Source organism: Liquorilactobacillus oeni DSM 19972 (assembly GCF_001436275.1).
GTDB lineage: Bacteria > Bacillota > Bacilli > Lactobacillales > Lactobacillaceae > Liquorilactobacillus > Liquorilactobacillus oeni.
This window is the reverse complement of record NZ_AZEH01000037.1, coordinates 1-57,671: the sequence shown is the minus strand read 5'-3', so window position 1 is coordinate 57,671 and position 57,671 is coordinate 1. Positions and strand designations below refer to the sequence as shown.

Here is a 57,671-nt window from a genome sequence, read left to right as displayed (position 1 = left end):
ATTGGATAGCGGTGCGGAATGATTTTTTTTATTTCAGTTATATCTAACTTCATTTTAATCCTCCTCAACACGAAACAAAGGCTGGTCAAATTCTACTAATTCTTCATTATTTACCAGCACTTCTTTAACTACGCCATCAACATCACTCTTAATTTCAGTCATCATCTTCATTGCTTCAATGATACAAACAACATCACCCTTATGCACATGTGTACCTGCTTCAACATATGCAGGCTCCGTTGGCTTAGGCTGCAAATAGACACTTCCAACCATCGGAGACTTGATTGTTCTGCCTTCTTCTTGCAAAGCAGCAGTTTGTTCATTTTTATTTTCATTACTACTGTTTTCAACACTGCTGGAAACCGTCTGTTGCGTTGGTGCACTCAACTGCTGTAAAAGCTGCGCTGTGACCTCATTCTTACTTAATCGCAGGTGAAAACCGTCAGTTTCAATCTCCATTTCTCGAGTTGCAGACTCATTAAACTCAGAGATCAGTTTTTGTATTTCAGTAAGATCCATACTTTTTATTCACTCCATTTTCTAAAAGCCAAAACGGCATTATGTCCGCCAAAACCTAATGAATTGCTGATCGCATATTCTAGGTCAGGAGCTGGTTCAGCATTTTCTGTAACCAAATTTACCCGACATTCAGGGTCTTGGTTCTTAAGGCCCACATTTGCCGGAAGTTCGCCATTTTCAAGTGCTGCAATTGTTATAACTGCTTCAATTGCTCCCGCAGCACCTAACAAATGTCCTGTCATACTTTTTGTACTGCTGACTTTAACTGTACTGTTCTCCCCAAAAACACGATTAATCGCAAGAGATTCTCCCGAGTCATTCGCATGTGTCGCTGTTCCATGAGCATTAATGTAACCAACACGTTGTGGTGTCACACCTGCTTCAGTGATTGCCTGCTGCATTGCACGGGCAGCTCCTTCACCGGTCGGGTCAGGAGAAGTCATATGATAAGCATCACAAGTGCTTCCATATCCAACAATCTCGCCATAGATCTTTGCTCCACGTTTTTGTGCATGTTCTAAGTCTTCAAGCACAAGTGTAGCAGCACCTTCACCCATCACAAAACCGGAACGATCAGCATCAAACGGTAACGAAGCACGTGCAGGATCCGTTTCCTTTGAAAGAGCGGTGAGTGCAGCAAAACCGGCGATTCCGATTTCATTTACAGAAGCTTCCGCACCGCCGGTAAGCATTACTTTTGCACGGTCTTCACGAATTTGACGATAAGCTTCTCCGATTGCATTGGTTCCAGATGAACAAGCAGTGACAATTGCAGTACAAATTCCCTTTGCTTTAAAACGCAGAGCAACATTACCAGCAGCCATATTAACGATCGAAGTCGGGACAAACATTGGAGAAACTCTTTGAGGGCCCTTTTTAGCCATCTTAATAACCTGTTCTTGGATAGTAGTCAAACCACCAATGCCTGAACCATAGATGACGCCCATGTCATAAGAGTCAGTGTTGGTTTCATTAATTCCGGCTTGTTCAACAGCTGCAATCGCACTATCAACAGCATATTGTGAAAAAAGGTCCATTCTTTTTGCAGACTTTTTACCAACACGTAATTTTGGATCGAAATCCTTAACTTCAGCAGCAATTGTGATTCCTGTTTCAGAAGCATCAAATTTACTGATAGTATCAAATCCGATTTTTCCGGAAAAAATGTTTTTTAGGAACGTTGCAACGTCATTGCCTACTGGCGTAACAGCGCCCATCCCCGTAACTACAACTCTGTTCATTGATAATAACCTCCTAGATTGTCATTCCACCATCAACAGTTATTACTTGGCCAGTTATATAGTCATTTTGTGCCAAGAAAACTGCAGTTTGTGCAACTTCGGCGGCCTCTCCAAAACGGCCAAGCGGAATGTCTTGCAAAATCTCATCTTTTACCTTTTGGTCTAAAACAGCAGTCATTTGACTTTTAATCATTCCGGGAGCAATTGCATTACACCTTACACTGCGTAAAGCACCTTCACGCGCAATTGTTTTGGTCAAACCAATCAATCCAGCCTTGCTTGCCGAATAATTTGCTTGTCCAATATTACCGTGAAGTCCTACTACACTTGCCATATTTATAATGACGCCGTTTCTTTTTTTATACATCTTCTTCAAAATTTTTTGCGATAAATTAAACGCACCAATTAAGTTAGTCTCAAGGACCTTGCGGAAAGCATCTTCCTTCATCCCAATCATCAGTTTGTCATCTGTAATTCCGGCATTGTTGACTAAGATATCAAGTTTTTCGTTATCCTCGAATATTTCCTTTTGCATGCGAATAACATCTTCGCTTTTGGAAACATCCCCCAAAACAATACTATACTGTGCCCCTAATTTCTCAAGCTGTGCAATGAGTTCAGCCGGAATTTGCTTACGAGCATTTAAAATAACCTTGCTGCCCTCACGCGCAAAAGCAAGTGCTATCTGAGCACCGATTCCTCGTGAACTTCCAGTTATAAAAACTGTTTTTGATTTTAATTCCATTTGTGTTAACCTCAGTTTGCATCTTTGAATTTTTGATAACTTTCTACACTGTCAATATGATAACAGGTCAACCCGCGGTCAATCTGTCTTGCGAACTTGCACAATGTTTTCCCAGGTCCAAGCTCAACAATTGTATCTACTCCACTGTGTGTAAGCATATATTGAAGACAATCTCCAAAATGAGTAGGAGCTATAACCTGCTGCGCCAATACTTGTTTTAGTGTCTTTTTTTCAAATGGCCTTGTCGTAGTATTGCTGATTACTGGTACACTAGTCTCGCGAATTCCAACTTCTGCGAGCCTTCTTTCCATCAAAAAGCTTGTCTTTTGAAAAAGCGGGGTATGGAACGCCCCGCTGACCTTTAATGGAATGACTCTTTTAATTTTATTTTCTTCAAGAAGTTTTTGAGCCCGCTCAACAGCAGCTATATGACCACCGATCACAAGCTGTTTTGGAGTATTATAATTTGCCACACTGACAACTTCATCGTTTGTGCTGGCCTCATCACAAAGCTTAGCCACTAAAGCCGGGTCAGCTTTAATAACGGCTGCCATGGCCCCTTTTGTTTCATCAGCATCACTTTGCATATAACGCGCACGGTCTTTTAAAACTGCAAGACCATCTTCCGGTAAAAAAGCTTTTGCAGCAATCAATGCTGCATACTCTCCTAAACTAAGTCCCAGCATGCCGGCAACTTCAAGGCTAGGAAAGTCTCTTTGCAGCATTTTATAAATTCCCAGACTCATCGCAACAATTGCAGGCTGCACATATTCGGTCTTTGAGAGTTGCCCCTTTTTATCTTTATAGATTTCTAGCAAATCAAGCTTTAAGGCCTCACTAAAATGATCAATCAAACTACGATATTCTTGATCATCACGGTAAAGATCCAGGCCCATTGAGCTGAACTGAGCTCCTTGACCGCTAAATAAAAAGCCAATCTTCATAATCAAAAGTCCCCATTAACTATTTAGCATCAATTTCTTTTTTAACATAATCTACAACATCTTTGATTGTCTTAACATTTTCGTCAGCTTCTAACTTGATGTCCAAGTCATCCTCTAACTCATTCATGATTTCAAAAACATCAAGGCTGTCTGCTTCAAGATCATTTTTAATATCTGATTCCATCTTTACATCTGCTGCATCAACATCTAATTGTTCAACTACGATACCTTTTACTTTTTCGAAAATTTCTTGTTCTGTCATGTTAAAAAACACTCCTCAATAATTTTTTGTATTTTAATATATTATAACTTGAGTTCCAACTGTCAAGCCACCGCCAAAACCGCTTAAAGCAATCTTAGCACCACGCTTGATTTTACCTTGTGCAATCAATTCATCGAGTAAAAGCGGAACACTTGCAGCAGAAGTATTTCCGTATTCTGCAATATTCATCGGAAACTTTGCAAGCGGCTGAGCCAGCTTCTTTGCAATTTGTTTAACTATTCGCGAATTTGCCTGATGCAACACAAAATAGTCAATTTCTTCCAAGGAAAGACCGGCCGTCTTCACCGCTTGAACAATTGATTCAGGAACCCGATGCGTTGCAAACGTATAAACATCTCTACCAGACATAGAAAAAGCTTTAATGTGATGTTCGGATAAATTCGGAAATGAACTAATTGCTGTTGTTTTTCCAGCCTCCAGCTTGTCGCCAAACTCTCCGAATGTATGCAAACTTGCACCTAGAAAATCTGAATCTCCTGTTACTTGGCTTTCAAGAAGAACACCCGCTGCACCATCTCCAAAAAGGACTGCGCTAGTCCGATCACTCCAATCAATCACCTTTGAAAGAACTTCTCCGCCGATCAGCATAATGCGTTTTGTACTTCCTTGTTGCAAAAACTTCTCCGCAACTTTCAGCCCATAGATAAAGCCTGAACAAGCTGCGCTGATGTCAAACGCAAGTGCATTGCGTGCATTCAGCTTTCCTTGAACAAGTGCTGCTGTTGCAGGTGTATAACTATCAGGCGACATAGTAGCTACTAATATCAGATCGATAGAGTCGGCTTCCCAGCCGCTTTTTTCAAGCAGCTTTTGTGCCACATGCAGACATAGAGCAGAAGTATTTTCACCAATACTAATATGGCGTTGCTTGATACCAGTGCGAGTTTTGATCCACTCATCCGAGGTATCCATTATTTGGCTGAGATCATCGTTCGTCACTATTTTCTGTGGTACGAAACTAGCAGTTTCAACAATTTTTATCTTTTTCAAATCCAGATTACTCCTTGATCCTAAGAATGTTCACGCAAGAAACTTTCCAAATTACGCAGAGCCTTTTCTATTGTTTTGATTTCCTGGGGCTCAACATCTTTTAAAAAGCTCTTAATCATCATTCTGTGAAAAGCATCGTGTGCACGATACATTAATCTGCCTTGCTTGGTAAGACCCAATCGAATTACACGCCGGTCATCATTACTTCTAATTCTACGAACATAATTTTTTCTAACTAAACGATCGATCGTCGACGTTAACGTTCCTGGTGTCAAGTGCAACTCACGTGCAACATGAGAAGCTGTCTTATTTTCATACATTGTAATTGCATTGATAGCATGCATATCTTTAATTGAAAGATCTTTAAATTGGCTTTTGCGCAGTTCATTTTCCTCAATCCACAAGATATCGCTGTAAATTCTTACTAGAGAATCATTGATTGTTTTTACTCGTTCTTTCATTTATATAATATCTTCATCCTTTTTCTATAATACATAACGATGTAAACCTTTGATTATCAAAGTACTTGAGCAAAAAAACAACAATCTTCTTAATCAGATTTTCTCATTTCTCTCAGCAACGACAAACATCAGCTCTGCAAGACAAGCTTTTTCACCGTTAACAACAGCTTTGGTCTCAACGATTCCCATGTTCTCTCTTTTTTTCGTTAATTTAATATGCAGTTTCAGCACATCACCTGGGCGAACCACCCGCCGGAACTTAGCCTTATGAATCGCTCCTAAATAAGCAGTTTTCCCAGCGAATTCAGGTGATTTTAAAATAAGGATCGAAGCGGCCTGGGCAAGCGATTCAATAATCAAAACCCCGGGCATCACTGGATTTCCAGGAAAGTGTCCCTTAAAAAAAGATTCGTTGATTGTAACATTTTTCGTTGCAATGATACTTTCTCCAGCAATAAGTTCATCAACATAATCAATATAAATTATCGGGAAACGATTTGGAATTAAATCCATAATTTCTTGAGCATCCATAATTGCCACATTCGTCACCTCACTTAAAATTTATTTCGAATATCAAAATATTCGATGTTTGAATAATATTACATTCAGATAAAATTGTCAAATTTAACCTTTAAATACAGAAAAATAATATTTTTTCATTTGAGTAAACTAATAGAAACTATTATTAATTTATAATTTTAATCACCACTTATTTATGTCTATGGACACTGTCTTATTTTTGGTTTAAGAATACCCAGGCAAAGAATATTTTTTAAAATTTATAAATTTTATATCTTTATAAACGCTTTTAAACTAAATTTTATAAACTTTTTTACACTAATAACAAAAAATTAATTTATATTATAATTTAATTATTTTTAAATTATAACAAATTTATTTTTTAGAAAGATCCAATCAAAAAGCAGCATAAAACAATACTCATAACAAACTAGGGAGTATGACAAAACTAAACTTTTTGTCGTACTCCCACTTTTCGAGCAGCAACTGCTTAGCTACGAGCCTCTACCAGCCGAATGCTGCTTCCTACTTATTATCTTCATTTTTTGAATCTGAATCTTTATTTTCCGTTTCAGTAGCTTCATCTTCAGGCTTTTTTTCGACCACTGAAGAAGCACTCTTAGCAGTATTTCCACCAGGATTTACTTGCCCAATTGCAGACTGATCAAATGTAAGATAGATACCGTCACAATCGAGTGTAACTGTATGTTCAGCCTGGTTAATACTGTCTATCACTCCATGAAGGCGACCAATTGTAACAACAGCGTCACCCTTCTTTAAATTACTCATCATTTCTTGACGCTTTTGCTGTTGCTTTTTTTGCGGACGAATCATCATAAAATACATCAAGACAATGAAAGCCGCAAACATAAGAATCGTTGAAACTGAACCGTTCATTATATTCACTCCTATTTGGTTTGTTAATCTTAACTTTAGCAAAGTTACTCTTTACTTTCCAGTTGTATAAGTAAAAAAATTAAAAATTTCGTGCATTTTCTTTATTGAAACCGTATTCTTCAAAAAAAGATTCACGGAATTCAAGCAAATTATCCTCTTGAATAGCTTGACGCACATTTTGCATTAAGTGTAACAGAAAATAGAGATTGTGATAACTAGCAAGGCGCAAACCGAAAGTTTCATCGGCTTTGAAAAGATGACGGATATAAGCTCGTGTAAAATTACGACAAGTATAGCAATCGCAATTATCATCTAACGGTGTAAAATCTCGTGCATACGCCGCATTTTTGATAACCACTCTTCCATGTGAGGTCATACAAGTACCATTACGGGCTATTCGAGTTGGCAAAACGCAATCAAACATGTCTACTCCGCGAATCACACCATCAATCAATGCATCCGCGGAACCAACGCCCATCAAATACCGTGGCTTATTTTCTGGCAACATAGGTGTAGTGAATTCTAGTACGTGATTCATTTCAGCTTTACTTTCTCCAACAGACAATCCTCCAATGGAATAGCCTGGGAAATCCATCGCAACTAGCTGACGCGCGCTTAGTTCACGTAAATCTTTATGGCCACCTCCTTGAACAATTCCAAAAAGTCCTTGCATTTTAGGATTCAAGTGAGCGCTCAAACCGCGCTCTGCCCAACGGCTTGTTCTTTCAACCGACTTTTTAATATAATCATAACTTTCAAAAAAAGGAGGACACTCGTCAAAACTCATCATAATATCCGAACCAAGTGCATTTTGAATATGGATCGCCTTTTCAGGTGAGAGAAATAATTTTTCACCGCTTAAGTGACTTCTGAAATGGACCCCTTTTTCAGTAATATCCCTAATCTTAGCAAGTGAAAAAACTTGGAAGCCGCCAGAATCTGTTAGAATTCCCTTGTTCCAATTCATAAACTTGTGCAGGCCACCCGCCTTTTGGACAATTTCTTCACCGGGACGCAGCCACAAATGATAAGTATTTGACAATATGATATCAGCACCCATGCGGTCTAATTCTTCAGGTGCTAGTGATTTCACTGTTGCCTGTGTACCCACTGGCATAAACATCGGTGTTTTAAAAGTACCGTGAGGGGTAACAATTTCTCCCAAGCGTGCTCCTGTATGCTTTTCTTTTTTAATCAGATGATAATTAATGGCTGGCTCAGTCATTTGTACTTTCTCCATTTCTCTTAAATCTTTACTTGATAAACATTGCATCTCCAAAACTAAAGAAACGGTATTTATCTATGACAGCATGTCTATAAGCATTCAAAATTGTTTTCCTGCCTGTAAACGAAGCCACAAGCATCACTAAAGTAGACTTTGGCAGATGGAAGTTAGTAATGAAAGCTTGAACAACCTTCCATTCATACCCAGGCTTAATAAAAATATCAGTCCAGCCACTGTCTTCATGAATCTCTCCGTTAAATTTTGTCCCAATTGTCTCTAGAGTTCTGATTGTGGTAGTTCCAGTAGCAACAATTTTACCACCATTTTTGCGTACTTCATTCAAAGTTTGGGCAGCATCTTTTGACAACCTGTAAAATTCACTGTGCATTTTATGATCTTCAATATTCTTTTCGCTAACAGGTCTAAAAGTTCCCAAACCTACATGAAGAGTCAAATATACAAGATGAACTCCCTTAGCAGCAATTTTTTGCAAAAGTTCCTTTGTGAAATGAAGTCCGGCAGTTGGAGCAGCAGCTGAGCCAATTTCACGAGAATATACTGTTTGGTACATTTCCGGATCGTCAAGTTTTTCTTTAATGTAAGGCGGTAAAGGCATTTCACCAAGTTTATCAAGAATTTCCATAAAAATTCCAGTATATTCAAAACGAATCATCCGCCCGCCGTGTTCAAGTTCTTTTGTAATCACCGCACTAAGCTGTCCATCACCAAACACAACTCGTGTACCAACTTTCGCTCTGCGTGCAGGCTTAACAAGTGTCTCCCAATTATCACCTTCAGTGTTGTTAAGCAATAAAACTTCAAGATGTCCTCCTGTTTCAGGCTTTGTTCCGTAAATTCTTGCTGGCATAACACGCGAATCGTTCATTACAAGGGCATCCCCAGGGTTCAACTGGTCAATTACATTGTAAAAAATATCATCTTTATATTCACCAGTCTGGCTGTCTAAAACCAGCATTCTCGAATGATCTCGTTTCTTTAAAGGCGTTTGTGCAATCAGTTCTTCCGGTAGTTCATAATCAAAATCTTCTGTAGTTAAATGTTCCTCTGACAAGTTTTGTCACCCTTTTTAGTTTTTATTTTCTGTAAATGAAATTCCTAAATGTTCGTATGCTGTTTTTGTGGCAATTCTTCCACGAGGGGTGCGTTTGATGAACCCGCTTTGAAGCAAATATGGTTCAATCATATCAGTAATTGTTTCTACATCTTCTCCAATATTCGCAGCCAACGTATTTACACCTACTGGACCGCCATCGTATAGATTAATCATCGTTAACAGCAATTTACGATCTGTTTCATCTAACCCGCATTCATCAACTCGCAGCATGTCAAGCGACGAAGTTACAATTTTTTCGTCCACAACTTCTTTTTGAGCAACCTCAGCGAAGTCGCGAATCCGACGAAAAAGTCGGTTTGCAACTCGCGGCGTTCCACGAGACCTTAAAGCAACCTTTTCTGCGCCTTCAGAAGTAATTGTAGTTTTAAAAATTTTTGCAGAACGTTCCACAATTCTTTCAAGTTCCTTTTTACTATAATAATTCATATGCGCAATAATCCCAAAACGATCACGCAGAGGTGCTGAAAGCAACCCAGCTCGCGTAGTAGCGCCGATTAAAGTAAAAGGGGGAAGAGTAAAGTGAACGGGATGAGCAGTTGGTCCTTGCCCAATCACAATATCAACGAAAAAGTCCTCCATAGCAGAATACAAAATTTCTTCCACTATTTTAGGTAAGCGATGAATCTCATCAATAAAAAGAACATCGCCAGCTTCTAGTTCGTTCAATAAAGCCACTAGATCACCAGGCCGTTCAATCGCCGGGCCGCTTGTAGTTTTAATCTTAACCTGTAATTCATTTGCAATTACCATCGCTAGAGTCGTCTTTCCTAGACCGGGGGGCCCATACAAAAGAACATGATCAAGTGCTTCTTTTCTTTTCTTTGCAGCTTCAATATACACTGCAAGTTCTTTTTTAAGCATTTTTTGTCCAATATATTGTTTAAACGTGCGCGGACGCAAGGAAAGGTCACGTACATCATCTTCATTCTCAACAAGGCCAGCTGATACAAGCCTCTCATGCTCAGACATTATGTTCCCTCCCTTTAAAAAATCAGTTGTGCATTAATAGCCTCAAAGCTGTTCGTAAATATTCATCTGTAGATGTTTTTTCAGTTTGCTCAAGTATTTTTGAAACTCTTTTTACTTCTGCTTTAGTATAACCCAAGGCATCCAAAGCAGCGAGAGCCTCATCCAGATAACGGTGTTGTTTCACGGTATTATTAAGGCCAAGATCAGTTTGTCCAGACAATTTTTCCGAAATAGCAGCATCTTTCATTTTACCTTTAAGATCCAAAACAATCTGTTGAGCAGTTTTTTTACCAACACCTGGAAACTTAGTAAGGTAATTTACGTTTTCATTGTTGATTGCTTCTACCAGACCGCTATGGTCCGCATTAGCTAAGATGGCTAACGCGCTTTTAGGACCTATTCCAGAGACATTGAGCAATTTGACAAACAGATTTTTTTCGTCTAAATCCCAAAAACCATATAATATAATAGCATTTTCTCTAACTGCTTGATATATATAAACACGTTTTTTTGTTTCTAAATCAACCTGATAGCGAAACGGATTAGCAACATAAACCTGGTAACCGACATTCTTAACTTCAATTACAATATAATATGGAGTAACTGCACTGATAAACCCATCAAAGTATTCATACATTTAATAATATTCCTTTCATAAGTTATTGATTTTCTATTGACCGCGTAAACTCTGATGTGAATCTTGAATTCGCTTGAACATTTTTTCCATATCAGAATTTGAAAAATGAACAAGTACAGGTCGTCCATGCGGACAATTAAATGGATTTTCGCATTGTTGCAGTTGTTTTAACAATGAAACTGCCTGTTGTTCATCTAAATGATGATTTGCTTTAATTGATCTTTTGCAGCTCATCATAATTGCAGTTTTCCTGCGATAACTTGCAATGTCTATGTTTCCATCTTTTAACAGGTAGTCAATCATTTCTCTTAAAATCGACTCTTCTTCCCCTTGTTTAAACCAAGTCGGGTGATGACGGACAATGTAGCTGTTCTTACCGAATTCTTCCAAGTAAATACCTACTTTTTTCAGTTTATCCAGATTTTGGTTTATCATTAACACTTCACTTGTTGAATAGTCAAGAACAATTGGTACGAGCAGATTCTGCTGTGAACTTCCTACCATTCCAATCTGTTTACGATAAAACTCAAACTTGCAGCGCTCTTGGGCAGCGTGCTGATCAATAATATAAAGTCCATCTTGGGCCTCTGCAAAAAGATAGGTTCCATGCATCTGACCAATGTAAGTCAGCGAAGGAAAACGTTCTTTGGTATTTTCGTCTTGTTGATTTTTTAATCTTTCTTTTGGCTCATTAACTTTGCTGATTCCAGAACCATTTTCTTTTGAAAAATATTTTTTATCCCAGTCTTTTAACTTGGTTTCAAGATCTCTTTTTTTCTGAATAATAAAAAGACGCGGCTTTATGCCTATTTTTTTTGAATCAGATCGGCCATCAGTCTCTTCTATTTTTTTCTTTTCTAAGAGCGGTTTGCTTTCATTTCGGGGAACTCGTCCCTTTAATTCTCTTCTTTGATACTGGTAATTTTGAGAAGACTCATTGAGGTCTATCTCAAGCTGATCAAGGTCTAATGCAGGTTTTTCATCTTGCCGTATATTTTTTAAAGCATCCGGAATCAGGTTTTCTTGTGCAATTCGTTGATAAATTGTTTTTACCAATAACTGTACTAACTCTTCTTCCTTGCTGATACGTACTTGCTGCTTAGTAGGATGGACATTGACATCAACCAGTAAAGGGTCAAGTCCAATGTTTATAACCGCAAAAGGATACCGACCGACCATCAGTTTAGAGCCGTAGCCTTTGATAACAGCATTAGTAAGCTGATAATTTCGAATATAGCGGCCATTTAAAAGAAGACTGATATACGTTTTAGAAGCACGTGTCAATTCTGGGAGCGACACAAAACCGCTGACTTTAAAATCAAGATCCTCTCCGTTTATTTCAATCATTTTGCGTGCAGTTTTAACACCATAAATAGCACTAAAAGTCTGCTGAAGTTTCCCATTACCCGCCGTTTCAAGGAGTAACCTGCCATTACTTTTTAAAGAAAATGCAATATTCGTGTGGCTGAGTGCTAAGCGATTAACAATATCACTGATAGCTGCAAGTTCAGTCTGCATACTTTTAAGGTACTTCAAACGCGCCGGTGTATTGAAAAAAAGGTCGAAAACACTAATTTCTGTTCCTTGAGAACGTGCTCCCATTTTTTGAGAAATTATTTTTCCGCCTTTGATATGAATAATATTACTAGGAGGAAGCCGAGTTGCCGTTTCCATAATAACATCAGATACAGAAGCGATACTAGGCAGCGCTTCTCCTCTGAACCCAAGAGTTTTAATTTTAAAGAGATCCTTTTTAGTTGTAATTTTGCTGGTAGAGTGCCTTCTAAAGGCTAATTCAACATCACTTGCAATAATTCCGTCACCGTTATCAACTACGTTTATTTTTTTCAGCCCGCTATCTTCAATCTCAATATCAATTTGCGTACTGTGCGCATCAATTGCATTTTCAACTAGTTCCTTTACCACAGAAGCTGGCCGTTCAACAACTTCTCCAGCTGCTATCTGGTCAGCCAAAACCGCAGCTAATTCATGGATTTTACCCATGGAAACTTCTCTCCTTTCTTAATTTATTTGCCCTTTTTCAATTCTCTTTGCCATTTATAAAGTATATTTAAAGCTTCTAGTGGAGTTAGCGAGATTAAATCTGCTTCAAGCAATTTTGTAATCACTCTTGATTGTTTTGCAGTCAAATCCGGCTTCACTTTTTCTGGACCAAAAAGCGAAAGTTGAGTCTCCTTTTTATTGATTTGTGCTGTTTCCGATAATACTGTATTTTCCTGCTTTTTCGAAGCTGTTGAGATCTTATCGTTGCCAGAATCGCGTTCGAGCTCCTCCAAAATTTCATTTGCCCTTTTCAAAAGTATTTCAGGCATTCCTGCAAGTTTGGCAACATGAATCCCATATGATTTATCAGCTGCTCCTGGCCGCATTTTATGCAAAAAAATCAAATTTCCATTTTTTTCAACTGCTCCGACATGAATGTTTTCAAGTTCTGATAGATTCTGCGACAGGGCAGTTAGTTCATGATAGTGAGTTGAAAAAAGTGTTTTTGCATGAACATTTTGATGAACATATTCAATAATCGCTTGTGCAAGTGCCATGCCGTCGTATGTTGCCGTTCCTCTGCCAATTTCATCAAAAAGAATCAACGAGCGTTTGGTAGCATGACTAATTGCCTGATTTGCTTCTTTCATCTCCACCATGAAAGTTGATTGACCTGCAATCAGGTCATCAGCAGCTCCGATACGTGTAAAAATCTGATCAAAAAGAGGTAATTTTGCTTTAACTGCCGGTACAAAACAACCTACTTGCGACATTACAACTGTCAAAGCTACTTGACGCATGTAAGTGCTCTTTCCTGACATATTAGGTCCGGTTATCAACAAAATATTCAAGTCTTGCGGCATAATAACATCATTAGGAACATAGCTTTGTTTTCCCATGACTTCTTGAACTACAGGATGCCAGCCTGCAGTAATATGCAAATCATGCTTGCCTTCTTCTAATTCAGGCCTGACAAAGTGTCGTTCCTCACTGACCTCGGCAAAGCCTTGAATAACATCTAAACCGGCAATCGCATGAGCAAGACGTTGAATCCGTTTTATCTGTTTCTTTATTTTTTCTCGAATAGCGACAAAAAGTTCGTACTCCAAACTAGTAGCCTTATCCTCAGCACCCAAAATCAAAGCTTCTTTTTCTTTTAACTCAGGAGTAATAAAACGCTCCGCGTTAGTCAGTGTTTGCTTACGCTGATAGCGTTCTTCAGGAATTTTTGCCAAGTTAGCCTTCGAAACTTCAATATAGTATCCGAATACTCTATTAAAGCCGATTTTCAGATTTGAAATATTAGTTGCACGCCGTTCACTCGTTTCCAGCTCTGCAAGCCATTTTTTCCCGTTCTTCATCGCATCCTGATAACTATCCAGTTTTTCGTTATACCCTTCTTTTATCAGACCGCCATCTTTAACTGACAAAGGAGGATCGTCTATTATTGCCTGCTTAATCAACTCAACTATTTCCTCTATAGGATCCAACTGTTTCAGAGTTTTTTTAAAGGTTCCGTCATCAATGCTTTCAAGCACATAACGAATTTTAGGTACCTGTTCTAAAGATTGGCATAATTGAATCAAGTCACGGCCGTTCACATTTCCAAAAGCAACTCTGCCTGCTAAACGCTCTAAATCATAAACGCTTGTCAGTTCATCTTGCAATGCACTGCGTTCAAAATAATGATCCATTAGACTTGCTACTTTATTTTGACGTTCTACAATAGGCTTCTTTTCAAGCAGCGGCCTGCTAAGCCATTGCTTAAGTGTTCGACCTCCCATTGCTGTTTTTGTTTTGTCTAAAACCCACAAAAGTGTGCCTTGTTTTTTCCCCGTTCGGCTATTTTCCAAGATCTCAAGATTTGTCTTTGAATAGTGATCCATCTTTAAAAAATGTGAGGCTTCATATCTCAGTGCCTGCTGTAAATGCCCCAAACTTCTCTTTTGTGTAACGCTCAAATAAGATACCAACTGCTTAACTGCTTTTATCTCAAGCTGGTCATCCAAGTTCTGCACTGTATAACTTGATTCTGCATTTTCAAGCAGCTGGTCTTGATGAGAAACCAAGATCTTTAATGGCATAATTTTTTTAAGAGTCTCCTCAGTCACACTCTTGTCAATGACAATTTCTTTTGTGTGCAGGCTGATTAACTCGTTTATCACCTGATCTGCTGAAAGAAGTGTGGTAACTTTAAGTTCACCAGTTGAAAGGTCTGTATAGGCAAAGCTGAAACATTGATTTTCTTCATGAAGTGCAGTCAGGTAATTATTTTCTTTAGCCTCACTTGCAGAGCTGTCGATCATTGTCCCCGGCGTAACTAGTTGGATTACCTCTCGTTTTACCATTCCCTTTGCCAGTTTAGGATCTTCCATTTGTTCACAAATCGCTACTTTATAGCCCTGATCTACTAAAATATCAATATAGTTTTGCGCAGCATGGTGTGGGACACCACACATTGGGATCTTATCTGCTGCATTTTTATTACGAGTTGTTAAAGTCAATTCAAGCAGCTGCGCTCCTTTGATAGCATCATCATAGAACATTTCATAAAAATCGCCTAAACGATAAAATAAAAAGGCATCCGGATAATTTCTTTTAATAGAAAGATATTGTTCCATCATAGGTGTATTTTTTGTTTTTTGCGGCATCTTTTTTCTCCTTTATCACTATCATTCATCAAAAGGATGATCTGCATTAATCTGAAGCGGTGTAATTTTTTGTGCTACTCCAGTCTCATCGGCAATATCGATCACACAACAAGAAAGTGTCCTGCGTCCTCCTTCAGCAACCTCAAAACGGGTAGGCATCTGGTTTAAAAAACGCGAAATTACATTTTGACGGCGCATACCTAAAATACCGTCATATGGTCCTGTCATTCCTACATCAGATAAAAATGCTGTTCCTTTGGGTAAAATACGTGCATCATTTGTCTGAACATGAGTATGGGTTCCGATTACAGCAGAAACTTTACCATCAAAATACCAAGAAAAAGCTTCTTTCTCACTAGTTGTTTCAGCATGAAAATCTACAAAAATACAATTAGTTTTCTTTCTCAGCTCAGCGATCAATTCATTTGCAACCGCAAAAGGATCATCCGAAGGTCCCATGAAAACTCGTCCTTGCAAGTTGATAACAGCTAATTTTTGTTGATTAATTTGAATAACTGTATGACCGATTCCAGGTACTCTGCCCGCCGAAAAGTTTGCAGGACGCAATATCTTTTTTGCAGAATCAATGAAAAGACTAATTTCTGGGTTGTCCCAAACATGATTCCCCATTGTAATCACATCTGTACCAGCTGCTAGAATTCTCTTATAAACCTGTTCATTTATTCCCCGTCCCCTTGTTGCATTCTCTGCATTTACTATAGTCACTTGCGGATGAAATCTTCTTTTTAGTTTAGGCAAATAATCATCAACCATGTCCTGACCAGTATTTCCCATAATATCACCAATGAACAATATACGCATACTTTTCCCCTCTTCTAAATAGCTGCTCATTTAAGTTTAGCATTTTAATGATAAGTTGCGAAACCTCTACTCATTTTTTTAATAATTTGTGTAAGAAAGCGGGGCTGTGGCAAAATTTATGTTTTGCCACAGCCCCTGCTTACAATATTATGAAATACCCATATTTAGATTAATACTACTGATAAAACCCTTCTACTTAGCATATTCAACAGCTCTCACTTCTCTAATCACCGTCACCTTAATATGCCCTGGGTACTCTAGTTCGTCTTCAATTCTATTTTTAATATCATGAGCAAGAACACTTGATTCCAAATCGTTCACTTCATTTGGTTTAACAATTACTCGCAACTCTCGACCAGCTTGAATTGCGTAACTCTTCTTTACACCGTCAAAGTTATTCGTAATTTTTTCTAGTTTTTCCAAACGATGAATGTAATTCTCAAGTGATTCGCTTCTTGCACCTGGTCTTGCAGCTGAAATAGCATCTGCAGCGGCAACAAGAACTGCAATGGTACATGTTGGTTCAACGTCACCGTGATGAGAAGCAATTGTATTGATTACTACATTACTTTCATGATACTTCTTCGTTAATTCTACACCAATCTGAACATGCGACCCATTTACTTCATGATCAATAGCCTTTCCAATATCGTGCAAAAGTCCCGCACGTTTAGCTAGATCAACATCCTCATCGAGTTCCGCAGCTAACACACCAGTGATTTTAGCAACTTCTATAGAATGATCCAAAACATTTTGTCCATAACTTGTTCTGAATTTCAAGCGGCCAATCGTTTTGATTAAATCTGGATGCATAGAATGTAATCCTAAGTCAAATACGGCTTCTTCTCCGATTTCTCGAATTTTAGCATCCATTTCTTTAGTGGACTTTTCCACCATTTCTTCGATTCTTGCTGGATGAATCCGCCCATCTTGAATGAGCTTTTCCAAGGACATTTTGGCTATTTCACGTCTTACAGGATCAAAACCGCTTAAGACAACAGCTTCTGGGGTATCATCAATAATCAAATCAATTCCAGTCAAAGTTTCAAGCGTTCGAATATTACGGCCTTCGCGGCCAATAATTCGACCCTTCATTTCATCATTTGGCAATGAAACTACTGATACAGTTGTTTCAGATACTGTGTCAGCAGCACTTCTTTGAATCGCTTGTGCAATCAAGTTTTTAGCAGTTCTATCAGCACTGGCTTTAGCTTCTGCTTCGCTGTCTTTTATCATAACTGCTCTTTCATGACTAAGTGATTCTTTGGTCTCAGACATAATCACTTTTTTAGCCTGTTCACGTGTCAAAGATGCAACTCTTTCAAGCTCTGTTTCTTGTTCTTGAATTAGCAAGTCGACTTTATTTCTTTGCTTATCCAATTCTTTCTTTTGACTATCAATCTGATTTCCTTTTTGAATTAACCCCTGTTCGCGCTTTTCAAGAGCAGAATCTTTATGATCAAGATTTTCTTCTCTTTGAAGCAGTCTGTTTTCTTGTCTTTGTACCTCTGTGCGCCGTTCTTTTAACTCCTTTTCAATCTCGCCTCTGTAACGATGACTCTCATCCTTAGCTTCTAAAATAGCTTCTTTTTTTTGTGCTTCTGCTTCTTTCTTAGCATTTTTCAAGATTCCCTGTGCCGTTTTTGTGGCAGCATCTAATGTCTTCTCATAGCCTCTTTTACGAAAAACGATACCTAAAGCAAACCCAATACCCAAAGTTATAATAGCGATGGCGAGGATAATAATTGTTAAATTCAAATTTTCACCTCCACATCGTCAAAAAATGATTAAAAACTGAAAATAACCATTGCTTTAAAGATGTTATTAATTTTTCCACACAAGAACATTTTACTTTCAGACCATGTGTAATGTCAACACAAACCGGTCTGTTAACATTTTTCTCTCAAAAAAAGCGCTTGAACATTATTGTATAACATGTCAGCGCTAATCCAATTATTACATTTTATCGGGTGCATGCACTCCGAGAAGATTTAAGGATTCTTTCAAAACAGTTGCAACGCTCTTTACCAGAGCAAGTCTTGCATACAATTGCTCATCATCCTTTAAAACCTTAGAATGAGCATAGTATTTATTGAAGGCTTTTGCCAAATGCAGGCCATACTTTGCAATCACTGAAGGCTCGTATTCAACGACTGCCCGCTTCACCATTTTAGGAAAAGCAGCAATCTCAGTAATAACTTCCCATGATTCAGGATCATTCAGACTATAGTTTTCTTGTTCATTTAAAACGTGGCCTTCTTCTTTTGCTTTGCGTAAAATACTCATTGCACGAGCATGTGAGTATTGCACATAAGGACCAGTTTCACCTTCAAACCGAACTACTTCTTCAAGGTTAAAGTCAAAATTGTTCATTCTCTCATTTTTCAGGTCATGGAAAATAACGGCGCCTACGCCTACTTCTTTTGCAACCTGCTCTTTATTTTCCAGATTCGGATTTTTTGCTTCGATTTGTTTCCTTGCAAGTTGGACTGCATCATCAAGAACTTCATCCAGTAAAATAACTCTGCCGGCTCTGGTTGAAAGTTTTTTCCCGTCCTGAGTAATCAATCCGAATGGAATATGATGAATATCATCAGACCATGGTTCACCCATCTCTTTTAAAACTGCTTTAAGCTGTTTAAAATGATTTGTCTGTTCATTACCAACCACGTAAAGAGACTGGACAAAGTTATAAGTTCTTTTGCGGTACAAAGCTGCTGCAAGATCACGTGTAATATAAAGAGTGGCCCCGTCTGTCTTACGGATCAATGCAGGATTAAGGTCATACTTATCAAGATCAACAATTTGCGCTCCGCGACTTTCCTTTAACAAATCCCTTTTTTCTAGAATTGAAACAATCTCAGCCATTTTATCATTATAAAAAGCTTCACCATTAAAAGAATCAAATTCAACTCCTAATTTTTCATATATTTTCATAAAAGACTTAAGAGATTCTGAACGGAACCATTTCCACAAACGAATAGCTTCTTCATCACCGTCTTCCAGTTTCTTGAACCATCCACGAGCCTTTTCATCAAGTTCAGGATGTGCAACATCTTCTTTATGAAAACGAACATAATATTCCAGCAGTTTGTTTATTGGGTCAGCTTTTACTTCTTCTTCGCTCCCCCATAATTTATACGCTTCAATCAATTTACCGAATTGGGTCCCCCAATCCCCTAAATGATTAATTTTAATGGGATGATAGTTTACTTTTTTTAACAATTTAGCAAGAGAATTCCCAATTACCGTGGAACGTAAATGTCCCATTGAAATCGGTTTGGCAATATTGGGTGAAGACATATCAATAGGAACATTTCCACCCTTTCCCAGATCTTGATCTCCATAAGAAAACTGCTGCCTCAAAACTGTGCTAATAACTGCAGCACTAGCTTGGCTTTTATCCATAAAAAAGTTAACGTATGGGCCAACAGCCTGTATTTTTTCAAAATGCTCCTGGTTAATTTTCTGTACTATTTCTGCAGCGATTTGCTGCGGAGCCTTATGAAGTGTTTTTGCCAATAAAAATGCAGGAAAAGCATAGTCCCCAAGTGCTAAGTCTTTAGGCTTTTCCAAAACCTGCTTAATTTTTTCTGCAGAAAGTTTATCACCAAGTACTTCTGCTAATACTCTAATAACTTGATCTCTAAATTCCATGTATACTCCTCCTTATATAAAAAAAGCTCCTACATTGTTAAATGTAAGAGACGAGAAAACCCGCGGTACCACTCTAATTAATTGATCAGCAATCCACTCAATATAAAATTTTAAATCCTAAGGAATACGATTCAGAAAATCTCATGATCCGGCTCGCACCACCCCAGACTCGCTCAACAATCAAATGACCCTACTAGTTCCCATTATCGGATACTTTTGAACTAAACTTAGATAGGTTTGTCCCTAATCGGACATTAATTATACTACAAAGCGGGTGACGAGAATCGAACTCGCGACATCAGCTTGGGAAGCTGGAATTTTACCACTAAACTACACCCGCACAACAGATAGTAGTATAGCATAAAAGTTAAAAAGTGTCAGCTTATTTTTAGGATACTTTTTTCATGTCCCTTAACCGTACAATTACTCTGTTATGAAAATCATTAACTGCCACTTCATCAGACGCATCATGATCCAAAATAGCTACCATTGCCGAGTTTTCATATACTTTTTCTATAGAACCTACGAAATCATGAGTTAATGTCCCAAATTTTTTACACTTAACTTTTTCACCAATATTAAACATACTGTCCATTAAATCACCTTCTATCAACAAATTCTCAAGAATAATATCAAATATATAGATTGAGCGCAACTTTTTTAACTCTTCAATTTTAAAAAAATACTTTTTATACTCGGATACCTTCTGGAAACTCTTCTTCTTTTTTGCGTAGCATTTTCATTGCTTTGAAATACGAGAAAATTAAGACACTGCATGAACCCAGCCAAGCTAAGGGACTTGCAAAGCAAGCACCCACATAACCAACAGACGATGCTAAAATCAAGGCTGCCAAGCATCTCATCAACAACTCGACCATTCCAGCAAGGGTTGGGATAACACTTTGCCCCAGCCCTTGGAGGGTATAACGCAAAACAAAAAGGGTAGCGAGCAGCAGGTAAAAAGTGCAGTTTGCATTAAAATATATCTGTGCCAAGTTCAAAACCTCTGTCTCGGCTTTACCTACAAAAAGAACCACTAAATCTTTTCCAAAAAGAATTACCAGCAGACCAGCACCTAAGCTGAAAAGACCAGACACGATCAGGCATTGCTTAACACCCTTTAAAATACGCTCATATTTTCCTGCACCATAATTTTGTGCAGTAAAAGTAGCCATTGCGACCCCAAAAGACATCATTGGCTGGATTGCAACTTGATCAATTTTTCCAGCTGCAGTCGCGGCTGCAACTGCAGTGGTACCCAGCCCATTTAAGGCTGCTTGCACCATAATAGAACCGATTGCAATTATTGAAGTCTGAAAAGCCATAGGAAGCCCTACATAAAGATGCCGCTTAAGCTCTACAAGAGTGACTGCTTTAAAATCACGCTTTCTAACCTGAAGCAAAGGTATTTTCTTAATGATATAGACAATACACAAAAAAACCGAAAAAACTTGTGCAATAACGGTAGCGTAACCTGCACCTTCAACACCCATTTTTAAAACAAGAATGAAAAAGAGCTCAAGTCCAATGTTTACAATTGCTGCAATGATAAGAAAGTATAGCGGTGTCCTGCTATCACCCAACGCTCGAATAACATTCGCCAACAAATTAAAAGCCATTGATGAAAAAATACCTGCAAAGATAATTGATATAAAAAGCTGTGCATCTTGTTCAATTTCTTTAGGTGTCTGCATAAGTACTAAAATATCTTTAATAAAGAAAAGACTAAGGAAAGTCAAGATTACAGTTGTAACCGAACTAATAATAATGCTTGTTGCAAAGCTTTCCCTAACCTTTTTATAATTTCCTGCACCAAAATACTGTGCAGTCATAATCGACAGCCCGGCCGTTAACCCTTGTGCAAAACCAATAATTAAAAATTGAATGCTTCCGGTTGATCCTACAGCTGCTAATTCATTCACACCTAGAGTCTGCCCCACAATTAATGTATCAGAAATACTGTAAAATTGCTGGAACAAATTTCCAATCAAAAGCGGCAGTGTAAACATCAAAATAAGTTTAATTGGACTTCCCTTGGTTAATTCCCTCACTCTTTTACCTCCAGTCTCAGAACTTTCTTGCAAAACGACAATTTCAAATACTATCACATTCATGTGCTAAATTGAACCCTTTTTAAAGAAACTTTTTAAAAAAGATTAGCAAACTGTTTTGCCCACTCATCCCCGTATCTTTTTAACAGATATTTTTGAATTTCTTTTACAAAAGCACGTGTTGATGGAGTTTGTTTAGCTTCTGCGTGTGATATAAGACAGATAGTCCGATAAAAATGCTCCTGAAAAGGATACCTATTTACATTTCCAGATAATTTTTGCAATGCCAGTTCTGGAAGAATTCCTAAGCCTAAACCACTTTCAACCATCGCAATTATTGAGGCATCGTCAATACTGTAGTGAATTGAATTAACAGAAACATTATAAGTATCCAAAGCTTTTTTTGTATCACGATCATAATCAATTTGCTGCAAAATAAAATTTTTATCCTGAATATCACTTCTAGCAATAATTTTATCTGCACGGGGAGTGAAACTTTTAGGTGTTATACAATATATTGGATCCCTATGCAAGGGAATTACTTCAAGTTTTTCCTTGATAGGCAGTGCACTAAATCCTAAATCAAGTGTCCCTACTCTGACCTGCTCGGCAACTGCATTAAAATTCCCCTGAATGACAGATAGTTCTATATTAGGATACGTTTTTTTAAAACTGCGAATAATGTCCGGCAGCCAGTTAATGCAGACACTACTAAAAGCCCCAATCCTTATTCGTCCTTCATTTAAACCATTAATGCGAGCGGCCTCTTCTCTTAACTTTGCCTCAGTATTTAAAATTTCCTGTACAACCGGTAAGACTTTCTTACCATCTGAAGTAAGTTTTACTCCTGTACGATTACGTACAAAAAGTGAGAAGCCCAATTCTTTTTCCAAGCCTGCAATTGAATGGCTAACTGCAGACGGGGTTACTCTAAGCTGAGTAGCAGCTGCAAAAAAAGTTTTTCGCTTTGCAACTTCACTAAAAACTTCATACGAAAAATTAGCCAAAATAGGTATTCCTTTCTTAAGTGAATTAATTTCACTTTAAATTGAAAAACTTGAGTTTTACTTAATTCAAAAATAAAGGTACACTTATTTCAACATAAAAGCAAGGCTAATTTTCAATTTTAAATAATAAGGAGGGCCTGACATGATTCCAACTTTTTCACACCGCATAAACCAAGATTCGTCAAGTCTAGACGAACTTTTCAAGTTGAGCGCACAAGCCAACAAGATTTCATTTGCAGGCGGTTACCCTGATCCAAATTTATTTCCTAAAGATGAACTTAAAAGGGCCTTTGAAAAACGAATTAACGACGAATCCAACGATCTTTTTCAATACCGTACAGTTACGGGATACGAGCCCTTAAGACAAAAAATTGCATCATCAACAAAAAAAATGGGTTTTGATTGTTCTTCAGAAGAAATTATGTTAACACAAGGAGCTCAGCAAGGAATTAAATTGCTGTCAAGTCTCTTTCTTGATGACCATGATGGAATTGCTGTTGAAGCACCAACCTATGTAGGGGCTTTAGAAGCTTTCAATGAGCATCTTCCAAAATACTACGAGATTCCAATGGAAAAAGATGGTATGGATTTGGAGACTCTAGAAAATACACTACAGCATAACAAGATTAAAATCATCTATACTATTCCTAATTTTCAGAATCCAACAGGCTATTGCATGTCGACAATAAAAAGAAAAAGATTGGCAGCACTTGCAGCAAAATATCAAGCTGTCGTCATTGAAGACGATCCTTACCGTGAATTGCGCTATGAAGGGTCAGCTCTTCCTGCCATCAAATCCTTTGACAGAACCGGAAACGTAATTACACTAGGCAGTTTTTCAAAAATTCTTTCCCCTGCTTTACGCTGTGGCTGGTTGATTGCTTCTCCAGAGATTGTTAAACAGCTTTCCTCCTTACGACTTTCATATGACTGTCAATCTTCTAACGTTTTGCTTGAGAGTATTGATCAATACCTTGGCGAAAACAGTATTGAAAAACATATTGACCATTTGCGAAGAGCATACCGTTTGAAAATGCAGACAATGTTAACTTGTCTTGAAGATGAATTACCTACAGATTGCAGCTTTTCGCATCCTCAAGGCGGCTTCTTTATCTGGGTCACACTGCCTCAAGGATGTGATGCAGCTATCTTGTTAAAACAAACAAACATAGTTACTTTTCTTGAGGGGTCATCTCTTTTTGCAAATAGTTCACCCAAAAATTACATTAGGTTGAACTTTACGGGGGTTTCGCTTTCTGAGATTAAAAAAGGATGCGCAGATCTTGGGGAAGCTATTAAATATTCGCTAGTAAATCAATTTGCTATCTAAAATAAGGAGACCTCACTTCAATCTGAAACAATCAGTTACTAAATCTTTAAACTGCAATAAAAAATTTAAGTATCTTACAATGTGTGCAAGGGGCTGAGCCAAAACATAAGTTTTGGCTCAGCCCCTTTAGACTATCTTGCAGTTTATGTACTGACATATTTTCAATAAATGCCCTAACTAAGAATTGCCCTTTGAGAGAGCCTTCGCTCCAATATCTTCACGGTAAAAGCAACCTGAAAGTGAAAGTTTTTCAATATAATGATAGGCTTTTTTTTGTGCCTCAAGTAATGTCGCGGCAGTTGCAGCAACAGTCAATAATCTGCCACCTGCACCTATCATCTTCCCGTTTTGTTCCATAACATTAGCATAATCAATTGTTATATCAGGTTCTTCAATAAAAGAGGACAAGCTTTGCCCCTGTTTAGGTTTTTGCGGATAGCCTTGAGCTGCAATAACAATCCCCAAACAAGCATTTTGTTTAAATTCAAGCTGTTTCATTGTGCGCATACGAAGACAATCATCGATCAGTACTGCAAAATCAGTTTTTAATCTAGGCAAAACAACCTGTGTTTCAGGATCTCCCAAACGCACATTATATTCAATCACCTTAGGTCCGCTCGCAGTCAAAATCAGTCCAATATATAAGACACCAACGTAATCAAAATTTCTTTTTCTCAATCCCTGAATAGAAGGCTCAACAACTTCTGTAATCATTTGCTGATAGTCAGTGTGCAAAAGTTGGGGCACAGGGCTGTATGCTCCCATACCGCCTGTATTCGGTCCTTTATCAAAATTATAAGCACGTTTATGATCTTGGGCCATTGGCAGAATCTGATAATTTTTTTCATTGACAACTACAAAAAGCGAGTATTCTTGACCTTCCAAAAATTCTTCAAAAACAAGCCGTTGCTGGCCATTATCAAAGAGTCGTGTGACTGTTTCTTGGGCAGTTGCCACATCTTGACAAATTGTGACACCTTTACCGCCAGCAAGACCGTCAGCTTTAATTACAAGCGGCAAAGGCCAGTTTGTCAACGCTTTTAACGCTTCTTCTTTTACACCAAAAGATTGGTATTTAGCCGTTGGAACATGCTGTGTCGTCATAAAACGTAACGCAAAATCTTTTGAGCCCTCCAACTGTGCGGCCTCTGCAGATGGTCCAAATATTTTTAATCCATCTTTTTTGAAAGAATCCACAATTCCATTTACCAAAGCATTCTCTGGCCCAACAAAAGTCCAATCAATTGCATTTTCTTTTACAAACTTCTTTAAGTTACTAAAATCAAGTTCAGACAGATCAATTGTCTTTATTCCTGTTTTTTTCATACCGTCATTTCCTGGGGCACAAAAAACATCACTGACACAGTGACTTTTTAAAAAAGATCTGCAAATTGCATGTTCACGTGCACCCGAACCAACTACAAGAAGCCTTAACTTTTTTTCCAAGTTTATTCCTCCATCTTAATGTCTGATTAGTGTCTGAAATGACGTATTCCGGTAGTCAACATGGTAATTCCAAATTTGTCAGCCATTGCAATTGAATCTTTGTCACGAATACTACCACCTGGTTGAACAATTGCCTTGATACCATGTTCTGCAGCATATTCAACACAATCATCCATTGGAAAGAAAGCGTCACTAGCCAAAACAGCTTCATCATCAATTGCACTGCCCGCTTTTTTAATAGCAATCTTAGTTGAATCAATTCGATTAGGCTGCCCTGCTCCAATGCCAAGTGTTCTTTTACTGTTAGCAACAACAATGGCATTGCTCTTTGTATGTTTAACTGCCTTCCACGCAAATAATAAAGTACTAAGCTGCTCTGCTGTTGGCTTAACCTTAGTCACAATTTCCCATTTTTTAGGTTCTTCGTGCAAAACATCTTGTTCCTGCACCAAAAGGCCTCCTAGCACAGAAACTACTTCCTTTTGCGGTCTTTCATTTTTGCTTGCAAAATCAAGTTGTAAAAGCCGCAAATTCTTTTTCTTAGCTAAAATGGCAAAGGCCTCTTCTTCAAAAGCAGGTGCGATAATAATTTCCAAGAAAAGCTGATGCATTTTTTGAGCTGTCGCAACATCTACTTTACGATTCAAAACAATCACACCACCAAAGATTGAAATCGGATCTGCTTGATATGCAAGATCCCAAGCAGTTTCCAAAGAAGACGCACGTCCGATTCCACAAGGATTCATGTGTTTCAGGGCTACTACGGTAGGTTCATCAAACTCACGCGCAATTCTCAAAGCAGCATCTGCGTCTTTGATATTGTTATATGATAATTTCTTGCCGTGAAGCTGTTCTGCACTACTCAATGCGTATTTCGAAGGAAGAGCATCACGGTAAAACCATGCTTTTTGATGACTGTTTTCTCCATAGCGCATTGTATCTTCCAAATTATATGTTAAAGTCAGTTCCTCAGGAGCTTCAACCCCTGTTCTTTTTGAAAGATACTGGGCAATTAGAGCATCATACGCTGCCGTATGTCTGAAAGCTTTGGCAGCTAGCTTTGCACGTGTTTGCAGTGTAGTAGCTCCCTTTTCAGCAATTTCTTGTGCAATAACTGAATAATCTTTCGGGTCAGTGACAACCGTTACATCCTGATAATTTTTAGAAGCACTGCGCAACATACTTGGACCACCAATATCAATATTCTCAATTGCATCTGCCAATTTAACATCTGATTTTTCAATGGTTTGTTTAAAGGGATAAAGGTTAACACACACAAGATCAATTGGTTCAATATGCATTTTTTTCATTGTTTCTACATGGGCAGGAACTTCTCTTCTTCCCAACAAAGCTCCATGAATCAAGGGATTCAAAGTTTTTACACGTCCATCTAAAATTTCAGGAAAGCCAGTAACGTCTTCGACTGCAATTGTTTTGATACCTGCTTCATCAAGAAATTTTTTTGTTCCTCCAGTTGAAATAATCTCAAAATCATTTGCAACTAATTTTTTTATAAATGGGGCAAGCCCTTTTTTATCTGAAACACTGACCAAAGCTCTCTTCATTTCTCGTTTCCTTCTTTCTGTTGTAAATCCTGCAATATTTTTTTTACAACCTGTGGGTAGAGCTGATGTTCTCTTTCATGAATCCGTTTTTCCAATTCTGAAACAGTATCATCTTTCAAAATTGGCACCCTGCATTGTGCAATAATGGGGCCAGAATCAAGCCCTGCATCTACATAATGAACTGTAACACCTGTCTCTTCTTTTTTATCTGTAAAAGCTCTTTCAATAGAATGCAAGCCTGGATACTCAGGCAAATATGCCGGATGAAGATTGACGATTCTGCCTTCAAAATGTTGCAGAATTTTATTACCAATCACACGCAGATATCCTGCTAAAATAATAAAATCGATTTTTTGCGAAAGTAAAATTTTCAGAATTTTTTCTTCGTACTGTACCTTAGTACCACACTCCTTAACCGTGAATGTTTCAACAGGAACCTGATGACGCCGTGCTCGTGCAACAACATTGGCATTGGGATGATCACAAAAAAGCAGTGTTAATTCTCCTGGAAGTTGATGCTTTTCAAACATTTGTGCAAAAATTTCAAAATTTGAACCGTTTCCTGATGCAAAAATCGCAATCTTCATTTTAAAATGCCTCACTTGAATCTGATTTTTGTTTCTTTTTCTGGACGGTGACATAAGGAACCAATCTCGTAAAAACATTCTTCCTTCTGTTCAAAATATTTTCTGACCGCTGCCGCCTTATCTGGAGAAACTGCGAGTACCATCCCTAGTCCCATATTAAAAGTTTCAAAACAATCCTGCAAAGTCAATCTTCCTAATTCAGCTAAATATTTAAAAATTGGCAAAACATTCCAAGAATCTCTTTGGATAACAGCTTGCAAGTCATCAGCAAACATCCGTGGGAGATTTTCTATTAACCCGCCACCCGTAATGTGACTAATTCCGTTAAGCAACCCTCTTTCAATTAACGGCCATAGTATGCGGACATAAATTTTTGTAGGTTTCAGCAATTCTGCTGCAATCGTTTTTCCATCTAAAACAGCCGGTTGGGTATTGAAGTCCAGATGTTGCTCCTTAAAAATTATTTGACGAACTAATGAAAAACCGTTTGAATGTAATCCACTTGATGGTAAAGCAAATAAAAGATCCCCCTCTTGTGGACGGTCTTTTGTCAATAACTTTTCCTTTTCTGCAACTCCGACTGCAAAACCAGCAAGGTCATATTCATCTTTGGAATACATATCAGGCATTTCAGCGGTTTCACCACCGTTTAAAACAGCATGTGCTTGTTTACACCCAGTTGCAACTCCTTGCACTATCTGCGCAATTCTTTCTGGATTGTTATGACCGACGGCAATATAATCCATAAAATACAACGGCTGGGCTCCTTGAGCCAAAATATCATTGACACACATCGCAACACAGTCAATTCCAATTGTTTCATGCTTTTCAGTTTGCTGTGCAATTAAAAGTTTAGTACCAACTCCATCTGTTCCTGAAACAAGAATGGGATGCTCCATTTTACCAAGTACACCAAGATCAAATAAACCACCAAAGGAACCAATTTCTCCCATACAACCAGGCCGCTCTGTGCTCGCAACTGCACTACGAATCCTGCGAACTAATTCATAACCGGCATTGACGTCAACCCCTGCTTGCTGATAACGATTCATTTGCGGCAACCTCTCTTTCTTGCTGCTTTTTCAAGGAATCTAAATAACCCGCACGATAATCATAAAGTGGTGTTGGATACTTTCCATCAAAATATGCAACACATAAGCCACCATTAGGTTCTTCTGTACCTTCAGGAAGGTTTATTGCTTTAATCAAGTTAGGCAAAGACAGAAAAGATAGTGAGTCTGCACCAATCAATTCACGAATTTCTGGAATAGTATGATTAGCAGCAATTAATTCTGAACGTGTTGAAATATCAATCCCATAAAAACACGGAAAACGAAGCGGTGGAGAAGCAATCAGCATATGAACTTCTTTTGCTCCGGCTTCCCGTAAAAGACGCACAATTTGCCGACTTGTTGTTCCACGTACAATTGAATCATCAACAACGGCCACTCTTTTTCCCTCTACAACTCCGCGAACTGCTGAGAGCTTCATTTTAACTCCACGTTCACGTAACTGTTTTGTTGGTTGAATAAAAGTTCGCGCTACGTATTGATTCTTGATCAGCCCCATCTCATAAGGATGTCCACTTTCTTCCGCATACCCGCTTGCTGCAGACAAGGATGAATTTGGAACTCCCACTACCATGTCTACATCGACTGGTGCTTGATGTGCCAGCAATCTCCCCATTTTTTTACGTGCATTATGAACAGTAACACCATGAATAATTGAATCTGGACGTGAAAAATAAATGAATTCCATCGAACAAAGTGTAAGCTGCGTTTCTTGCGTATACGAATCAATATGCAAACCTGTTTCATCAATAGTGATCAACTCGCCAGGCTGCACATCACGTACAAAACGAGCTCCTACCGTATCTAACGCACATGTTTCACTTGCAACTACATAAGCTCCATTATCTAATTGTCCAATCGATAAAGGACGAAAACCATTGGGATCAAGTGCGGCATAAAGCCGGTTTTCACGCAATAACAAGAAGGCAAAGCCACCATGAACTTCATTTAGGCTCTGTTTCAACGCGCTAACAAAATCCATCCCTTTTTTTTGCCGAATAAGATGAATCAAGATCTCTGTATCTGAAGTTGATTGAAAAATTGCTCCTTCTTCTTCTAACTGCTCCTTAAGTGTCTCAGAATTTGTTAAGTTTCCATTGTGAGCAAGTGCAACATCCCCATCTCTGAAATGAAAAAAGAAAGGCTGCACATTTTCTAAAGTGTTATTGCCGCTTGTACCGTAACGGACGTGACCAATCGCGATATCTCCTACAAGAGAATTTAAATTATTCTCGTTGGCAAAGACCTCTGCAAGCAGTCCACGATTACGAAACCGCATCAACTTTTTACCATTACTGGATACAATGCCTGCGCCTTCTTGCCCACGATGCTGCAAACTATGAAGTCCAAAATATGTCAATTGGCTTGCCTTTGTTGCACCAAAAACGCCAAAAACACCACACTCTTCATTTAGTCCCTTGATTTCATAAGGCATGGTATTGCATCCTCCCATAATCTTTTTGCTTCTTCCAAATTCAAAACAGTCTTTCCGTCCTGATATGTCAGTTCACATTCTCTTTTTGAAGTAACTTCTCCAATCAAAACTGCATCTGTCCCCATCAATTTCTTAAACGCGGCCACATTTTGCGGAGCAACACTAACAACAAATCTTCCTGGAGTCTCACTAAAAAGCTGTTCACCTGCAAAATCCACCGAAACCGACAGACCCAATTGATTATGCAAAACTAACTCAACAAGGGCAACCGCTAACCCGCCTTCGCTGAGATCATGTGCACTTTCAAGTAATCCTTCTTGATTTGCCTGGAGCAATTTCTCCATTTTTTTAACCTCATCCGTCAATGAAAAGTCGTTAAGTGGGCCGCTAAATTTTCCTGTTAACATTTTTTGAATTTCAGTTCCCGCAAAATCATTACCAGTCTTTCCAATTAAAAACAGCTGTGCGCCTACACTTTTAACAGTTGGTGTCAAATAGTTACGCACATTTTCCAATAACCCCACCATTCCAACCATTGGCGTTGGAAAAATCGCCGTTCCGTTGCTTTCGTTATAAAGGGAAACATTGCCCGAAATAACAGGAGTATCAAGTTGACGACAGGCAGCAGCCATTCCCTTAACTGCTTGATGTAATTCCCAGCAAACCTCCGGATCATTCGGATCGCCAAAATTGAGACAGTCAGTGATTGCTAAGGGCTTTGCACCACTAGCAACCAGATTTGTTGCAGCTTCAAGCACAGCAATTTTTCCTCCAATGAAAGGATCTAGATATACAAAACGGCCATTACCATCAGTGGTAAGCGCAATTGCTTTATCTGTCTGCCTAATTCGTAAAACTGCAGCATCACTTCCTGGCCCTACAACTGTATTGGTTCTCACCTGTGAATCATAGGTTTCTGTGAAAATTCTTTTAGAAGCAATCGTGGGCTGTTGTAGCATTTTGCATAGAACATCTCCAACTGCTAATTGACCTGGATGCCAAGTTGGTTGTTCATTTCTCTTAATGATTCTTGCAGGTACTTTCTCACGACTGCTTTCTTCTAAGACATCATCAGTTAAACTTGCTACTGGAATATTTGTAACCACTTGTCCATGATGCTTAAGCAAATAATCTTTTTTTTCTGTTACTCTGCCGATTACAACTGCATCAAGCCCAAAATCGTGAAAAAGCTTCTTGACTTCCTCTTCAAAACCGGCCCGCACGCATAAAAGCATTCTTTCCTGAGACTCACTGAGCATTATTTCATAAGCTGACATTCCATCTTCACGTTGTGGAACGTTGTCTAGCTCAAGTATCATTCCACTTCCAGCTTTAGAAGCCATCTCACAACTTGATGAAACTAATCCAGCCGCACCCATATCTTGAATTCCAACAAGCCATTCTTGGTGTTTACTCGTCAGTAATAGGCATGCTTCCAACAAAAGCTTTTCCATGAATGGATCGCCTACTTGAACTGCCGAACGCTGTGTTTCCCTTTCATCACTAAAATCTGTAGAAGCAAATGTTGCTCCATGAATCCCATCTCTACCAGTTTTTGCTCCGACATACATCACAGCATTTCCAACACCCTTAGCCTGTCCCTTTTGCATCTTGCTTTGTGCGATAATTCCAACACACATTGCATTAACAAGTGGATTGTCAGCATAACATTCATCAAATGTAATTTCTCCACCGACAGTTGGAATGCCCATGCAGTTGCCATAGCCACCAATTCCCGCAACAACTTCATTAATAAGGTATCTTGTACGTGAATCTTTAATCTCTCCAAAGTGAAGTGAATCAAGCAGTGCAATCGGGCGTGCCCCCATACTGAAGATATCCCGGATAATTCCCCCAACTCCTGTCGCTGCACCTTCATAAGGTTCGACCGCCGAAGGATGGTTATGACTTTCAGCCTTGAAAACAATTCCTTGACCATCACCAATGTCAATAATTCCTGCACCTTCGCCCGGACCTTGCAGTACCCTTGCATTTTTATTAGGAAATTCGCGCAAAACTGCCTTAGATTTTTTATATGAACAGTGTTCACTCCACATCACTGCAAATAAACCTGTTTCTGTATAATTAGGCAGCCGACCCAGAAGCTTTTTTGCAATATAGTCATATTCTTTCTCACTAAGTCCCCATTCAAGGTATGGTTTCTTCTGCTTGATCTCTTGTGGACTCATTTCCATTTTGATGGTCATTAGCGGCTTGCCTCCTTTGTACGAACTTTTCCTTCTAACAATGACTTGAAAACACGCAGTCCATCAACATTTCCGAGTAAAGATTCAACAGCACGTTCTGGATGCGGCATCATCCCCAAAACATTACCTCTTTCATTGATAATGCCAGCAATGTTATTTAGACTGCCATTGGGGTTTTCATCTGCATAGCGAAAAACAACTTGTTGCTGATCCTCCAACTGAGATAATACATTCTTTTCTGCATAGTAACTTCCGTCTGCGTGCGCAATTGGTAAGTAAATTTTTTCTTTTGAATGGTACTGTTTAGTAAAGAGAGTTGCATTATTTTCAACTGTGAGCGCTGCTGTTTTACAAATGAACTTCAAATTATTATTTTTTTTCAGTGCTCCTGGAAGCAAACCCGCTTCTGTTAAAATTTGAAAACCATTGCAAATTCCCAAAACAGGTTTTCCTGCTCGTGCAAACTTCACAACTTCCGGCATAATGTTGCTAAAACGTGCAATAGCTCCACAACGTAAATAATCTCCATAAGAAAAGCCACCCGGAATCATTACCGCATCAAAATCGGCCAAACTTTTTTCCCGATACGAAACATACTGTGCATCCGTATTGCAAACAGAATGAAGTGCTTCAAAAAGATCAACATCGCAATTAGACCCTGGAAAAACTATAATAGCAATTCTCATTAGCCCTCCTCCAATAGTTCATAACGATATGTTTCCAAGTTAAAGTTGACGAGTAGCTGTTCTGAAATTTCATTAATTGTTTCAGCAACATCTGTAGTAGTAGAATCAAGCAGTACGTCAAAAAATTTTCCAACATTTACCTTTTTAACCTCTGGATGACCTAAACTTTGAACTGCATCTGTGATTGTCTGTCCCTGGGGATCAAAAACTGACTCCTTATACGTGACAAAAATACGCGCCTTTACCGCCATTTATTTGCCCCCTCACCTAATTTTGTTTCCAATCGTGTGAGTACTTCTTTATAAACAGTTGTTAAATCTCCTAAATTTCGTCTAAAAACATCTTTATCCATATGCTTTTTGCTCTTAACATCCCACAACCTGCAATTATCAGGGGAAAACTCATCAGCCAAAATCACTGTACCATCCTTCAAACGTCCAAATTCAAGCTTGTAATCGACTAACTGTAAACCAATTGAAGCGAAAAGTGCAGTCAATAACTGATCGACCTTGCGCGAAACTTGCCACATGTATTCAATTTCTTCTTCAGTAGCAATCTTTAACCCAAAAATTTGCGAGTTATTTATAAAAGGATCATCTAACTCATCACTTTTAAAATATGACTCTTCAATTGGCTTAACAAAAGTTGCGCCTTCCTTAATGTTAAAACGCGTGGAAAAATGCCCAGCAGCAATATTGCGAGTAACCATTTCAAGCGGAATTATCTGTACTTTACGGACAAGTTCTTCATCATTTGAAATTGTTTTAATAAAATGAGTGTGCACGCCTTGAGCATTCAAGTACTTAAAAATCAGAGTCGAAATTAGGTTGTTCAACCTTCCCTTTCCTTCAATCTCTGTTTTCTTTTTTCCATTTAGCGCAGTTGCCTGATTAGTATAGACAACCCTTAAAACATCCTCATCTGTAGTCGTCCACATTTGTTTGGCTTTTCCAGCATAGATCATTTTTTCCATAATAATTCGTCTTTCCTTTCTTCAAAAAGCGAACTTTAAAGTTAATTTTAGGTAAAAACCATCGCTATTTAGTATAAAGGTTAACAAGCTTATTAACACACGTCAAGAGATAAAAGACGAACTTTATAAAAAATACATCTTGTAATATTCTTTTACTGCCAATAAAGAATTAAGTTGGAAAAATATTATCCAAAATCACAGCTAATCACGAACTATGCATAGTTGCTACATGGTAAGTTTATTGTTTGAAAGCTGGGAAAATTAAGTTTTACCGAATATTTCGAATCAAGAGCCTACCTTAAAGACATTAATTTTTACCAACATTTTAAAATAAACTGGCTTTTTTATTTTTATAAGCAAATAAAAAACCGGAACAAGCAAAAGCCTGTTCCGTAAATTGTTCTCATCTTTATTTAGTTACTTAACCCAACACGTGCAAAAATATCATCAACATGACGCAGATGCCAATGATAGTCAAAAGCGTCATCTAAGTCGGCCTTAGACAACCGTGACATTATTTTTTCATCTTTTTCCAACAATGGTCTGAATTGGATCTGCTTATCCCAAGATTCTGCCGTTTTAGGCTGAATAAGGTCATATGCATCTTCACGGCTCATTCCCTTATCGATTAATTTTAATAGTACACGGCCACTGTAAATTAAACCAAAAGTTCTCCCCATATTACGCTTCATATTTTCTGGAAAAACAGTCAATGTATCTAATATTTTACCAAAACGATGCAGTATATAATCGATTAGGATAGTAGTATCAGGTAAGATGATCCGTTCTGCTGAAGAATGCGAGATATCACGTTCATGCCAAAGCACCACATCCTCATAAGCTGTAACCATATGTCCACGCACTACACGTGCTAAACCGCAGATATTTTCTGAACCGATTGGGTTACGTTTATGCGGCATCGCCGAAGAACCTTTTTGTCCCTTGGCAAAATATTCCTCTACTTCGCGCGTTTCTGATTTTTGCAGCCCTCTGATTTCTGTAGCGAACTTTTCCAAGCTGGTTGCAATCAGTGCAAGTGCAGCCAGATATTCGGCATGCAAGTCGCGCGGCAGTATCTGGCTGGAGATTTCTTGTGCACGGATTCCTAGTTTTTGACAAACATACTTTTCAACGAAAGGATCAATATTAGCAAATGTACCTACTGCTCCGCTGATTTTCCCAGCTTCGACTCCTGCTGCCGCATGTTCAAAACGCTCAATGTCTCTTTTAATCTCGGAATACCAACGAGCTAGCTTGAGCCCAAAAGTTGTCGGTTCAGCGTGGACACCATGTGTACGCCCCATCATAACAGTATGCTGATACTGTTTCGCCTTCTTGGCAACAATTTCTTTGAAAGCAGCTAGATCATTACGAAGTATCTCGTTAACCTGTTTCAACTGATAGCCATATGCAGTATCAACAACATCAGTACTGGTCAATCCATAATGAACCCACTTTTTTTCGTCACCTAATGATTCGGAAACACAGCGTGTAAACGCAATGACATCATGATGCGTACTCTGCTCAATTTCTAAGATACGTGCAACATCAAAACGCGCATTTTTACGAATTTTATCGACATCACCAGCTGGAATGTGACCTAATTTTGACCAAGCCTCATCCGCAGCAATTTCAACTTCAAGCCAACATTCATATTTCTTTTTGTCGTTCCAGATTGCCGCCATTTCAGGTCTTGTATATCTTGAAATCATTATTTTTCCCCTTTAGTCCCAAACTTTGGTTTGCTTAATCTCTGTCAGTGTTTCATTGATATTATCAGTTAGAATACTGATATGCCCCATTTTACGATCACGGCGAATCTCGTCTTTGCCGTAATCATGGAAATGCCACTGTTTTTTTTGTGCAACGAGCCTTTTAGCACCAGCAACATGCTGTCCTAGAACATTAACCATAACAACTGGCTGCAATAATTTAATTTGTGGTAACGGCCAGTTGCAAATTGCCCGATTGTGAATGTCAAACTGAGAGAAGTTGCAGGCTTCGATAGAATAATGCCCAGAATTATGAGGGCGCGGTGCGAGTTCATTAACATAAAGTTCTTGATCTTCTCCAACAAATAACTCTATTCCAAGAATACCACAAAGGTCGATTCCTACAGCAATTTTTTCAGCAATTTTACGTGCCTTTTCCTGTAAACTTTCAGAGATTCGTGCAGGAACAATACTTTCATGTAAAATTTGATTGCGATGAATGTTTTCACTTACTGGAAAAAAAGAGAGGGCGCCTGCGCCATTTCGGCCTACCATAATAGAACATTCCTTATTGAAATTAACCCAGCCTTCTAAAATACATTGTCCTTTTGCTAACAGTTCTGGAACTTTTAAAAGGTCATCTTGGCTATGTAATACAACTTGTGACTTTCCATCGTAACCACCTTGACACGTTTTTAAAACCGCAGGGTACCCAATTTCAAAAAGCGCAGTCCTAAGTTGTTCTTCATCTGCAATCGCTTTAAATGGTGCTACTTTCAAGCCAAGCTTTTTAATAAAAGTTTTTTCACGTAAACGGTCTTTTGTCACCGCTAAGAGATGTGTCCCTTGTGGAACAGCTACTTGATCCTGCACATCTTCCAAAGCCTGCAAATCCACGTTTTCAAACTCATAGGTTAAAACGTCCGCACGTTGTGCAAGCTCTTCAATTGCCTTAAGATCATCATAAGGAGCAACTATTTGATCATCAGCTGCCTGTCCCGCTGAACAATCAGAATTCGGATCTAAGATAAGTACCCGAAAACCTGCTTCTTTAGCAGAAAAAGTTAACATTTGGCCCAATTGTCCGCCGCCTATGATTCCAATCGTTTTTCCCTGTTCAATGAAACTAGTCAAGCTGCTCACTACTCCTTACTGAAGTGTCATGTTGTTTCTTACGAAAAGCTTCTAACTTTTTAGCAATTTGAGGATCTGAAAGTGCGATAATCTGTAATGCCAACAAAGCTGCATTTTTAGCTCCAGAAATTCCAATTGCGGTTGTTGCTACAGGAATTCCCGCCGGCATCTGAACAATTGACAAAAGCGAATCAAGTCCGTTCAATGCATGACTTTGGATAGGCACACCAATTACCGGAAGAATTGTGTTAGCAGCAAGCATTCCAGGAAGATGTGCTGCTCCGCCAGCTCCCGCAATAATAACTTTAATTCCAGCAGAAAGTGCATTTTGAGAAAAAGCGAACATTTCCTTTGGCATCCTGTGTGCCGAAATGACTTTTTTGGTGTACTTAATTTGAAACTCATCCAAAATGTCGGCAGCTTCTTTCATAGTCTTCCAGTCTGAAATACTGCCCATTACAATACTTATTTTAATACTCAAGGTGTCCCCTCCTAACAAAAATAGCTTATCAGACAGTTTACAGATTGTCAAAGCTAAAGTCGAACTATTATTTAAATATATTACATTTCGTACGTATCAATAGTCGCATAAATTTCAAAAATATCTTTAAACAAAAAAGACCACGTTAAATTCTCTCGACGTAATCTCTTATGGCTTAAAATTTAAATTTTCATCATAAAACATATTCAACAATTAAACTACTACTAAAGCTTCAAACTTCCAATCAATCTTCAGCTGCTGCCATCGCTTCAAGGATATCTTCCAAGCGATCTCGCTCAGCCTCAGCTCTGCGTTTCTTTTCATCGTAAGCATCTAACAAGTGGCGACCGCGATTGCGCTGGCTAATTTCCTCGCAAACTCGATCAAGTTCAGTAATTCTCTCGACCGCCGCTTGATAATCATGTAAAATATCAAGTTTATTGCTCATGACAAAAGCCTCCTAAAAAATAATTTATCGACTTGAATAATCTAACACTTTTCGTCATGTTTGTGAACCAGTTTATATTACATTTGCGTTACAACTCAATCAACTTTAAAACTAAAACGGTAATTTTCCTTAATTACTATGAGCACGGACAGAAAGCGTTTTTTTATTGCTAACTTGTTCTTTCGAAGATTCTTTTTTGATGACTTTCTCAACATCACGTGCAATCATTAACTCTTCATTGGTGGGAATTACCATAACGGCAATTTTTGAAGCAGGAGTGACTATAAATTCTGCAACTCCCCGCTTTTTATTTGCTTCTTTATCAACCTGGATTCCTAGAAAGGCCAAACGATCCATAATTTTTTCCCGAATATATGAGGAATTCTCGCCAATTCCTGCTGTAAAGATAATCCCATCTACTCCCCCCATTTCAGCCGTGTAGGCGCCAATGTACTTAACAACATCTTTTACAAATATATCAATTGCCAAACGTGCTCTTTCATTAGACTCACGTTTTGCTTCAATATCTCTCATATCAGAAGATATTCCTGAAATTCCTAAAAGTCCCGATTTTTTATTAAGGTCGTAGATCACTTCTGGCATCGAGTGCATATCGAGCTTTTGCATCATAAAAGAAATCATTGCTACATCTGCATCACCTGATCTGGTTGCCATCGTAATACCTGTTAAAGGTGTAAAACCCATAGAAGTATCAAATGACTTGCCGTTTTTTACTGCACAAAGAGATGCACCGGCCCCTAAATGGCAACTAATTAATTTCAATTTGGACAATGGTTTATTCATCATTTTTGCTGCTACTTCAACAACATAGCGATGGCTTGTTCCATGGGCGCCATAGCGTCTTACTCCGTAGTTGTGATACCACTCATACGGAACACTAAAAATAAAATTTTGTTTAGGCATAGTTTGATGAAAGGATGTATCAAAGACAGCTACAGAAACTGCGTCAGGTAAAATTTTTTTAAAAGCTTTTATTCCCATCAAATTGGCTGGATTATGAATTGGCGCATATTCCGCAAGGTCATTGATTCTACGTATAACTCTAGTTGTAACCCTAGCAGATTTTTTAAAGTATTCGCCACCCGCAACTACTCTGTGCCCAACCCCTTTAATTTCAGAGAAATTATGAACAATTTTTAAATCCAATAGCAACTGGAGCAATTTTTTTACCGCTGCCGAATGGTCCTTTAATTCTTCTTCTTTTTCGTATTTTTCTTTCCCGTACTTAATTTTGATAGTGCCCTTTGGGATGCCAATACGATCAAAGACTCCTTGAGCTAAAACCTGTTCGTTGTTCATTTCAAAAAACTTAAACTTTAAACTGGAACTTCCTGCATTTATTGCTATGATTTTTGCCATTTCAATCCCTCCTAGCCTATAAAAACGCTTTCACAGATATAATATAACAAATTTTGAGAAAAATTTCATTAACTCTTACGTTATTTTTACTCTTTTAACCTTATTTTCGTTTCTAACTTGAAAAAAGTTGTCCTTTAATTATAAGTAAAAAGCAATTACAATTATGCAGTAAGACTTTTTATGGAGGAATATAATGCAACACGAAAAAGAATTAATTAGTTTAGTGAAGAATACACCTGAATTCAATGAAATACACCAAATCTTAACAAAATATCACCTCCAAGATGCTTTAATCTGCAGCGGAGCCCTTCGTAATCTTGTGTGGAACAAGCTTACAAATCGGTCTAATTCAATTTTAAGCAGTAACTTGGATATTCTGTATACAAACCCTGCCGAAACGTACGAGCAAATGTTAACTTTACGAGCTATAATCACGCAGTCACATTCAAAGTATCTCTGGAATCTTCAAAACACGGCTTTAAACAATGTAAAAACACGGCAACCCTTCGGTAAAAATCGAGCGTTAGCACTTGAAAGTGTTCCTGAAACATGCAGTGCTGTTGGTGTCTTTCTTACGCCAAATAACGAAATTAAGGTAATTGCTCCGTTCGGTCTAGAAAACCTCTTTAACATGGAAATTCACCCCACCCCGCGTTTTGTCCATGATCCTACTTTACTTAAGCAGTTCAAAAGAAGAGTTATTTCCAAAAAGTGGGGAGAAATTTGGCCACAGTTAACCTTTTTTGATAACTGACAGGATAATTGACAAGTGTAAAAGAAAACTAAAATAGACCCACTTCAAGATAAGGATTTAACTAATTCTTTGAAGCAGGTCTATTTTAGTTTTCTTTTGTTTTTGCTGGTCATTTAAATACCAAGTTAAATTATTTCTTGTCTTCTAGTCTTTTACCCTTGCGTTCGCTTAAAAATGAATGTCTCATTCCATAACCAAAGTATATTACAAGTCCAAAAATGAACCAGTATAAAGCATATAATTTTGCATCAATATCAAGCCCCCAGAAAACTGCAAAAGCTGCTAAGAAAGCTAAAGCCGGCATTACCGGATATAATGGCATTTTGAACCCCGGTTCTGGTAAATCCTTGCCTTCACGCGGACGTAGTGCATAGATACCGAGCGAAACAAACATAAAAGCGATTAAAGTTCCTGCAGAAATAAGCTGTGCCAAAAAAGCAAAAGGAAAAACAGCACCTAAAACTACTCCGACAGTTGACAAAACAACTAATGCACGATTAGGAAGCTTATTATCATTCAACTTGCCCAACCATTTTGGTAGCATTCCGTCGCGGCCGAACGAATATAAAAGTCGTGAACCTGCCATCATCATTCCAATTAAAGCAGTAAACATTCCAACAACTGCTATAGTTTGAACAACGATTGCAACGACAGGATGACCGCTTTCGCGCAGTGCCCAGCCAACAGGTTCTGCATTATTAGCATAACTTGAATATTTGAACATTCCGACCATCACTAACGAAACACTTACAAATAAAATAACGGCCAATAGTAATGAACCCATAATACCTCGCGGCATGGTCTTTTTAGGATTTTTCGCTTCTGCAGAGTTTGCAGCAATCGAATCAAAGCCAATATACGAAAGAAAAATCGATGAAACACCTGCGTAAATTCCCTGCCAGCCTCCAAAAGCAGAACCATCAGGATTAGGATGATATTTCGGAATGAAAGGAGAATAATTTGAGGCTTTAATTGCTGTTAAACCAACAAAAACAAATAGTAAAATAGCTAAAACTTTGAGCACAACCAAAATGTTTTCAACGCGTGCTGCGCCAGAAACACCACGTGCAAGCAAGAGGCCCACTAAAACAACTACAATAACTGCAATTACATCCACAACTCCGCCTGAAGTTCCATAAGCATTTGCAAGCTGCTTCGGCAATACGAGCCCTAAAGGTTCAATTAAACCTCTAAAGTTAGCTGATAACCCAGAGGCAACAAAAGCAACTGCAATAAAATATTCTGCCAACAGGGCCCAACCAGCAATCCAACCAAAAAATTCACCAAAAATTACATTAATCCAAGAATATGCGGATCCGGCAAATGGCATTGCAGATGACATTTCCGCGTAAGCAAAGGCCACTAAACCAGCAACAATTGCAGCTACAAGAAATGAAAGTGCAACTGCAGGACCGGCATGAGAAGCAGCAACAACGCCGGGCAATGTAAAAATAGATGTAGAAACAATTGTTCCTACACCCAAGGCTAAAAAGTCTTTTACGGTTAAAACTTGTCTCAAATGAGAATCCTTATCTCGATACACATCCGGATCCTCTTTTAAAAAAATACGCTTAAAAAAACTATTCATAAGTATCTCCTTTTAGTAATCTTTAAATACCGTGAATTGTAACAACTTTATTAAAAAAGTCAAGAATTAAAATTAGATTACTTTAATAAATGCCTTGAATAGCAAGAGTTCACACATTTTAAAAATTAAAAAAAAATAATTATGCATTATGTCCTTTGGCAAGTTCAGTCAACTCTACAAACTAGTAGCAGTGGTACGTACCTTTAAATCCTTAAAATTTTTCTTCTGTTAGAAATTGCTGCATAAAAATTACTGGCGCACATAACTGTAAAAAAATGTATTTAATAAATTGTACAAAAAAATCCAGTAAAACAGTACGCAGATCCGTTTCTTTTTGAAGGCGCTGTTGCCTGCTCAATAAGCTTTCAGAAGAATGGGGCATCCTAGAGCTTCTTTGAAAATGGCCTCTTTTTTCTTCCTTTGCGGCAGTTTCTAAACCTTCCCGCTTGCTTTCATTAAATGGAAAAAGCATCAAAAAATTGCTGACCAAATAGTATTCCAACATTAATTTCCAACTAGAATGAACAAATAACTGCACTACTGCAAGGAGAAATATAAAAGCAAGTGCCCCATGCAGCAAAAACTTTCCATAACGTTTGAGATTATTCATAAATAGAGCCCTCACTTTAAAGAATTACTAATTAAAACACTTTTTAATGCTATCACAACACTCTAAACAACACAAAAAAACAAAAAGATCTAGTTACGTAAGCAGCGCGCAAACAGATCTTTATAAATTTCAACGTTTAGTTATACTGAGCAAAATAATCACATGGTCATGCTTTACCGTATTCCTTAATTATTTTTTCATTAAGATGATTAATATAAATCATCGCTACAGTATATAAATTAAGAAAATATATTAATATACTTAAAGAACCATAAAATGCCATCGAAACCGAAATCCAAAAGAGAAATTGGCTAAGAATCGTCCATTTTTTTCTAACAGCAAGCACACTCTGAATTTGTGGGTTCTTCGTATCTTTTAAGTTTGAAACCTCTTTTTTACCAAGTTTATCACGCATTTTTTTAACAATAGTGCTTAACCTGAAGTTATAGACCATTAACAAAACTAAGATACATAAAAAAACCAATTCAATCCTTGTCAATTAAAGCCCACTCCCTTTTTTAAAATCAAACTACTAAAACATCGCACTTTGCCGTTCTTATTACACTATCAGTAACAGTCCCTACAAAAAATCGTTCTACGGCAGATAAACCAGTCTTACCGATAACAATCAGGTCAATAGGATAATCATTAGGAAAATCTTCAGTAATAATAACCCGTGGGGAGCCGAAACGAGCATGTACTCCAAGATTATCAAAACCTTCAGCATTGACCTTTGCCTTGAGTTTTGTTAAGTAATCTTGAATATATTCAAAAGTTGAATATATCATATCTCCAGTTCCGCTCATTACCCCACCAAAGCTAGACGTGAATTGTTTAACATCAATCACATTTAAAACTTCCACTCTTCCATGGTCTCTTTGAGCAATCTTGATAGCCCTTTCAAGCGCTTTTTCAGCATTTTGCGAACCATCAACCGGAACCAGAATATTGCTGTATTGCTGTTTCATAAAAATCACTCCTACCCAACTTTACTATATACATTATTATAACATTAACACTTTCATATGTCTGTTAACCTTTATTAAAGGTTACACAATGCTGCTCGTCGGCGTTAAAAAGCGCTTACCACTCCTATGCTTATCTTTTCAGTAAAATAATTTTAAGTATTAAAATCTGCTTTTGCAGTTTTGCCTCAAAATAATGAATAAATTTAATTTCGTTCTTTTATTTTCAGCTAAGGTATTGTATACTATTAAGGTGTTATTAATTAGTTGCCCTCGTGGCGGAATTGGCAGACGCGCAGCGTTCAGGTCGCTGTTTGGGTTTCCAAGTACAGGTTCGACTCCTGCCGAGGGCATACAAGAGTTTTTAGTTCAAGGCTTGAAGAGATTTAAGGCATCATTTGGGGACTGGGTCAAAACTTATGTTTTGGCTCAGTTTTTTTGGACTCTTTTGCAATTCCATATTAACGAATTTCAGTAGTCAGTCTTTTCCGCTTAATCACAAATTACTCATAGTCAAATTCGGACTATGAGTAATTAACAGTTAATGCTCAAAGCCTAACGACTATCGGCACACTCCCTTTTTTGTACAAAACTAATTATCTCAAAGCTATGTATTATTTATTTGGAAGAGATATTGCTGTCCCATAGCCATGCAGCAAAACATATTTTGGCCCTATTGCAACATTTACAATCTGAGGTACAAAATGTACGCTAATAATGCCATCACCATTTTTGGCCACAGTTCTTTCAATTAATTTGGTTTTTACCTGATCATATAAATCATCATAACAGTCAACCTCATCAATTTGTTCTGCGGTGAGTGTTTTCTTAATGGTCGCATTGACAACCCCAAGAATCATATAAGATTGATTTATTTCTCCTGTTGTAAGAAACATTTAACCACTTCCTTATTATTAATATCTTTCACCTTTAATTTTAGAAAAATACAGTCTGTTTAACAACTAAAAAGTGAATTTATTTACTAAAATTGCCGAACCTTTCAAGCCATGCTATAATTACTTGCATTGTGAAAGGTGGTTATATTGTGGATTTTTATATTAATTTAGCAAATAATCTCAAACTTCAAGTTGAAGAAAAAACGGTTGTCACCGGATATGTGGTTAAAGGCGACATTAAAGATACTCATCTCGCAAAAGTTTTTTCTACATCTTTTGAGAAGTGGCATAAAGAACAGCACGATGAATCCAGCAGTCAAGAAATGTTTGATTACCTTGCCTGTATTCTTACCCATATTGATTGGTTTTCAATTGGAAGTGCGGTCAACCATCCTCAAATATACAGTACCAATAGCATTCAAAGTATTATTAAGTTTTAAATGTATAGAAAGTAAAAAGCATGACAGGATTTTTTAAATAATTCTGCATGCTTTTTTACCTGCTTTTCTACCTGAACAAGTACAAAGAAAATGTGAAACAAAAAGATGTATCACAATATACTTTTAACATAGCCCTTAAGTACCAATGCTTAGATTACTTCTATGTTTAAATAAAAATACGATAATTTCTCTTTGTAATATTAATAACCTCTTTTGTGGTTTTTTTTGAATTCATTTTTAATAAGTTTTTCAGCATATGTTCTAGTTTTTGATCGTCAAGCAAACCCGCTAAAACGTCTTTATCAACTCTAATCGCTAATTTTTCCCTTTTGCTGGGCACCAAGAATGTCTTTGTTTTTTCATCTTCATCTAAGATGTTTCCTTCCATTTCATGCATAAAATTTTTTTGCATGCTAAGACCTCCAATTGATTTTCCTAGCTTAATTTTACGCCTTATTTTAAGGAAATACAAAAAATTAAAAATGTATTAAAAATATTAAAAGTAAAACTTCTGAAAAACTTTATAACTGATTTAGCCTTTACTTAATTAATTCATAGATCGCTTCGGCATAGATTGCAGCTGCTCTCAACAAATCTTCTACTGGTATAAATTCATTTGCCTGATGCATTGTATCAGGCGCTCCGGGAAACATTGCACCGAAAGCGACCCCGCGTTTAAGCAGACGTCCATAAGTTCCACCGCCAACAACCATTCCTGAACCCTTATTTCCAGTTTGCCGTTCATATACCCCGAGTAATGTCTGAACAAGCGGGTCATCAAGAGATACATAGTGTGGCTGCTGTAATTTACCCGTTGGATTGACTGTTCCTTCCATTTTTTGGACTGCTGTTTTCAGTCCTTCTTCAATCTGAGAAGCTTCAATTCCTCGTGGATATCTGAAGTTAAGCGTAATCCGCCCGCCCTTAGAAGCATCAAATTCAAAGATACCAGCATTCATTGTTAAATCCCCCATTACTTTATCAGTAAAGGCCATCCCTAGATTATTCATTCTTGAATCTTGGTGCAAGTAATCAGCCGCAAAAGAGATAAAATTTGCTGCCCCGCCGCCAAGTCCAAATTGTTTTAAAAAGAGTGCTAAATACGTTCCCGCGTTTTCTCCCTTGCGTGGTTCCTGTGCATGTGCAGCCTTTCCAACCAGTATAACTTCAACAGTGTTATCTTTTTCAAGTGCTTCGCCGTCAACTGGTTTATCAGCTGTAAACTGTGCTAAATGTTCCTTAACCATATTATATTCCACACCGCTAAGAACGGCTTTTGCATCTCGTGGAACCATATTTTCACGTAATCCCGCATTAAAAGTAATTAATTTTGACTGCTCGCCATTGCCTCCTTGAAAATCTACATGATAAGTTGCATTGCCCTTTTCTCCATTAATTAGAGGGAAAAAAGCATCCGGCGAAAAACCGAAATCAGGTAGTGGCATTTTCTTAAAGTACCTTGTCATACATCTCCAACCGCTTTCCTCATCGGTTCCAATAATTAATAAAACCCTTTTGTTAATAGGTAGATTAAGTTCTTTTAGCAGCTTAAGACCGTAATAAGCTGCCATTGCAGGCCCTTTATCGTCAGATGCACCACGCGCATAGAGCTTATTGTCCTTAATAAGCGGTTTAAACGGATCTGTTTCCCAGCCCTTTCCTGCCGGCATAACATCTACATGTGCTAGAATTCCCAGAGTTTCTTTTCCTTGACCAAATTCAATATGACCAGCCATATTATCAACATTGACGGTCTTAAATCCATCACGATTTGCAATCTTCAAAAATTTTTCCAAAGCTGCATATGGTCCAGGACCGAAAGGTGCTTCTGGTGTTGCTTGGGCTTCATCGCGAACACTTTCTATTTTTAGAATTTCTTGTAAATCTGCGAGTAACGCTTCTCGTCGATTTTGAATCTCTTTCTTCCATTCAATCTGCATTGTACATCCTCCTAAAGTTACTTATTTTATAATTTTATCACGTTATAGTTATTTTCTAAAAGTTTTCAGTTACTGTTAAAGGGTTAATTGTTATATAATAAATGAAATATACTATACAAGGGAGTCTGAATAATGCTGCAATTAGATGAAAAAATACTAAATCAGATTATCAAACCCCGTCCTTTAGAAAGTCATAAGGGCAATTTTGGCAAAATTCTAACCGTTGGCGGAAATCAGCAGTATGGCGGAGCCATTATCTTATCCACAGCAGCAGCCATCCATGCTGGTGCCGGACTAGTAAGCTGTGCTACTTCTCCGCAAAATTTAACTGCACTGCATTCTATTGTACCAGAAGCGATGTTTATTGATTTTAACAATAAAAAAGCGGTTTCACAAGCAGCTGAAAAAACAAACGTTATCGTTGTTGGTCCAGGCCTAGGAATTGATATTCCAGCAGTTAATATCCTAGAAAATATTCTACGAAATTCTCGTAAGAACCAATTTTTAATTATTGATGGTTCTGCAATCAGTCTGCTTGCAGACAACCAGAAACTTTTTAAATTCTTAAAAGAAAAACAAGTTATTTTTACACCGCATCAAATGGAGTGGCAGCGCATAAGCGGCATTAAAATCGCAGATCAAGCTGAAGATACAAATAAAAAACAGCAACAGAAACTGCATGCAACCGTAGTCTTAAAAAAATACCATACTGTAATTTACCATCTTGATGGCACTTCTTCATTACTGCCCATCGGAGGACCATATATGTCCACTGGCGGTATGGGAGATACTTTAACTGGCATAATAGCTGCTTTTTTAGGACAATTTCATCTAAAGGACTATGAACAGGTTATTGATGCCGCTGTTTACTGCCATAGTGCAATTGCTGCTGAACTTTCTTCCTCGCACTACATCGTTTTACCCACAGACATTATTGGAAGACTTCAGGAATTTATGGCACAATATACTAATTCTTAAATTTAAAAACCGTTTGCACACTATGAAAAAAACACCTGCGTTTTATGCTTACTTTTAAACAAACATTTAAAGCCTCAGTTTTAAACTATAAAAAGAACTGAGATTTTTTGTAATCATGAGAAGATCCGTGTTTTTTTGAATAATGATTAGCTTAGATCATTAAATATTTCTATTTTCTTTTTAGGAGGTTCAGCTCTTGTTCAGTCAAAAAGCGAGAATCTCCTTCTTTTAGTTCAGAATCCAATTTTAATTTACCAATCGCTATTCTTTTTAATTCCAGCACCCTCATGGAAACTGCACCGAACATTCTTTTTACTTGATGATACTTTCCTTCTGTAATTACCACTTCAACCTTGCTTTTTTTGTTTTGAACATCAGTTTCCAAGACCTTAAGCTTTGCGGGACGTACTGGTTCTTTGTTTCGCAACGAAAATCCTGCTGCAAACTGTCTTACAGTCACTTCATCAGCTATTCCTGCCACTACAGCTCGATAGGTTTTTGGAACATGCTTTTTTGGAGAAATTAGTTCATGCGCAAAATTGCCATCGTTGGTTAATAGTAATAAACCCGTAGTATCTTTATCCAAACGGCCAACAGGAAAAAGTTTCTTTCTTGCTTTAACCTTGTTTCTTATAAGAAAGAGCACTGTTTGCTGATGTATATCAGTAGTAGCAGATACAACATTTTTCGGCTTATTAAGCATTAGATAATAAAATTCTTGATATCTTACTCGTTTACCTGCTATACAGACTTTATCTTCATTAGCGTTAACTTGAAATTTTCCAATGATAATAACTTCTTCATTAACAGTCACATTTTTAGCTTTTAATAACTTTTTCACCTGCGAACGTGTTTTTCCAATAGCCTCAGTCAAAAACTTATCTAATCTCATCTAAAGATTCACCTGATTCTTAATAATCTGCGTAGCCCACTGGCTCTGGCACCCAAAATTTTGTCAGCCATTCTTGTTTTCAAGCATAGATAAACATAGCAAAAGCCGCCTGTCCCTACACTCATTAAAAGAGAGAGCATAGCTTGAATACGATATTGCAAGTTCAAGAATAAGCTGCTGACTTGAACTGTGCCTAGTGCTACTACGAAAGTAACTAACGAAAAGAGAAGCAATGCATCAAAACGCCTAGTTACTCGGTTAAGGTCAAGTTGATACGAATAGTAAAAACAACGCAGCATAAGCCAATTTGAAACCATCATTCCTGCTGCTGTAGCCAGCAGCGGTCCAAATGGATGCAGCAGCATTGTCAACGGAACTTGCAGTATTATTTTAATTATTATTCCGATTACAAAATATCGGATCGCCAATTTATTTTGATAGATTCCCTGCAAAAGAGAAGAAAGCACCATGAACAAACCAATTGGAATTGCAACATAAGCAGAAAAACTTAAAACATAAATACCCGTAATATCGTATTGATAAAACACAACATAAAGCGGTTTAGCAACTGCAGCCATCCCCAATGAACATGGCAGCATCAACAACAAAAATAACTCTACTGCATCTGTAATCTGTGCGGAAATCTGTTTCTGATCTTTTTTAGTATAGGCTTCTGAAAGCAGCGGGATCACAGTTGCAGCCATGGCAGCTGCCAAAGAGATTGTGATCATAATCAATTTGTTTGCGTTTCCAGCAAAGATCGCATACAAATCGTTAATCATTTTTACACTAAAATTAGTAGAAAAAAGCATTATTTTTTTAAAAGTAAACTGATCCAAAAGATTATACAGAGTTGTTGAAACACCAATAATAATAAAGGGAACTGACTCAACCAAAAGATCTTTAATAACTTGCCCATCCGAAATATCAAGCTGGTTAGCGCTTTGTGCAGCTAATTCATTGAGTCTTTTTTTCTTTTTAAGGTAAAAAAATCCCAAAAAGGTAAGTCCGCCCAAGGCACCAATAAAAGCTGCAAAAGTTGAATGTACCACACCTGTGACATAACTTCCCTTTAAAACACGCATAATCAGATAAGTTGCAGCCAGCATATAACAAACACGGGCAACTTGTTCCAGCAGCTGTGACAATGCCGAGGGAAACATATCCTGATAGCCTTGAAAAAAGCCGCGTGTCAAGCTCATCAGTGGGATAATTGTAAGTGCTATTGCAAGTGAACGGTATACTGGAACTACTTTTGGATCCCCTTGAGATATGAGAGGAGCAATCAACCACATGATTAAAGCGGCACCTATTCCGAGTCCTAGCATCAGTAAAACCAACTTTTTATACAGCCGCTGCCCAAGCGCATATTCATTTTTAGCATTATAATGAGCTACCTGCTTTGAAACTGCAGAAGGAATTCCTGCAATAGAGATCATTAAGAATACACTGTATACTGTATAGCCTTGAGTATATAAATAATTTGCCGCCAAATTATCTTTACCAAACCATGCATACCAAGGAATAATGTAAATCGCGCCTAAAATTCTGGAAAAAATACTTCCCATTGTCATCCAAGCAGAACCACGCAACATTTTTGCTTTGGCCGACTCGTCTTTTTCAAATTTATTATTAACTTGTTTGTCTTGTATCGGCTTACCTATCATTTTTTTCCTACCTTTTTACTTGATTCAACTTTGTTAATTCTAAACTGTTTTTAAAGTGCATGCAATCATGCCCCTAAAATTTACATTAATTTAAAAAGTAGCTGCTAATTTATACCAGAAAAACAATTGCTTTGTTCTCATTTAAATACCTGAATAATATTTCAATTCAGCATTTTTTCCAGGAATTTAATAAAAAATTTGGCTACTTGAACAGCTAAACACGGATATTGCCTGATAACACAAAGAGACTGGGTTAAAAATTAACTTTTACCCAGTCCCCCTATTTTAACCTGAAATATGCGCATTAATATGTTTCAACAATCAGTCTTTTACGCTTAACCACGAAATTATTCATAGTCAATTCAGACCGCGTCCGTAATTTCAGTTAACGCTCAAAGCCCAACAACTATTGGCATGATTTCTCTTGACTTTTTAAATACACTTTTTATTAACTGTTTGAAAAAAACAGCGGGCTATTTATAATTTTTTTTTCACTTTTTTAGGGATCAAACTATAACAAAAAGCCAGAAATATAAACCAAACTAGCGAAAATATCACAGATAGTAATGTACTCTTATCTAAAACAAGCAGGAATAAAACTCCTGCAAAAAACAAAATTGTAAGTATACTTGAAAAAGGATAAAACGGCATTGAAAAACTTGTCTTTTTTCCTTTCAACGCTGCTTTATACTTAGCATGACAGATCACTAATACTATCCAAACAAAAATGAAACTGATAGTTGCAACTCCAGAAATAATTTGAAAAACACTTTGAGGAATTACGTAGTTCAATAGTACGATTACGAGCAGTACGATTGAGGAAAAAAGCAAAGACTGTACAGGAACTCCATGGCTGCTTGTCTTTGCATATGAACTAGGTGCTTTGTTACTACGTGCAAGTACAAACAATGTCCGACTAGTACTAAAAATAGCACTATTGCATGCGGATAAAGCAGCTGTCAAAACTACAAAATTAATGGCTCCTGCTGCCATTTTGACCCCTATCCCAGAAAAGACCTGTACAAAGGGACTGGAAGAAGTCACAATCTCATTCCAAGGATAAATACACATTATTACAAACATCGAACCGATATAAAATAATCCTATTCTAATGGGAAGGCTGTTAATTGCTCGCGGAAGATCACGTTTAGGATTTTCAGTTTCACCAGAAGTCAGCCCAACCATCTCAATTCCAGTAAAAGCAAAGATAACCATTGGAAATGCTGCTAATAAGCCCGACCACCCCTTAGGGAAAAAACCTCCGTGTGCAAAAAGGTTATTTACAGAAACAACATTGTCTCCGATTCTTACTCTAAACAATATCAGGAAAACTCCGGTTATAATCAATGCAATAATTGCCAAAACCTTAACGCTAGCAAACCAAGATTCTAACTCACCGTACAGCCCAACACTAAGCAGATTAAAAGAAAGGAGCGTAATAATAATTACCAAAGGTACAAGCCACTGCGGAACAAACGGAAACCAGTATCTAAGATAGATCCCGCTAGCAGTCAAATCAGCCATTGCTAAACTGATCCAGCAAAGCCAGTAGGTCCATCCAATTACAAATTCCCAGCGCTCCCCCAAATACTTTCTTACAAAGTCAATAAAAGACGTTAATTTGATATCAGACAGAACTAATTCACCGATTGCTCTCATCATAAAAAAACAGATTATCCCGGCCATTAAATACGCAAGGATTAGCGCCGGCCCTGCCTTTTGAATAGCCGTTCCAGACCCTAAGAAAAGGCCAGTTCCGATTGCACCACCAATTGCGATCATCTGAATGTGACGATGTGTAAGCGAGCGTGATAGCTCATTTTTCATTTTTTTGAAAAACCTCCTGTATTTTAAAGTACTTTCTCCAGTATATAGATGCATTAACAACATTGCAATCAAATTTTAATGTTAATCTAAAAGTTCATAAACTGAAAAAACCATTATCAACTACTTAAAAAGGGGTAAGCGGTCTAAAACCAGATCGCTTGCCCCTTTCAAAAAAATACTATTAATTAACTATTACTTAATTACAATATTTACTAATTTATCTGGTACTGCAATTATTTTCACTACCGTTTTATCCGCTATTTCCTTCTTAACTTTTTCATCGGCAAGTGCTGTCTCTTGCAGTTTTTTTCTTTCTGTTCCTTTTTGAATGACCATATGCTGGCGCACTTTTCCATTAATTTGAACAACCACTTCAACATTGTCTTCTACCAACTTTTCCGAATTAAAGGTTGGCCACTTTTCGTAAGTAATAGTTCCAACATGTCCTAGCATAGTCCAAAGTTCTTCTGCAACATGAGGTACTATTGGTGAGAGCATCTTTACTAACCCTTCCATATATTCCAATGGTAATGAGTCTGATTTATACGCTTCATTTACAAAGACCATCAGTTGAGAAATAGCGGTGTTAAAATGTAATGCCGCAAAATCTTCACTGACTTTTTTAACCGTTTGATTATAGACACGTTCTAGTTTTCCATCATTGATAGTAGTAATCCGATCGCGTAATTCATCATTGTCGTCAACTATCAACCGCCAAACACGATGAATAAACTTATTTGCACCATTCAGTCCATCTTCACTCCAAGCAATTGAGGCGTCCAATGGACCCATAAACATCTCGTAAAGACGTAATGTGTCTGCCCCGTACCTTTTAACAATATCATCGGGATTAACAACATTTCCTTTTGATTTAGACATTTTTTCATGGTTGTTGCCCAAAATCATTCCTTGATTAACCAACTTTTGGAACGGTTCCTTAGTAGGAACAACTCCAAGATCATAGAGAAATTTATGCCAGAAACGTGCATATAATAAATGCAATACCGCATGCTCAGCACCACCAACATAAAGATCAACTGGCATCCATGTCTTTAATTTTTCTAACGATGCAATCTCGCCTTGATTATGTGGATCTACATAACGCAAAAAATACCATGAACTGCCTGCCCATTGCGGCATCGTATTTGTTTCACGCTTTCCTTTGCGCCCATTTTTATCAACAACATTAACCCATTCATCTAAGTTAGCGAGTGGGCTTTCCCCAGTACCAGAAGGCTTAATATCAACCGCCTTAGGCAAACGTAATGGCAGTTGATCTTCTGGAACAAGCGTTGTCTCACCATCTTCCCAATGAATTACGGGAATCGGCTCGCCCCAGTAACGCTGGCGTGAAAATAACCAGTCACGAAGTCTGTAATTGACTTTTTCTTCACCTGCATGGTGATCTTTAAGCCAATCAATAATTGTTTTAATTGCCTCTTCTTTGTTCAATCCGTTAAGGAACCCTGAATTGATGTGTTTTCCGTCCCCGATATATGCTTCCTTGGTAACGTCTCCGCCTTCAATCACTGGTACAATTTTCAGACCAAATTTCTTAGCAAAATCATAATCACGTTCATCATGTGCAGGCACAACCATCACAGCACCTGTTCCGTATGTAGCTAAAACATAGTCTGCAATCCAGACCGGTACTTTTTCACCATTTACCGGATTAATTACATAACTGCCGGTAAACACACCTGTTTTATCTTTAGCAAGATCCGTTCGTTCCAAATCTGATTTGTGTGAAACCTGTTTAACATACTCTTCAACACTATCTTTTTCTTCAGGAGTAGTTAATTCCTTTACAATATCAAGCTCTGGAGCCAAAACAAAAGCAGTAGCACCAAAAATAGTATCGGGTCTGGTAGAAAAGACTTCAATCTCACGCTTTTTATCCCCAGCAACCTTAAATCTGATACTGGCACCAACAGAGCGCCCGATCCAATTGCGTTGTTGTTCTTTAATATTTTCAGGCCAATCAATGTCATCTAAATCCTTCAACAAACGATCAGCATAAGCAGTAATGCGCAAAACCCATTGCCTCATCGGTTTGCGAATAACTGGGAATCCTCCACGTTCAGTCTTTCCATCAATTACTTCTTCATTGGCTACTACGGTTCCCAAATCCGGACTCCAATTGACAGGAACCTCAGCTTCATAAGCAAGCCCTTTTTCATAAAGCTTTTCAAAAATCCACTGTGTCCATTTATAATATGAAGGATCTGTTGTATTAACTTCTCGATCCCAATCATAAGATAGTCCTAAAGATTTTATTTGGCGCCTGAAATTATTGATGTTTTCTTTAGTAAATTCACGTGGAGAATGTCCGGTATTCAAAGCATATTGTTCTGCTGGCAGTCCAAAAGCATCCCACCCCATCGGATGCAAAACATTATAACCCTGCATCCTTTTCATACGAGAAATAATATCAGTTGCTGTATATCCTTCCGGATGCCCAACATGCAGTCCTTGACCAGAAGGGTACGGAAACATGTCAAGCGCATAGTAACAAGGCTTTTTTGGATCTTCCGTTGTTTTAAAAGTCTTATGTGTTTCCCAATAACGCTGCCACTTATCTTCAATAATACTGTGATTGTAACTCATCTTTTACCTTCATTCCCTTCTTAAATAAAAAAGTCCCATATCGAGCCTACTTTTAGAAAGCTCCATATAGGACGAAAATACTCGCGGTACCACCTATCTTCCGGCATTGGTTCGCCGGCTCTTTAATCTTTATAACGGAAGATTCCGTTTCCGCCTACTTTAATTTCAACAGACAACTCCGAGGTGAGTTCAAAATACAATCATAATACGTTTACACCGACCACGTACTCTCTTAAAAAAATTGTTCTTTTTACTATTCCCCATCATCATTATTATTTTTTAATATACTAGCAAAAATAAGTAAAAAAAGCAAGTTTTCATGGGCTACTTCAAGTCTAAATCTGCCTTTAATTCTGCTACTTTATCAGTCTTCTCCCATGGAAGATCAATGTCGGTTCTTCCAAAATGGCCATAAGCTGCTGTCTGTTTATAAATCGGCCGTTTCAAGTCAAGCATTTGAATGATTCCAGCAGGTCGCAGATCAAATATTTTTCTGATCGTTTTAACTAATAATTCGTCATCAACCTTGGAGGTGCCAAAAGTATTGACCGAAACAGAAACCGGTTGAGCTACCCCGATTGCATATGCAAGTTCTACTTCAATTTTTGAAGCGATCTTAGCTGCTACGATATTCTTTGCAATATAGCGGGCAGCATAACTTGCAGAACGATCAACTTTGGTAGCATCTTTGCCAGAAAAAGCACCACCACCATGATGAGCATAACCACCATAAGTATCAACAATAATCTTACGTCCTGTCAAACCTGCATCGCCTTGAGGTCCTCCAATTACAAATCTGCCAGTAGGATTGACAAAGTACTTTGTCTTTTCATCCAATAATTTTGCAGGGATAACTGCCTTAATCACATGAGCAATCACATCTTGCCGAATTGTTTCTAAGCTTGTACCTTCATCATGTTGAGTAGAAATAACTACTGTATCCACCCGTACGGGCTTATCGTTTTCGTTATATTCTACTGTTACCTGTGCTTTAGCATCCGGCCCGAGGTAATTCAGAGTACGATCTTTTCTCAATTTAGCAATTCTGCGCATCAACCTGTGGCTTAATGCAATTGGCAATGGCATGAGCTCAGGAGTTTCATCAATTGCATACCCGAACATCATTCCCTGATCCCCAGCTCCAATTTGGTCGAGCGGATCACCATCTCCCTGCCGTGTTTCTAGGGATTCATCTACCCCTTGCGCTATATCCGGTGACTGCTCATCAAGAGCCGTTAAAACGGCACAGTTATCACCGTCAAAACCATATTTACCGTCTGTATATCCAATCTTCTTGATTGTTTCTCTAACAACCTTTTGAATATCAATGTAGGCCTTAGTAGAGATTTCACCTACAACAACTACTAATCCTGTAGTTACAGTAGTCTCACACGCAACTCGAGAATTTGGATCTTTTTCTAATAATGCATCTAAAATTGCATCACTGATTTGATCGGCAATTTTATCTGGATGTCCTTCAGAAACAGACTCGGACGTAAATAAATGTCTTTCTGACACAATAATTCCCCCATTCAAATATTTGGTTACAAGGCATCTTCACATTAATGAATCCTATCGGGAATGTGCTGTAACATTAACTATTTTAGCACACCAATAAATAAGATAAAATATCAACTATGATAATAAATAAAATTAGAGCCATAAAAAAAGCCAGTAAACTGAAAATACAGTTTACTGACACGCTTTTTACGGTCCTAGACGGATTTGAACCGACGATCTCCTGCGTGACAGGCAGGCGTGTTAGACCCCTACACCATAGGACCATAATTGCGGGAGAAGGATTTGAACCTACGACCTTCGGGTTATGAGCCCGACGAGCTACCAGACTGCTCCATCCCGCGATAATATTAAAAAGTGACCCGTACGGGATTTGAACCCATGTTACCGCCGTGAAAGGGCGGTGTCTTAACCACTTGACCAACGGGTCAAAAAACGGAGAAGGAGGGATTTGAACCCTCGCGCCGCTTTCACGACCTACACCCTTAGCAGGGGCGCCTCTTCAGCCACTTGAGTACTTCTCCAAAAATAATATAAATAAGCGGGTGACGAGAATCGAACTCGCGACAACAGCTTGGAAGGCTGTGGTTTTACCACTAAACTACACCCGCATAATAATGCATATGGCGCGGGACAGAATCGAACTGCCGACACATGGAGCTTCAATCCATTGCTCTACCGACTGAGCTACCGAGCCATTACAAAACAACAATACTAGCGGTCCTAGACGGATTTGAACCGACGATCTCCTGCGTGACAGGCAGGCGTGTTAGACCCCTACACCATAGGACCATAATTGCGGGAGAAGGATTTGAACCTACGACCTTCGGGTTATGAGCCCGACGAGCTACCAGACTGCTCCATCCCGCGATAATATTAAAAAAGTAAAAGGAGGATGAGAGATTCGAACTCTCGCGTGGTTTTACCCACCTGACGGTTTTCAAGACCGTTCCCTTCAGCCAGACTTGGGTAATCCTCCATTATAATAAACAGATCAATTATACCATCAACTTAATTCAAGTATAATGGACCTTGTAGGACTCGAACCTACGACCGGACGGTTATGAGCCGTCTGCTCTAACCAACTGAGCTAAAGGTCCAAGTTCTATCAACTTGTATATCGCGGTGAAGGGGATCGAACCCCTGACCTCCCGGGTATGAACCGGACGCTCTAGCCAGCTGAGCTACGCCGCGATGTGCTCAAAGAGTATCACTACTCTCTATCGGGAAGACAGGATTCGAACCTGCGACCCCCTGGTCCCAAACCAGGTGCTCTACCAAGCTGAGCTACTTCCCGATGATAATGCACCCAGTAGGAGTCGAACCTACAACCTTCTGATTCGTAGTCAGACACTCTATCCAATTGCGCTATGGGTGCATAAATATAACTATGCCGAGGACCGGAATCGAACCGGTACGGTAATCACTTACCGCAGGATTTTAAGTCCTGTGCGTCTGCCAGTTCCGCCACCCCGGCAAGAATAATGACAAGCGGAAGACGGGATTCGAACCCGCGACCCCCACCATGGCAAGGTGATGTTCTACCACTGAACTACTTCCGCATAAAAATGGTGCCGACTAGACGATTCGAACGCCCGACCCTCTGATTACAAATCAGATGCTCTACCAACTGAGCTAAGTCGGCAAGACACAATACTCATAAACAACAACTTAGTTATATTATCATATTTATACACTAACGTCAATATATAATTGACATTAATGAGTCGTGACAGGCTCGAACTGTCGACCCTCTGATTAAAAGTCAGATGCTCTAC

The 57,671-nt window shown here is 38.2% G+C and carries 52 protein-coding genes, 18 tRNA genes, 1 riboswitch and 1 other annotated feature (1 of these 72 running past the window's edge); of the genes, 5 read left to right on the top strand and 65 right to left on the bottom strand.

All coding sequences use genetic code 11. From position 1 onward, the window contains the following. The 23 genes from fabZ (FD46_RS05045) to FD46_RS04935 all read right to left on the bottom strand — a co-directional run. Positions 1-53, bottom strand: the start of a protein-coding gene (gene fabZ, locus FD46_RS05045) for a 3-hydroxyacyl-ACP dehydratase FabZ (protein WP_057896080.1). The gene continues 373 nt to the left of window position 1, outside the view; the window shows 53 of its 426 coding nt (coding positions 1-53); it begins with the start codon at positions 51-53; its stop codon lies off the left edge, out of view. A 1-nt stretch (position 54) separates the two neighbouring features. Beyond that, positions 55-519: an acetyl-CoA carboxylase biotin carboxyl carrier protein gene (gene accB / locus FD46_RS05040; RefSeq protein ID WP_057896079.1), complete on the bottom strand. Its 465-nt coding sequence runs from the start codon at positions 517-519 to the stop codon at positions 55-57. A gap of 5 nt (positions 520-524) precedes the next feature. Next, positions 525-1,760, bottom strand: a complete 1,236-nt coding sequence (gene fabF, locus FD46_RS05035; protein ID WP_057896078.1) for a beta-ketoacyl-ACP synthase II — start codon at positions 1,758-1,760, stop codon at positions 525-527. Between the two features lie 13 nt (positions 1,761-1,773). Continuing rightward, positions 1,774-2,505: a 3-oxoacyl-[acyl-carrier-protein] reductase gene (gene fabG / locus FD46_RS05030; protein ID WP_057896077.1), complete on the bottom strand. Its 732-nt coding sequence runs from the start codon at positions 2,503-2,505 to the stop codon at positions 1,774-1,776. Positions 2,506-2,516: 11 nt separating this feature from the next. Continuing rightward, positions 2,517-3,449, bottom strand: a complete 933-nt coding sequence (locus FD46_RS05025; RefSeq protein ID WP_057896076.1) for an ACP S-malonyltransferase — start codon at positions 3,447-3,449, stop codon at positions 2,517-2,519. Positions 3,450-3,468: 19 nt separating this feature from the next. Next, positions 3,469-3,711, bottom strand: coding sequence for an acyl carrier protein (locus tag FD46_RS05020; protein WP_054755933.1), 243 nt, complete (start codon positions 3,709-3,711; stop codon positions 3,469-3,471). Between the two features lie 33 nt (positions 3,712-3,744). Further along, positions 3,745-4,722, bottom strand: a complete 978-nt coding sequence (locus FD46_RS05015; RefSeq protein ID WP_057896075.1) for a beta-ketoacyl-ACP synthase III — start codon at positions 4,720-4,722, stop codon at positions 3,745-3,747. A 20-nt stretch (positions 4,723-4,742) separates the two neighbouring features. Continuing rightward, positions 4,743-5,183 (bottom strand): MarR family winged helix-turn-helix transcriptional regulator, encoded by a 441-nt coding sequence (locus FD46_RS05010; protein WP_057896074.1) that lies wholly within the window; start codon positions 5,181-5,183, stop codon positions 4,743-4,745. Between the two features lie 93 nt (positions 5,184-5,276). Then, on the bottom strand, positions 5,277-5,723 hold the full coding sequence (gene fabZ / locus FD46_RS05005) for a 3-hydroxyacyl-ACP dehydratase FabZ (protein WP_057896073.1): 447 nt from the start codon (positions 5,721-5,723) through the stop codon (positions 5,277-5,279). A gap of 504 nt (positions 5,724-6,227) precedes the next feature. Further along, positions 6,228-6,599, bottom strand: coding sequence for a preprotein translocase subunit YajC (gene yajC, locus FD46_RS05000; RefSeq protein WP_057896072.1), 372 nt, complete (start codon positions 6,597-6,599; stop codon positions 6,228-6,230). 79 nt (positions 6,600-6,678) lie between these two features. Next, a complete protein-coding gene (gene tgt, locus FD46_RS04995; RefSeq protein ID WP_057896071.1) occupies positions 6,679-7,824 on the bottom strand; it encodes a tRNA guanosine(34) transglycosylase Tgt in 1,146 nt (381 codons plus the stop codon). A gap of 28 nt (positions 7,825-7,852) precedes the next feature. Next, positions 7,853-8,896 carry a tRNA preQ1(34) S-adenosylmethionine ribosyltransferase-isomerase QueA gene (queA, locus tag FD46_RS04990; protein ID WP_057896070.1) on the bottom strand — a complete coding sequence of 348 codons (1,044 nt, stop codon included), beginning with the start codon at positions 8,894-8,896 and terminating at the stop codon, positions 7,853-7,855. 15 nt (positions 8,897-8,911) lie between these two features. Further along, entirely contained in the window at positions 8,912-9,928 is a 1,017-nt protein-coding gene (gene ruvB, locus FD46_RS04985) for a Holliday junction branch migration DNA helicase RuvB (protein ID WP_057896069.1), read from the bottom strand. 22 nt (positions 9,929-9,950) lie between these two features. Next, complete coding sequence (ruvA, locus tag FD46_RS04980; RefSeq protein ID WP_057896068.1) at positions 9,951-10,565, bottom strand: Holliday junction branch migration protein RuvA; 615 nt, start codon at positions 10,563-10,565, stop codon at positions 9,951-9,953. Between the two features lie 33 nt (positions 10,566-10,598). Then, entirely contained in the window at positions 10,599-12,569 is a 1,971-nt protein-coding gene (gene mutL / locus FD46_RS04975; protein ID WP_057896067.1) for a DNA mismatch repair endonuclease MutL, read from the bottom strand. Between the two features lie 23 nt (positions 12,570-12,592). Then, positions 12,593-15,220: a DNA mismatch repair protein MutS gene (mutS, locus tag FD46_RS04970; protein ID WP_057896066.1), complete on the bottom strand. Its 2,628-nt coding sequence runs from the start codon at positions 15,218-15,220 to the stop codon at positions 12,593-12,595. Positions 15,221-15,241: 21 nt separating this feature from the next. Further along, positions 15,242-16,042 carry a TIGR00282 family metallophosphoesterase gene (locus tag FD46_RS04965; RefSeq protein WP_057896065.1) on the bottom strand — a complete coding sequence of 267 codons (801 nt, stop codon included), beginning with the start codon at positions 16,040-16,042 and terminating at the stop codon, positions 15,242-15,244. 192 nt (positions 16,043-16,234) lie between these two features. After that, positions 16,235-17,785 carry a ribonuclease Y gene (rny, locus tag FD46_RS04960; RefSeq protein WP_420805343.1) on the bottom strand — a complete coding sequence of 517 codons (1,551 nt, stop codon included), beginning with the start codon at positions 17,783-17,785 and terminating at the stop codon, positions 16,235-16,237. Between the two features lie 213 nt (positions 17,786-17,998). Next, positions 17,999-19,699: an arginine--tRNA ligase gene (argS, locus tag FD46_RS04955; RefSeq protein WP_057896063.1), complete on the bottom strand. Its 1,701-nt coding sequence runs from the start codon at positions 19,697-19,699 to the stop codon at positions 17,999-18,001. Between the two features lie 269 nt (positions 19,700-19,968). Further along, positions 19,969-20,039, bottom strand: a tRNA-Gly gene (locus tag FD46_RS04950). A 48-nt stretch (positions 20,040-20,087) separates the two neighbouring features. Continuing rightward, the gene (locus FD46_RS04945; RefSeq protein ID WP_057896062.1) at positions 20,088-20,294 is read right to left on the bottom strand and encodes a hypothetical protein; all 207 of its coding nucleotides are present in this window, start codon (positions 20,292-20,294) and stop codon (positions 20,088-20,090) included. Between the two features lie 94 nt (positions 20,295-20,388). Further along, complete coding sequence (locus tag FD46_RS04940; RefSeq protein ID WP_057896061.1) at positions 20,389-21,750, bottom strand: MATE family efflux transporter; 1,362 nt, start codon at positions 21,748-21,750, stop codon at positions 20,389-20,391. Between the two features lie 95 nt (positions 21,751-21,845). Beyond that, positions 21,846-22,757 carry a LysR family transcriptional regulator gene (locus tag FD46_RS04935; RefSeq protein ID WP_057896060.1) on the bottom strand — a complete coding sequence of 304 codons (912 nt, stop codon included), beginning with the start codon at positions 22,755-22,757 and terminating at the stop codon, positions 21,846-21,848. A 142-nt stretch (positions 22,758-22,899) separates the two neighbouring features. Between FD46_RS04935 and FD46_RS04930 the strand changes: the two genes are divergently transcribed. Beyond that, a complete protein-coding gene (locus FD46_RS04930; protein ID WP_057896059.1) occupies positions 22,900-24,087 on the top strand; it encodes an aminotransferase-like domain-containing protein in 1,188 nt (395 codons plus the stop codon). 177 nt (positions 24,088-24,264) lie between these two features. Here the strand turns inward: FD46_RS04930 and purD are convergent, their stop codons facing one another. From purD to FD46_RS04860, 14 genes are all read right to left on the bottom strand, one after another. After that, positions 24,265-25,533 carry a phosphoribosylamine--glycine ligase gene (gene purD / locus FD46_RS04925; RefSeq protein WP_057896058.1) on the bottom strand — a complete coding sequence of 423 codons (1,269 nt, stop codon included), beginning with the start codon at positions 25,531-25,533 and terminating at the stop codon, positions 24,265-24,267. A gap of 26 nt (positions 25,534-25,559) precedes the next feature. Then, complete coding sequence (gene purH, locus FD46_RS04920) at positions 25,560-27,098, bottom strand: bifunctional phosphoribosylaminoimidazolecarboxamide formyltransferase/IMP cyclohydrolase (protein WP_057896057.1); 1,539 nt, start codon at positions 27,096-27,098, stop codon at positions 25,560-25,562. Then, positions 27,095-27,685 carry a phosphoribosylglycinamide formyltransferase gene (purN, locus tag FD46_RS04915; RefSeq protein WP_057896056.1) on the bottom strand — a complete coding sequence of 197 codons (591 nt, stop codon included), beginning with the start codon at positions 27,683-27,685 and terminating at the stop codon, positions 27,095-27,097. The genes purH and purN overlap by 4 nt, the downstream gene beginning before the upstream one ends. A gap of 11 nt (positions 27,686-27,696) precedes the next feature. Beyond that, on the bottom strand, positions 27,697-28,737 hold the full coding sequence (gene purM, locus FD46_RS04910; protein ID WP_057896055.1) for a phosphoribosylformylglycinamidine cyclo-ligase: 1,041 nt from the start codon (positions 28,735-28,737) through the stop codon (positions 27,697-27,699). Continuing rightward, a complete protein-coding gene (gene purF, locus FD46_RS04905; protein ID WP_057896054.1) occupies positions 28,709-30,190 on the bottom strand; it encodes an amidophosphoribosyltransferase in 1,482 nt (493 codons plus the stop codon). Before purF ends, purM begins: the two co-directional genes overlap by 29 nt. Next, positions 30,166-32,391 (bottom strand): phosphoribosylformylglycinamidine synthase subunit PurL, encoded by a 2,226-nt coding sequence (purL, locus tag FD46_RS04900; protein WP_162257996.1) that lies wholly within the window; start codon positions 32,389-32,391, stop codon positions 30,166-30,168. Before purL ends, purF begins: the two co-directional genes overlap by 25 nt. A gap of 5 nt (positions 32,392-32,396) precedes the next feature. Further along, positions 32,397-33,083, bottom strand: coding sequence for a phosphoribosylformylglycinamidine synthase subunit PurQ (gene purQ, locus FD46_RS04895; RefSeq protein WP_057896052.1), 687 nt, complete (start codon positions 33,081-33,083; stop codon positions 32,397-32,399). After that, positions 33,083-33,334 carry a phosphoribosylformylglycinamidine synthase subunit PurS gene (purS, locus tag FD46_RS04890; protein ID WP_057896051.1) on the bottom strand — a complete coding sequence of 84 codons (252 nt, stop codon included), beginning with the start codon at positions 33,332-33,334 and terminating at the stop codon, positions 33,083-33,085. The genes purQ and purS overlap by 1 nt, the downstream gene beginning before the upstream one ends. Further along, positions 33,325-34,056, bottom strand: coding sequence for a phosphoribosylaminoimidazolesuccinocarboxamide synthase (gene purC, locus FD46_RS04885; RefSeq protein WP_057896050.1), 732 nt, complete (start codon positions 34,054-34,056; stop codon positions 33,325-33,327). The genes purS and purC overlap by 10 nt, the downstream gene beginning before the upstream one ends. Before the next feature lie 413 nt (positions 34,057-34,469). After that, positions 34,470-35,768, bottom strand: coding sequence for an adenylosuccinate lyase (purB, locus tag FD46_RS04880; protein ID WP_057896049.1), 1,299 nt, complete (start codon positions 35,766-35,768; stop codon positions 34,470-34,472). 12 nt (positions 35,769-35,780) lie between these two features. After that, positions 35,781-36,902: a 5-(carboxyamino)imidazole ribonucleotide synthase gene (gene purK, locus FD46_RS04875; protein ID WP_057896048.1), complete on the bottom strand. Its 1,122-nt coding sequence runs from the start codon at positions 36,900-36,902 to the stop codon at positions 35,781-35,783. After that, positions 36,895-37,383 (bottom strand): 5-(carboxyamino)imidazole ribonucleotide mutase, encoded by a 489-nt coding sequence (gene purE, locus FD46_RS04870; RefSeq protein WP_157047094.1) that lies wholly within the window; start codon positions 37,381-37,383, stop codon positions 36,895-36,897. The genes purK and purE overlap by 8 nt, the downstream gene beginning before the upstream one ends. A 244-nt stretch (positions 37,384-37,627) precedes the next feature. Then, positions 37,628-37,831 (bottom strand): hypothetical protein, encoded by a 204-nt coding sequence (locus FD46_RS04865; protein ID WP_057896047.1) that lies wholly within the window; start codon positions 37,829-37,831, stop codon positions 37,628-37,630. A 129-nt stretch (positions 37,832-37,960) separates the two neighbouring features. Beyond that, positions 37,961-39,211, bottom strand: a complete 1,251-nt coding sequence (locus FD46_RS04860; protein WP_057896046.1) for an acetate/propionate family kinase — start codon at positions 39,209-39,211, stop codon at positions 37,961-37,963. A gap of 193 nt (positions 39,212-39,404) precedes the next feature. On the opposite strand from FD46_RS04860, the gene FD46_RS04855 reads away from it, so the two are divergent. Next, the gene (locus FD46_RS04855) at positions 39,405-39,965 is read left to right on the top strand and encodes a nucleotidyltransferase family protein (protein WP_057896045.1); all 561 of its coding nucleotides are present in this window, start codon (positions 39,405-39,407) and stop codon (positions 39,963-39,965) included. 130 nt (positions 39,966-40,095) lie between these two features. On the opposite strand, the gene FD46_RS04850 is transcribed toward FD46_RS04855, so the two are convergent. The 4 genes from FD46_RS04850 to FD46_RS04835 all read right to left on the bottom strand — a co-directional run bounded on the left by FD46_RS04850 (position 40,096) and on the right by FD46_RS04835 (position 43,131). Beyond that, a complete protein-coding gene (locus FD46_RS04850; RefSeq protein ID WP_057896044.1) occupies positions 40,096-41,553 on the bottom strand; it encodes an APC family permease in 1,458 nt (485 codons plus the stop codon). Between the two features lie 211 nt (positions 41,554-41,764). Next, the gene (locus tag FD46_RS04845; protein WP_057896043.1) at positions 41,765-42,163 is read right to left on the bottom strand and encodes a hypothetical protein; all 399 of its coding nucleotides are present in this window, start codon (positions 42,161-42,163) and stop codon (positions 41,765-41,767) included. Positions 42,164-42,329: 166 nt separating this feature from the next. Beyond that, on the bottom strand, positions 42,330-42,662 hold the full coding sequence (locus FD46_RS04840) for a hypothetical protein (RefSeq protein WP_057896042.1): 333 nt from the start codon (positions 42,660-42,662) through the stop codon (positions 42,330-42,332). A 25-nt stretch (positions 42,663-42,687) separates the two neighbouring features. After that, positions 42,688-43,131 (bottom strand): universal stress protein, encoded by a 444-nt coding sequence (locus tag FD46_RS04835; RefSeq protein ID WP_057896041.1) that lies wholly within the window; start codon positions 43,129-43,131, stop codon positions 42,688-42,690. Between the two features lie 266 nt (positions 43,132-43,397). Here FD46_RS04835 and FD46_RS04830 point away from each other — a divergent pair. Then, positions 43,398-43,481, top strand: a tRNA-Leu gene (locus FD46_RS04830). A gap of 261 nt (positions 43,482-43,742) precedes the next feature. On the opposite strand, the gene FD46_RS04825 is transcribed toward FD46_RS04830, so the two are convergent. Then, the gene (locus FD46_RS04825) at positions 43,743-44,024 is read right to left on the bottom strand and encodes a hypothetical protein (protein ID WP_057896040.1); all 282 of its coding nucleotides are present in this window, start codon (positions 44,022-44,024) and stop codon (positions 43,743-43,745) included. A 149-nt stretch (positions 44,025-44,173) separates the two neighbouring features. Here FD46_RS04825 and FD46_RS04820 point away from each other — a divergent pair, with 149 nt between their 5' ends. Continuing rightward, positions 44,174-44,464 (top strand): hypothetical protein, encoded by a 291-nt coding sequence (locus tag FD46_RS04820; protein WP_057896039.1) that lies wholly within the window; start codon positions 44,174-44,176, stop codon positions 44,462-44,464. A gap of 166 nt (positions 44,465-44,630) precedes the next feature. Here FD46_RS04820 and FD46_RS04815 read toward each other — a convergent pair whose 3' ends face one another. Both FD46_RS04815 and pepV read right to left on the bottom strand, forming a co-directional pair. Beyond that, positions 44,631-44,876, bottom strand: coding sequence for a hypothetical protein (locus FD46_RS04815; RefSeq protein ID WP_057896038.1), 246 nt, complete (start codon positions 44,874-44,876; stop codon positions 44,631-44,633). A 127-nt stretch (positions 44,877-45,003) separates the two neighbouring features. Beyond that, positions 45,004-46,404 carry a dipeptidase PepV gene (pepV, locus tag FD46_RS04810; RefSeq protein ID WP_057896037.1) on the bottom strand — a complete coding sequence of 467 codons (1,401 nt, stop codon included), beginning with the start codon at positions 46,402-46,404 and terminating at the stop codon, positions 45,004-45,006. A gap of 132 nt (positions 46,405-46,536) precedes the next feature. Here pepV and FD46_RS04805 point away from each other — a divergent pair, with 132 nt between their 5' ends. Continuing rightward, a complete protein-coding gene (locus FD46_RS04805) occupies positions 46,537-47,382 on the top strand; it encodes an NAD(P)H-hydrate dehydratase (protein ID WP_057896036.1) in 846 nt (281 codons plus the stop codon). 169 nt (positions 47,383-47,551) lie between these two features. Here the strand turns inward: FD46_RS04805 and FD46_RS04800 are convergent, their stop codons facing one another. From FD46_RS04800 to FD46_RS04700, 21 genes are all read right to left on the bottom strand, one after another. Continuing rightward, positions 47,552-48,274, bottom strand: a complete 723-nt coding sequence (locus FD46_RS04800) for a pseudouridine synthase (protein WP_057896035.1) — start codon at positions 48,272-48,274, stop codon at positions 47,552-47,554. Between the two features lie 8 nt (positions 48,275-48,282). Then, complete coding sequence (locus tag FD46_RS04795) at positions 48,283-49,941, bottom strand: putative polysaccharide biosynthesis protein (RefSeq protein ID WP_057896034.1); 1,659 nt, start codon at positions 49,939-49,941, stop codon at positions 48,283-48,285. Positions 49,942-50,418: 477 nt separating this feature from the next. After that, the gene (locus FD46_RS04790; RefSeq protein ID WP_057896033.1) at positions 50,419-51,768 is read right to left on the bottom strand and encodes an amino acid permease; all 1,350 of its coding nucleotides are present in this window, start codon (positions 51,766-51,768) and stop codon (positions 50,419-50,421) included. Between the two features lie 192 nt (positions 51,769-51,960). Continuing rightward, positions 51,961-54,375, bottom strand: coding sequence for a leucine--tRNA ligase (gene leuS, locus FD46_RS04785; protein ID WP_057896032.1), 2,415 nt, complete (start codon positions 54,373-54,375; stop codon positions 51,961-51,963). A gap of 64 nt (positions 54,376-54,439) precedes the next feature. Further along, positions 54,440-54,651: a binding site (T-box leader), on the bottom strand. A gap of 48 nt (positions 54,652-54,699) precedes the next feature. Next, positions 54,700-55,893: a methionine adenosyltransferase gene (metK, locus tag FD46_RS04780; RefSeq protein ID WP_057896031.1), complete on the bottom strand. Its 1,194-nt coding sequence runs from the start codon at positions 55,891-55,893 to the stop codon at positions 54,700-54,702. After that, positions 55,891-55,972, bottom strand: a riboswitch (SMK box riboswitch). It overlaps the preceding gene by 3 nt. Positions 55,973-56,085: 113 nt before the next feature. Beyond that, positions 56,086-56,159: transfer RNA gene (locus FD46_RS04775), tRNA-Asp, on the bottom strand. Between the two features lie 4 nt (positions 56,160-56,163). Next, positions 56,164-56,237, bottom strand: a tRNA-Met gene (locus FD46_RS04770). A gap of 14 nt (positions 56,238-56,251) precedes the next feature. Continuing rightward, positions 56,252-56,323 (bottom strand) — tRNA-Glu (locus FD46_RS04765). A 6-nt stretch (positions 56,324-56,329) separates the two neighbouring features. Continuing rightward, positions 56,330-56,417 (bottom strand) — tRNA-Ser (locus tag FD46_RS04760). Positions 56,418-56,433: 16 nt separating this feature from the next. Beyond that, positions 56,434-56,504 (bottom strand) — tRNA-Gly (locus tag FD46_RS04755). A 13-nt stretch (positions 56,505-56,517) separates the two neighbouring features. Next, positions 56,518-56,590: transfer RNA gene (locus FD46_RS04750), tRNA-Phe, on the bottom strand. A 21-nt stretch (positions 56,591-56,611) separates the two neighbouring features. Then, a tRNA-Asp gene (locus tag FD46_RS04745) sits at positions 56,612-56,685 on the bottom strand. A 4-nt stretch (positions 56,686-56,689) separates the two neighbouring features. Beyond that, positions 56,690-56,763: transfer RNA gene (locus tag FD46_RS04740), tRNA-Met, on the bottom strand. 19 nt (positions 56,764-56,782) lie between these two features. Beyond that, positions 56,783-56,872: transfer RNA gene (locus FD46_RS04735), tRNA-Ser, on the bottom strand. Between the two features lie 47 nt (positions 56,873-56,919). Further along, a tRNA-Ile gene (locus FD46_RS04730) sits at positions 56,920-56,993 on the bottom strand. A 20-nt stretch (positions 56,994-57,013) separates the two neighbouring features. Next, positions 57,014-57,087, bottom strand: a tRNA-Met gene (locus tag FD46_RS04725). A gap of 29 nt (positions 57,088-57,116) precedes the next feature. Next, positions 57,117-57,190, bottom strand: a tRNA-Pro gene (locus tag FD46_RS04720). A 7-nt stretch (positions 57,191-57,197) separates the two neighbouring features. Beyond that, positions 57,198-57,271, bottom strand: a tRNA-Arg gene (locus tag FD46_RS04715). 13 nt (positions 57,272-57,284) lie between these two features. Next, positions 57,285-57,370: transfer RNA gene (locus tag FD46_RS04710), tRNA-Leu, on the bottom strand. Positions 57,371-57,383: 13 nt separating this feature from the next. Continuing rightward, positions 57,384-57,455: transfer RNA gene (locus FD46_RS04705), tRNA-Gly, on the bottom strand. Between the two features lie 7 nt (positions 57,456-57,462). Next, a tRNA-Thr gene (locus FD46_RS04700) sits at positions 57,463-57,538 on the bottom strand. Between the last annotated feature and the right edge of the window lie 133 nt (positions 57,539-57,671).

What these genes read in the sequence shown, in the direction of transcription:
- accB (WP_057896079.1), bottom strand. Translation starts at nt 519, where the DNA reads ATGGATCTTACTGAAATACAAAAACTGATCTCTGAGTTTAATGAGTCT.
- fabF (WP_057896078.1), bottom strand. Translation starts at nt 1,760, where the DNA reads ATGAACAGAGTTGTAGTTACGGGGATGGGCGCTGTTACGCCAGTAGGC.
- fabG (WP_057896077.1), bottom strand. Translation starts at nt 2,505, where the DNA reads ATGGAATTAAAATCAAAAACAGTTTTTATAACTGGAAGTTCACGAGGA.
- FD46_RS05025 (WP_057896076.1), bottom strand. Translation starts at nt 3,449, where the DNA reads ATGAAGATTGGCTTTTTATTTAGCGGTCAAGGAGCTCAGTTCAGCTCA.
- FD46_RS05020 (WP_054755933.1), bottom strand. Translation starts at nt 3,711, where the DNA reads ATGACAGAACAAGAAATTTTCGAAAAAGTAAAAGGTATCGTAGTTGAA.
- FD46_RS05010 (WP_057896074.1), bottom strand. Translation starts at nt 5,183, where the DNA reads ATGAAAGAACGAGTAAAAACAATCAATGATTCTCTAGTAAGAATTTAC.
- yajC (WP_057896072.1), bottom strand. Translation starts at nt 6,599, where the DNA reads ATGAACGGTTCAGTTTCAACGATTCTTATGTTTGCGGCTTTCATTGTC.
- tgt (WP_057896071.1), bottom strand. Translation starts at nt 7,824, where the DNA reads ATGACTGAGCCAGCCATTAATTATCATCTGATTAAAAAAGAAAAGCAT.
- ruvB (WP_057896069.1), bottom strand. Translation starts at nt 9,928, where the DNA reads ATGTCTGAGCATGAGAGGCTTGTATCAGCTGGCCTTGTTGAGAATGAA.
- ruvA (WP_057896068.1), bottom strand. Translation starts at nt 10,565, where the DNA reads ATGTATGAATACTTTGATGGGTTTATCAGTGCAGTTACTCCATATTAT.
- mutL (WP_057896067.1), bottom strand. Translation starts at nt 12,569, where the DNA reads ATGGGTAAAATCCATGAATTAGCTGCGGTTTTGGCTGACCAGATAGCA.
- mutS (WP_057896066.1), bottom strand. Translation starts at nt 15,220, where the DNA reads ATGCCGCAAAAAACAAAAAATACACCTATGATGGAACAATATCTTTCT.
- FD46_RS04965 (WP_057896065.1), bottom strand. Translation starts at nt 16,042, where the DNA reads ATGCGTATATTGTTCATTGGTGATATTATGGGAAATACTGGTCAGGAC.
- argS (WP_057896063.1), bottom strand. Translation starts at nt 19,699, where the DNA reads ATGGAATTTAGAGATCAAGTTATTAGAGTATTAGCAGAAGTACTTGGT.
- FD46_RS04945 (WP_057896062.1), bottom strand. Translation starts at nt 20,294, where the DNA reads ATGGACAGTATGTTTAATATTGGTGAAAAAGTTAAGTGTAAAAAATTT.
- FD46_RS04930 (WP_057896059.1), top strand. Translation starts at nt 22,900, where the DNA reads ATGATTCCAACTTTTTCACACCGCATAAACCAAGATTCGTCAAGTCTA.
- purH (WP_057896057.1), bottom strand. Translation starts at nt 27,098, where the DNA reads ATGAAGAGAGCTTTGGTCAGTGTTTCAGATAAAAAAGGGCTTGCCCCA.
- purN (WP_057896056.1), bottom strand. Translation starts at nt 27,685, where the DNA reads ATGAAGATTGCGATTTTTGCATCAGGAAACGGTTCAAATTTTGAAATT.
- purM (WP_057896055.1), bottom strand. Translation starts at nt 28,737, where the DNA reads ATGAATCGTTATCAGCAAGCAGGGGTTGACGTCAATGCCGGTTATGAA.
- purF (WP_057896054.1), bottom strand. Translation starts at nt 30,190, where the DNA reads ATGCCTTATGAAATCAAGGGACTAAATGAAGAGTGTGGTGTTTTTGGC.
- purQ (WP_057896052.1), bottom strand. Translation starts at nt 33,083, where the DNA reads ATGAGAATTGCTATTATAGTTTTTCCAGGGTCTAATTGCGATGTTGAT.
- purS (WP_057896051.1), bottom strand. Translation starts at nt 33,334, where the DNA reads ATGGCGGTAAAGGCGCGTATTTTTGTCACGTATAAGGAGTCAGTTTTT.
- purC (WP_057896050.1), bottom strand. Translation starts at nt 34,056, where the DNA reads ATGGAAAAAATGATCTATGCTGGAAAAGCCAAACAAATGTGGACGACT.
- purB (WP_057896049.1), bottom strand. Translation starts at nt 35,768, where the DNA reads ATGATTTCAAGATATACAAGACCTGAAATGGCGGCAATCTGGAACGAC.
- FD46_RS04865 (WP_057896047.1), bottom strand. Translation starts at nt 37,831, where the DNA reads ATGAGCAATAAACTTGATATTTTACATGATTATCAAGCGGCGGTCGAG.
- FD46_RS04860 (WP_057896046.1), bottom strand. Translation starts at nt 39,211, where the DNA reads ATGGCAAAAATCATAGCAATAAATGCAGGAAGTTCCAGTTTAAAGTTT.
- FD46_RS04855 (WP_057896045.1), top strand. Translation starts at nt 39,405, where the DNA reads ATGCAACACGAAAAAGAATTAATTAGTTTAGTGAAGAATACACCTGAA.
- FD46_RS04850 (WP_057896044.1), bottom strand. Translation starts at nt 41,553, where the DNA reads ATGAATAGTTTTTTTAAGCGTATTTTTTTAAAAGAGGATCCGGATGTG.
- FD46_RS04845 (WP_057896043.1), bottom strand. Translation starts at nt 42,163, where the DNA reads ATGAATAATCTCAAACGTTATGGAAAGTTTTTGCTGCATGGGGCACTT.
- FD46_RS04835 (WP_057896041.1), bottom strand. Translation starts at nt 43,131, where the DNA reads ATGAAACAGCAATACAGCAATATTCTGGTTCCGGTTGATGGTTCGCAA.
- FD46_RS04825 (WP_057896040.1), bottom strand. Translation starts at nt 44,024, where the DNA reads ATGTTTCTTACAACAGGAGAAATAAATCAATCTTATATGATTCTTGGG.
- FD46_RS04815 (WP_057896038.1), bottom strand. Translation starts at nt 44,876, where the DNA reads ATGCAAAAAAATTTTATGCATGAAATGGAAGGAAACATCTTAGATGAA.
- pepV (WP_057896037.1), bottom strand. Translation starts at nt 46,404, where the DNA reads ATGCAGATTGAATGGAAGAAAGAGATTCAAAATCGACGAGAAGCGTTA.
- FD46_RS04805 (WP_057896036.1), top strand. Translation starts at nt 46,537, where the DNA reads ATGCTGCAATTAGATGAAAAAATACTAAATCAGATTATCAAACCCCGT.
- FD46_RS04800 (WP_057896035.1), bottom strand. Translation starts at nt 48,274, where the DNA reads ATGAGATTAGATAAGTTTTTGACTGAGGCTATTGGAAAAACACGTTCG.
- FD46_RS04795 (WP_057896034.1), bottom strand. Translation starts at nt 49,941, where the DNA reads ATGATAGGTAAGCCGATACAAGACAAACAAGTTAATAATAAATTTGAA.
- FD46_RS04790 (WP_057896033.1), bottom strand. Translation starts at nt 51,768, where the DNA reads ATGAAAAATGAGCTATCACGCTCGCTTACACATCGTCACATTCAGATG.
- leuS (WP_057896032.1), bottom strand. Translation starts at nt 54,375, where the DNA reads ATGAGTTACAATCACAGTATTATTGAAGATAAGTGGCAGCGTTATTGG.